The organism is Streptomyces sp. NPDC045899, assembly GCF_056431485.1.
The window spans coordinates 1-52341 of sequence record NZ_JBWKKP010000039.1 but is presented as its reverse complement, the minus strand read 5'-3'; the positions used below and the strand labels follow the sequence as shown (position 1 = coordinate 52341).

Annotated in this window: 35 protein-coding genes and 2 pseudogenes; 18 read left to right on the top strand and 19 right to left on the bottom strand. The window is 72.1% G+C overall.

All coding sequences use genetic code 11. The features are described 5' to 3' along the window. Both AC07FT_RS34770 and AC07FT_RS34765 read left to right on the top strand, forming a co-directional pair. Positions 1 to 2053: RHS repeat-associated core domain-containing protein (locus tag AC07FT_RS34770; RefSeq protein WP_479180108.1), on the top strand; the 2053-nt coding region annotated here is incomplete at its 5' end. Next, the gene (locus AC07FT_RS34765; RefSeq protein ID WP_479180107.1) at positions 2050 to 2382 is read left to right on the top strand and encodes a hypothetical protein; all 333 of its coding nucleotides are present in this window, start codon (positions 2050 to 2052) and stop codon (positions 2380 to 2382) included. The genes AC07FT_RS34770 and AC07FT_RS34765, both read left to right, overlap by 4 nt. Positions 2383 to 2465: 83 nt before the next feature. Here the strand turns inward: AC07FT_RS34765 and AC07FT_RS34760 are convergent, their stop codons facing one another. From AC07FT_RS34760 to AC07FT_RS34715, 10 genes and pseudogenes are all read right to left on the bottom strand, one after another. Continuing rightward, on the bottom strand, positions 2466 to 4292 hold the full coding sequence (locus tag AC07FT_RS34760) for an acyl-CoA dehydrogenase (RefSeq protein WP_479180105.1): 1827 nt from the start codon (positions 4290 to 4292) through the stop codon (positions 2466 to 2468). 6 nt (positions 4293 to 4298) lie between these two features. Further along, positions 4299 to 5306 carry an acyl-CoA desaturase gene (locus AC07FT_RS34755; RefSeq protein ID WP_471201290.1) on the bottom strand — a complete coding sequence of 336 codons (1008 nt, stop codon included), beginning with the start codon at positions 5304 to 5306 and terminating at the stop codon, positions 4299 to 4301. 7 nt (positions 5307 to 5313) lie between these two features. After that, positions 5314 to 6150 (bottom strand): SDR family NAD(P)-dependent oxidoreductase, encoded by an 837-nt coding sequence (locus tag AC07FT_RS34750; RefSeq protein WP_479180103.1) that lies wholly within the window; start codon positions 6148 to 6150, stop codon positions 5314 to 5316. Beyond that, positions 6147 to 7448, bottom strand: coding sequence for a protoporphyrinogen/coproporphyrinogen oxidase (locus AC07FT_RS34745; RefSeq protein WP_479180102.1), 1302 nt, complete (start codon positions 7446 to 7448; stop codon positions 6147 to 6149). The genes AC07FT_RS34750 and AC07FT_RS34745 overlap by 4 nt, the downstream gene beginning before the upstream one ends. 35 nt (positions 7449 to 7483) lie before the next feature. After that, positions 7484 to 8545 carry an AfsA-related hotdog domain-containing protein gene (locus tag AC07FT_RS34740; RefSeq protein WP_479180101.1) on the bottom strand — a complete coding sequence of 354 codons (1062 nt, stop codon included), beginning with the start codon at positions 8543 to 8545 and terminating at the stop codon, positions 7484 to 7486. Beyond that, complete coding sequence (locus AC07FT_RS34735; RefSeq protein ID WP_479180099.1) at positions 8542 to 9975, bottom strand: NAD(P)/FAD-dependent oxidoreductase; 1434 nt, start codon at positions 9973 to 9975, stop codon at positions 8542 to 8544. Before AC07FT_RS34735 ends, AC07FT_RS34740 begins: the two co-directional genes overlap by 4 nt. Continuing rightward, complete coding sequence (locus tag AC07FT_RS34730; RefSeq protein WP_479180097.1) at positions 9972 to 10994, bottom strand: 3-oxoacyl-ACP synthase III family protein; 1023 nt, start codon at positions 10992 to 10994, stop codon at positions 9972 to 9974. The genes AC07FT_RS34735 and AC07FT_RS34730 overlap by 4 nt, the downstream gene beginning before the upstream one ends. A gap of 11 nt (positions 10995 to 11005) precedes the next feature. Continuing rightward, positions 11006 to 14866: pseudogene (locus AC07FT_RS34725) on the bottom strand (type I polyketide synthase); the annotation flags it as partial. 135 nt (positions 14867 to 15001) lie between these two features. Then, positions 15002 to 20785: pseudogene (locus tag AC07FT_RS34720) on the bottom strand (type I polyketide synthase); the annotation flags it as partial. 175 nt (positions 20786 to 20960) lie between these two features. After that, a complete protein-coding gene (locus tag AC07FT_RS34715; RefSeq protein ID WP_471201310.1) occupies positions 20961 to 21827 on the bottom strand; it encodes an alpha/beta fold hydrolase in 867 nt (288 codons plus the stop codon). 466 nt (positions 21828 to 22293) lie between these two features. Between AC07FT_RS34715 and AC07FT_RS34710 the strand changes: the two genes are divergently transcribed. Beyond that, entirely contained in the window at positions 22294 to 22470 is a 177-nt protein-coding gene (locus AC07FT_RS34710) for a hypothetical protein (RefSeq protein ID WP_479180095.1), read from the top strand. A 21-nt stretch (positions 22471 to 22491) separates the two neighbouring features. Here the strand turns inward: AC07FT_RS34710 and AC07FT_RS34705 are convergent, their stop codons facing one another. The 4 genes from AC07FT_RS34705 to AC07FT_RS34690 all read right to left on the bottom strand — a co-directional run bounded on the left by AC07FT_RS34705 (position 22492) and on the right by AC07FT_RS34690 (position 28536). Then, positions 22492 to 23742, bottom strand: a complete 1251-nt coding sequence (locus tag AC07FT_RS34705; RefSeq protein WP_479180094.1) for an NAD(P)/FAD-dependent oxidoreductase — start codon at positions 23740 to 23742, stop codon at positions 22492 to 22494. Between the two features lie 290 nt (positions 23743 to 24032). Next, the gene (locus AC07FT_RS34700) at positions 24033 to 25931 is read right to left on the bottom strand and encodes a glycoside hydrolase family 9 protein (protein WP_479180113.1); all 1899 of its coding nucleotides are present in this window, start codon (positions 25929 to 25931) and stop codon (positions 24033 to 24035) included. 434 nt (positions 25932 to 26365) lie between these two features. Further along, a complete protein-coding gene (locus AC07FT_RS34695; RefSeq protein ID WP_479180093.1) occupies positions 26366 to 27940 on the bottom strand; it encodes a glycerol-3-phosphate dehydrogenase/oxidase in 1575 nt (524 codons plus the stop codon). Then, positions 27937 to 28536, bottom strand: a complete 600-nt coding sequence (locus AC07FT_RS34690; protein ID WP_479180091.1) for a TetR/AcrR family transcriptional regulator — start codon at positions 28534 to 28536, stop codon at positions 27937 to 27939. The genes AC07FT_RS34695 and AC07FT_RS34690 overlap by 4 nt, the downstream gene beginning before the upstream one ends. A gap of 138 nt (positions 28537 to 28674) precedes the next feature. On the opposite strand from AC07FT_RS34690, the gene AC07FT_RS34685 reads away from it, so the two are divergent. The 3 genes from AC07FT_RS34685 to AC07FT_RS34675 all read left to right on the top strand — a co-directional run bounded on the left by AC07FT_RS34685 (position 28675) and on the right by AC07FT_RS34675 (position 31742). Further along, complete coding sequence (locus AC07FT_RS34685) at positions 28675 to 30273, top strand: FAD-binding oxidoreductase (protein WP_479180111.1); 1599 nt, start codon at positions 28675 to 28677, stop codon at positions 30271 to 30273. Between the two features lie 2 nt (positions 30274 to 30275). Further along, on the top strand, positions 30276 to 31154 hold the full coding sequence (locus AC07FT_RS34680) for a diacylglycerol/lipid kinase family protein (protein ID WP_471201325.1): 879 nt from the start codon (positions 30276 to 30278) through the stop codon (positions 31152 to 31154). 99 nt (positions 31155 to 31253) lie between these two features. Continuing rightward, positions 31254 to 31742, top strand: coding sequence for an SRPBCC family protein (locus AC07FT_RS34675; protein WP_479180089.1), 489 nt, complete (start codon positions 31254 to 31256; stop codon positions 31740 to 31742). A gap of 460 nt (positions 31743 to 32202) precedes the next feature. On the opposite strand, the gene AC07FT_RS34670 is transcribed toward AC07FT_RS34675, so the two are convergent. Together AC07FT_RS34670 and AC07FT_RS34665 are read right to left on the bottom strand one after the other, a co-directional pair. Then, positions 32203 to 34029: a SulP family inorganic anion transporter gene (locus tag AC07FT_RS34670; protein WP_479180087.1), complete on the bottom strand. Its 1827-nt coding sequence runs from the start codon at positions 34027 to 34029 to the stop codon at positions 32203 to 32205. Beyond that, complete coding sequence (locus AC07FT_RS34665; RefSeq protein WP_479180086.1) at positions 34026 to 34655, bottom strand: carbonic anhydrase; 630 nt, start codon at positions 34653 to 34655, stop codon at positions 34026 to 34028. The genes AC07FT_RS34670 and AC07FT_RS34665 overlap by 4 nt, the downstream gene beginning before the upstream one ends. 145 nt (positions 34656 to 34800) lie before the next feature. Here AC07FT_RS34665 and AC07FT_RS34660 point away from each other — a divergent pair, with 145 nt between their 5' ends. Together AC07FT_RS34660 and AC07FT_RS34655 are read left to right on the top strand one after the other, a co-directional pair. Beyond that, positions 34801 to 35823 carry a 1-aminocyclopropane-1-carboxylate deaminase/D-cysteine desulfhydrase gene (locus tag AC07FT_RS34660; RefSeq protein WP_479180084.1) on the top strand — a complete coding sequence of 341 codons (1023 nt, stop codon included), beginning with the start codon at positions 34801 to 34803 and terminating at the stop codon, positions 35821 to 35823. Positions 35824 to 36019: 196 nt separating this feature from the next. After that, positions 36020 to 37960 (top strand): LamG-like jellyroll fold domain-containing protein, encoded by a 1941-nt coding sequence (locus tag AC07FT_RS34655; RefSeq protein WP_479180083.1) that lies wholly within the window; start codon positions 36020 to 36022, stop codon positions 37958 to 37960. A 19-nt stretch (positions 37961 to 37979) separates the two neighbouring features. Here the strand turns inward: AC07FT_RS34655 and AC07FT_RS34650 are convergent, their stop codons facing one another. After that, positions 37980 to 38996, bottom strand: a complete 1017-nt coding sequence (locus AC07FT_RS34650; protein ID WP_431775708.1) for a zinc-dependent alcohol dehydrogenase family protein — start codon at positions 38994 to 38996, stop codon at positions 37980 to 37982. 290 nt (positions 38997 to 39286) lie between these two features. On the opposite strand from AC07FT_RS34650, the gene AC07FT_RS34645 reads away from it, so the two are divergent. From AC07FT_RS34645 to AC07FT_RS34610, 8 genes are all read left to right on the top strand, one after another. Continuing rightward, a complete protein-coding gene (locus tag AC07FT_RS34645; RefSeq protein ID WP_479180082.1) occupies positions 39287 to 40090 on the top strand; it encodes a DeoR/GlpR family DNA-binding transcription regulator in 804 nt (267 codons plus the stop codon). 250 nt (positions 40091 to 40340) lie between these two features. Then, positions 40341 to 41711, top strand: a complete 1371-nt coding sequence (locus AC07FT_RS34640) for an ABC transporter substrate-binding protein (RefSeq protein WP_479180080.1) — start codon at positions 40341 to 40343, stop codon at positions 41709 to 41711. 8 nt (positions 41712 to 41719) lie between these two features. Next, on the top strand, positions 41720 to 42673 hold the full coding sequence (locus AC07FT_RS34635) for a carbohydrate ABC transporter permease (RefSeq protein ID WP_479180079.1): 954 nt from the start codon (positions 41720 to 41722) through the stop codon (positions 42671 to 42673). 26 nt (positions 42674 to 42699) lie between these two features. Continuing rightward, positions 42700 to 43515 carry a carbohydrate ABC transporter permease gene (locus AC07FT_RS34630; protein ID WP_479180110.1) on the top strand — a complete coding sequence of 272 codons (816 nt, stop codon included), beginning with the start codon at positions 42700 to 42702 and terminating at the stop codon, positions 43513 to 43515. A gap of 55 nt (positions 43516 to 43570) precedes the next feature. Then, positions 43571 to 44650: an NAD(P)-dependent oxidoreductase gene (locus AC07FT_RS34625; protein ID WP_479180077.1), complete on the top strand. Its 1080-nt coding sequence runs from the start codon at positions 43571 to 43573 to the stop codon at positions 44648 to 44650. 6 nt (positions 44651 to 44656) lie between these two features. Beyond that, positions 44657 to 46156: an FGGY-family carbohydrate kinase gene (locus tag AC07FT_RS34620; protein ID WP_479180076.1), complete on the top strand. Its 1500-nt coding sequence runs from the start codon at positions 44657 to 44659 to the stop codon at positions 46154 to 46156. A 198-nt stretch (positions 46157 to 46354) separates the two neighbouring features. Beyond that, positions 46355 to 46846, top strand: coding sequence for an ATP-binding protein (locus tag AC07FT_RS34615; RefSeq protein ID WP_479180074.1), 492 nt, complete (start codon positions 46355 to 46357; stop codon positions 46844 to 46846). 87 nt (positions 46847 to 46933) lie between these two features. Continuing rightward, a complete protein-coding gene (locus AC07FT_RS34610) occupies positions 46934 to 47554 on the top strand; it encodes a LysE family translocator (RefSeq protein WP_479180073.1) in 621 nt (206 codons plus the stop codon). Between the two features lie 113 nt (positions 47555 to 47667). Here the strand turns inward: AC07FT_RS34610 and AC07FT_RS34605 are convergent, their stop codons facing one another. Further along, positions 47668 to 49113 carry a glyceraldehyde-3-phosphate dehydrogenase gene (locus AC07FT_RS34605; RefSeq protein ID WP_254750961.1) on the bottom strand — a complete coding sequence of 482 codons (1446 nt, stop codon included), beginning with the start codon at positions 49111 to 49113 and terminating at the stop codon, positions 47668 to 47670. A gap of 218 nt (positions 49114 to 49331) precedes the next feature. Continuing rightward, complete coding sequence (locus tag AC07FT_RS34600; protein ID WP_479180072.1) at positions 49332 to 50081, bottom strand: hypothetical protein; 750 nt, start codon at positions 50079 to 50081, stop codon at positions 49332 to 49334. A gap of 285 nt (positions 50082 to 50366) precedes the next feature. Here AC07FT_RS34600 and AC07FT_RS34595 point away from each other — a divergent pair, with 285 nt between their 5' ends. Both AC07FT_RS34595 and AC07FT_RS34590 read left to right on the top strand, forming a co-directional pair. Further along, the gene (locus AC07FT_RS34595) at positions 50367 to 51341 is read left to right on the top strand and encodes an ABC transporter ATP-binding protein (RefSeq protein WP_479180070.1); all 975 of its coding nucleotides are present in this window, start codon (positions 50367 to 50369) and stop codon (positions 51339 to 51341) included. Then, positions 51338 to 52168, top strand: a complete 831-nt coding sequence (locus tag AC07FT_RS34590) for an ABC transporter permease (RefSeq protein WP_479180069.1) — start codon at positions 51338 to 51340, stop codon at positions 52166 to 52168. The genes AC07FT_RS34595 and AC07FT_RS34590 overlap by 4 nt, the downstream gene beginning before the upstream one ends. Positions 52169 to 52341: the final 173 nt, after the last annotated feature.

Here is a 52341-nt window from a genome sequence, read left to right as displayed (position 1 = left end):
CCACGGCTGGACCATCGAAGGCAGACCCGCCTGGCGCGAAACCCCCGACGGCGCCCGGGAAACGTGGCAATGGGACACCGAAGGCAACCTCGCCCACCACACCGACCAGGCGGGGCACATCACCAGTTACGCCCACACCCACTTCGACCGGCCGATCGGTCGCACCGACCCGGACGGGGCGCACTACGCCTTCGCGTATGACACCGAACTGCGGCTGACCACCGTCACCAACCCCCAGGGGCGGGAGTGGCGTTATGCCTATGACCCGGCGGGTCGGCTGATATCCGAGACCGACTTCAACGGCGCCACCCACAGCTACACCCTCGACGCCGCGGGCCGGCTCACCGCCCGGACCAACGCCCTCGGCCACACCCTCCGCTACACCCTCGACCCCGCCGGACGAGTGGTCAGCCAGCTCGACGAGACCACCGGTGAAGAGACCACCTACCGCTACGCGGCGGACGGCTCACTGCTCGCCGCGGCCGGCCCGGAGGTGCATCTGGCGCTGGAGCGCGACCCGCTCGGCCGGGTCGTCGCCGAGACCGTCAACGGCCGCACCACCACCTACGGCTATGACGCGGCCGGGAATCGCACCCACCGCACCGCTCCTTCGGGGCTGAGCTCCACGTGGACCTACGGCCCGACGGGGCTGCCCGCGACACTGACCACCGCCGAGCAGACACTCACCTTCTCCCACGATGCCACCGGCCGGGAAACACGGCGCGCCGGCGGAGCGATCACCCTCGACCAGACCTGGGACACCTCCGGCCGCCTCACCACGCAGAGCGTCACCGCCTCACCCCAGGACGACCTGCTCCAGCACCGCACCTACGCCTACCGCCCCGACGGCCACGTCACCGAGATCCGCGAACTCACCACCGGCACACGGCATTTCACCCTGGACACCGTGGGACGGGTCACGGGCGTCCAGGCACACGGCTGGACCGAGAAGTACGCCTACGACCCGGCCGGCAACCAGACCCACGCCACCGCACCCGGCCACCCCACCACCGGCGACCGCGCCCACACCGGCACCCTCCTCCACCGTGCCGGCCGCACCACCTACGCATACGACGCCGCGGGCCGGCTGACCCGCCGCACCCGCAGACTCCTCAACGGCCAGACCCGCACCTGGACCTACACCTGGAACATCGAGGACCGCCTCACTCGAGCCACCACACCCGACGGTGACGAGTGGACCTACACCTACGACCCCCTCGGCCGCCGCATCACCAAAACCGGCCCCGACGGCAATCCGCTTCTCTTCACCTGGGACGGGACGCGCCTGGTCGAGCAGCTGAGCCCGGACGGCACGCTGATGACGTGGGACTACACTCCGGGAACCCACCGCCCCGTGTCCCAGTCGGTCCACCGGACACCCGCCGCCCGTCCCGAGAACGCCGACGCGATCATCGCTCTCGCCGACGTACCGCAGTCCGAGTACGACGTCCGGTTCCACGCCATCATCACCGACCTGATCGGCACCCCCACCGAACTGGTGGCACCCGACGGCACCCTCGCCTGGCAGGCCCGCACCACCCTCTGGGGTACCGCGCTCTCCGCCCCACCGGGCGGGACCGACTGTCCGCTGCGCTTCCCCGGCCAGTACGCCGATCCCGAAACCGGCCTCCACTACAACCACCACCGGTACTACGACCCGGAAACCGCCCGCTACACCACTCCCGACCCGCTCGGTCTCGCTCCGGCCCCCAACCCCCATGGCTATGTCTCCAACCCCCACACCTGGCAGGACCCGCTCGGTCTCCAGGGCTGTGGGGAGGATCAGCCGCTGAAGTCGCTGCACCCGGACAGCTCGCTCGACAAGAGCTCGCTGGACTTCTGGCACAAGATGGACACCGAAGACATCGTCTTCTCCCTGAGGCCGGGGGCGCATGAGCCACTGATCGTCAAGCCCGACGGCACTATCATGAATGGAAACACCAGGGTCGCCGTGCTGCGGTCACGTGGGTACGACGTGGACTCGCTGCCCCGCGAATCCTATGGTGGAGGCCGGCCGATGACGGACGAGGATTTCTGGGACATGGACCAATGAGCGCTCGAGACCGTGTGCTGGCGATACTGGCTTCGGAGTCGAGGGAGACGTTCCTGGTCGCCATGGGCCACCGGCTGGGGATCTCGGCCCGTGATGTCTTCACCGGTGAGGAGGGTCCGCATCAGCTCGCGCAGGCCCGGGCCTGCAACGAAATGATGATCTCCATTTGGTCGCAGCTGTGGGCCACGAGGGATTCGCCGGGCAGCGGCTATGCGGACCCGGATTTCCTCTCGGCGCTGCTGGCCAAGGCCGACGCCGGGGACGCACGGACACATCTGCGTCATGCGATGGAGAGCGCCCTGCGGGCGGTACGGGACACCGACGGCTAGACACGCCGTAGCCGCGGGCCGACGGCGGGGGTTCACACCCCGGCCGTGCTGCCCGCGGCACCGCCATCCGCGACGGGACGCGGTCACATGGCGTCCTCCGGCACCTCCATGAACTCCGCCCCCGCCGACGCGGCGATGGCCCGCTGCGCCGTCAGCAGCGGCAGCACCTCCTGGGCGAAGAAGGTCGCGCAGGCGACCTTGCCCCGGTAGAAGGCGGTGTCCTTGGCTGTCGCCGTGGGCTGCTTCTCCAGGGCAACCGCCGCCTGGCGCAGCAGCAGCCAGCCCAGCAGGAGGTCGCCGGTGGCGAACAGCAGCCGGGTGGTGTTGCGGCCCACCCGGTAGAGGGAGGCCGGGTCCTCCAGGGAGGCCATGAGCTGGTCGGTCATGGTGGCGACCATCGCTCGGACGTCGTCGAACGCGGTGGCCAGCAGGGCGCGTTCGGCCGCGAGGGAGTCGCCGCCGGTCGCGGTGTCGAGGAACTCCCGTATCCCGGCGAAGAGTGTGGTGAGCGCCTTGCCCTGGTCACGGGTGACCTTGCGGAAGAAGAAGTCCAGGCCCTGGATGGCGGTGGTGCCCTCGTACAGCGAGTCGATCTTCGCGTCGCGCAGATACTGCTCGACGGGGAAGTCCTGGATGTATCCGGAGCCGCCCAGGGTCTGGAGGGACTGGGTCAGCTGCTCGAAGGACTTCTCCGAGCCGTATCCCTTGACGATCGGCAGCAGCAGGTCATTGAGGGCCTTGGCCTCCTCGTCGGTGTTCCCCGCAGCCTCGGCCGCCACCATCCGGTCCTGCACGGTGGCGGTGAACAGCACCAGCGCGCGCATCCCCTCGGAATGGGCCTTCTGCAGCAGCAGGGAGCGCTTCACATCGGGGTGGTGGACGATGGTGACGCGCGGCGCGGTCTTCTCCGCCGACCTCGTGAGATCGGCACCCTGGACGCGCTGCCGCGCATAGGCCAGCGCGGTGAGATAGCCGCTGGAGAGGGTGGCGATGGACTTGGTGCCCACGGTCATCCGGGCGGCTTCGATGATGTGGAACATCTGCCGGATGCCGTCGTGCGCGTCCCCCAGCAGATGGCCGACCGCAGGGTGCTCCGCGCCGAAGGTCAGCTCACAGGTGGTGGACGCCTTGAGGCCCATCTTGTGTTCCAGGGCGGTGGCGTAGACGCCGTTGCGGGCGCCGAGCTCACCGGTGGTCCAGTCGGTCACCTGGTACTTGGGCACGATGAACAGCGACAGCCCCTTGGTGCCGGGACCCGCGCCCTCGGGGCGGGCCAGCACCAGGTGCACGATGTTCTCGGACAGGTCGTGTTCACCGGAGGTGATGAAGCGTTTGACGCCCTCGAGGTGCCAGGAGCCGTCCTCCTGACGGATGGCCCTGGTCCGGCCCGCGCCCACATCGCTGCCCGCCTCCGGCTCGGTGAGGACCATGGTGGAGCCCCACCCGCGGTCCGCCATGGCCTTGGCCAGCCGACGCTGATCGGGGGTGCCGAGCTGGTGCATGACCTTGATGCCGATGCCCAGCGAGTAGAGGTGGATGGCGGGGTTGGCGCCCAGGACGAGTTCGGAGACCGCCCAGTACAGGGACGGCGGCGCAGCGGCCCCGCCCAGTTCCGCCGGCAGGTCCAGCCGGTGGAAACCGGCGTCGGTCCAGGTGCGATACGCCTTCTTGAAGGTGTCCGGCAGGGTCACCGACCGGCTGCCCGGATCGTAGTGGGGCGGGTTGCGGTCGGAGTCCACGAGGCTGTCGGCCAGGTCGTCGGTGGCCATCCGGGCCACTTCGGCGAGCACGGTGCGCGCCGTGGAGGGGTCCAGTTCGGCGAACACGCCCCGTCCGTACGCCTCGCTCCGGCCGAACACCTCGAAGAGGTTGAACTCCAGGTCCCGTAGATGGGGTTGGTAGTGGCTCATCTTCACCTATTCGACGTCGACCAGGGATTCCTGGCTGTCCCGGTTGCGCTCGGCCATCGGCGCGATCTTCTGCTGGCTCTCCAGCAGTTCCTTCTTGTCGGACGAGCCACTGGAGACCCGGCTGACGCCGGCCTCACGCATCTCCATCCGCTCGGCGTCGATCCGGATGACCTTCCAGGCCAGACGGGTCTTCTCCAGGCTCCAGATGAGGATGGCGCTGGGGTCGACCTCGTACCACTTCATCCCGTGGCGGGCCGAGCGCGGGAAGGCGTGGTGGTTGTTGTGCCACGCCTCGCCGAAGGAGGGGATGGCCAGCCAGGCCACGTTGCGCGAGTGGTCGGTGGTCTCGAAGCGGCGGCGGCCGAAGTAGTGGCCGATGGAGTTCACCGCGTAGGTCACGTGGTTGATGAGGAAGATACGGACCAGCCCGCCCCACAGCATGCCGGTGAACAGCGCCTTGACGTCGCCGCCGGTGATGGCGAACGCCAGCAGACCGGGTGCCACCACTCCGGCGGCGGTGACCAGCAGCAGATTCTCGCTCAGCCAGCGCAGCTGCTTCTCACGGACCAGATCGGGGCAGTAGCGCATCGGGTCGGAGGTGAGCCCGGTGTCGAAGAGCCAGCCCAGGTGGGAGTGCCACAGACCCTTCACCATGCCCTTGAACCCGGGTTCGAAGTCCAGGTGCGGGCTGTGCGGGTCACCCGGCTTGTCGGCCACCCGGTGGTGCTTGCGGTGGTGCGCCGCCCAGATGATCGGCGGGCCCTGACCGGCCAGGACTCCGGCCGTGGCAAGGCTGTACCGGATGGGCTTGTAGGTCTCGAACGAGCGGTGGGTCAGCATCCGGTGGTAACCGGCGGAGATACCGAAGCCGGAGATCACGTACATCACCAGCGTGACCACGAGATCGGACCAGGAGAAGATCCGGTTCCACAGCAGTACCATCGCGCCCAGAACGGCCACGAGCGGTACGACCGACGCGATGAGCATGAACCAGCGGTGTTCCCTACCGTCCATGGTGTCCTCACTTCCGGGAGAGCTGGGGTGACAGAGTGCCCGCCGTCCCGCCCCGCGCCTTGCGCAGACGGGGCAGGATCGCGGTGCGCAGTAAGGGGAAGAGCAGCGCGCGGGGGGTGTGGCGGCCCGCGATGTTCTGGGCCTTGGCGACCGGGCCGGGTACGACGACGCGGCGCCCGCGGGCCAGGCCGTCCAGCCCGGCGTCGGCGACCCGGCGCGGGGAGAGCCAGGCCAGGATCTTCTGGTCGGTCAGCCGCGGGATACCGCCGACGTCGTAGAAGCCGGTGCGTACCGGGCCGGGGGCGAGCAGGGTGCAGCTGACCCCGGTGCCGCGGAGTTCGGCGTGCAGCGATTCGGCGAAGGTGTTGGCGAACGCCTTGGTGGCGGAGTAGGTGGCGGCCGTCGGCACGGGCTGGCGGCCCGCCGTGGAACCGGTGACCAGGACGCGTCCACGGCGGCGGGCCAGCATGCCGGGCAGGACCGCCAGTGTCAGCTGGTGCAGTGCCACCACATTGACCTGGACCTCGGCGGCTTCCTGGGCCGGGTCGTTGTCCGCGAGCGCACCGCAGGTGGGAAAGCCCGCGTTGGCGCAGAACACCGCCACCTCGGTGGCCGCCAGTTCCCCGGCCAGCTCCCCCCGCTGGACGGGGTCGGCGAGGTCACAGGGACGTACCCGCACCTCCGTCTTGTGGGCGTCGCGCAGTTCGGCGGCGAGGGTTTCCATGGCGTCGGCGCCCCGGGCGACCAGCCACAGGTCGTGGCCGCGGGCTGCGAGTCCCCGGGCGAGGTCGGCGCCGATCCCGGAGGAGGCGCCGGTGACCACCGCCAGCCCGGCACGGCTCATCGGGCGCCCGCCCCGCCGAGGTGGGCGGCCAGCCGGGAGCCCGCGGCGTTGCCCGAGCGGCAGCACGCCTCGATGCACACGCCCTGGATGTAGTCGCCGGCCAGTTCCAGGCCGGGCAGCGTGGCCACGGACTCGCGGACCTCGCGGAGGAAGTCGGCGTGGAAGGGGAGGTAGCCGGTATAGGCCGCGTTCCAGTGCTTGACCGTGGTGTTCACCCGCCGGGCGCGCGGAGCGCCCAGATAGGTGCGCAGCTTCTCCTCGGTCTGACCGGTCAGCTCGTCGATGCGCTCAGGGCTGGGGTCGATCAGCCGTCCCTGTCGTCCGCTGTAGGTGTAGCGGACGATGTGGCGTTCCTCCATGCCGTACGAACCGGCGTTGCTGCACGGCCCGTCGTCCATGGCCAGCGCCCGTACCTCACGGGTGAACATGGGCTGGTCGTACTCGACGATCACCACCGTGGACGGGAAGTAGCGCACGTCCTTCAGCCGGCGGCTGAGGGAGGGCCGTTCGGAGCGGACGATGTCGGCCGTGGCGTAGGCCGGGGTGGCGAGGACCACTCCGTCGTAGGAGCGCTCCTCGACGGGCGCGCCGTGGTCGGACACCCGCAGTCCGGTCACCCGTCCGGCGCGCACCACCAGTCCCTCCACCCGGGCGCCGAGCCGCACCGAGACCCGCTTGGAGATGGCGTCCAGGGCGGGCTGGATACCGCCCCCGAGCTGGTCGTAGTGGTCCATCAGCATGGCCAGGTTGGTGCCGAAGGTGCCCGGGTAGACCTCGTCGGGTTCGGCGCCGTTGTTCCGGATCACCATCGGGCGCACCAGCATGTCGGTCATCTGGGGGCCGAAGTAGGCGCTGAGCGGTGCGTGGTCATGGGCGCGCGAGAGCCGGGTGAAGTAGTGGGAGCCCAGGAAGCGGTTGGTGTCGTCCATGCGGATCCGGGCCGCCATCGCCGCCATCCGGGCGAAGTCGCGGTGGGAACCCATCTTGCGGATGTTCTTCAGCGTCTGGCTGCGGCGCTCGCTGTCGAGGGTGAGCACCTCGCCGTCCTTGATGCGGGAGGCGTTGTAGCCGAAGGACTCGTAGGAGTCGGCGCCGAGTTCGGCCGTGAAGGCGCGGAAGGCGGTGTAGCGGCGGCCGATGTTCTTGCCGCCCGCCATGATCTGGCGGTCGCCGAGACGGCCCACGCCGAACCGTCCGCCCAGGGTGTCGTCGGCCTCGAGGAGGTCGACGTCGTACCCGTTCCGTTCCAGGCGGAGGGCCGCGGCCAGGCCGGATATGCCCGACCCGACGACCGCCACGCGGCCGCGGTTTCCTGCTCGCTCATTCACCATGTTCAGACTCCGTGTGCGTGAGGGTGTGCGTGTGCGGTGGTGCGGGTGTCGGGCAGCAGCTCGATACGGCCGGTGACGATGGCCTTGCCGAACTGGTGCAGACCGACCTCGACCGGCACCCGGCCGTCGGCGGCGGGGTCGCCGACGGTGGCGGTGTACGTGAGGTCGGCCTCGAACTCGCCGAAGTCGAGGAACGCGGCCTCGCAGCCGACGGCGACGGCGTGCGGGGAGGGCACCGCCCCGGCGCGGCAGGCGGCCACCAGCGCCGCCTGGCGCAGGCCCTCGGCGATCAGCGGGCCGGGGACGTGGTCGTATTCGTGGTCGAAGAAGGCGGGGTGGCGGCGGTCGGCGGCGAGCAGCGGGCCCTCCGGTCCGGTGGTGTGCTCGCCGGGGGCGCCGATGACCACGTTCCGCTGGTTGCTCCGGCCCACGAGGGCCGGGTCGAGCGGGCGGCGCGGCGAAGTGGTGGCGGTGGCCACCGGCTTCTGTGCCCGCTGGAAGGCCCGGAAGACGTCGTAGTCCTGCTGTGACATGAAGGCGAGTTCGGCGCTGAGGGTCATCGCCGGGCGCCCGCCGATCTCCATCGCGCCCTCGAGGGTCATACCGACCACGTCCGAGCCGCGGTTGCGGCGCCCGGCCACGCGGTAGCGCAGATATCCCTGGAGCGGCCAGGCGTGGTCGTTGCGGTACGCCTCCACGTCCTCGATCCGGAAGCTGATCCGCTGGAGGCTGAAGGGCAGTCCGACCGCCACACCGACGTGGCGGTGCAGCAGGACGAAGATGGCCTGCCGCGCGGCCTCGGCGGAGGCGAACGGGTCGTGGTAGGCGTCCCACTGGTCGGACCACAGGCTGTGCGCCCTCGGCACCTGGAAGGACAGGCAGAAGTCGTCCTCGCCGACCTGTGCGGAGTCGGCGACGAACACCTCGCCGATCTGGCGGCGGTGTGCGATGTCCCGGGGCACGGTCCGGTCGAAGGTCAGCTCCACGCCCGGCGGCAGCAGCGGGCTCGGGAAGTCCGGTCGCGGTGGCGCGGCCGCGGCGCCGGTGTCGGTGGACGTGGTCATCGGTTCAGCTCCTGTTCGGTACGGCCCGTGGGGTGCTGCGTGGTGCGGTGGTCTCGGCGCGGGGCGGGTGCCGGGCCGTAGACCGGGCGCCACATGGCCTTGCGGCGGCGCACTTCACCGGCGGCTAGCGCTCCGGCCTGGCGGAGCAGCGCACCGCGTCCGACGCCCGGCGCCGATCCGCTTCCCGCGCCCCGGGCACCGCGCACCAGCAGTCGGCCGGTGGCGCCCAGGACCCGGGCGGGGGTGAGGACGTCGAGCAGCGAGGCCCGGTGGCTCAGCAGGTCCAGGACGTCGCCGGTCCGGCCGCGTGCGTGCAGTCGGCGGACGACCTCGGGCACCGCGGCCGCGATGGGTCCGGCCACGCCCAGGTCGGCGGCGAGGCCGTAGTACTCGGCGTAGGTGCGGTCGCGCCAGCGGCCGAACTCCGCGGTGGCCCGGTCCAGGGCGCCCGCCGGTCCGGTCAGCGTGGCCTCGACGGCGGGCGCGAGCCGTTCGGCCTGGTGGAAGGCGTCGCCGATACCGCGGCCACCGGCCGGGTCCTTGAAGTGTCCGGCGTCGCCGATGAGCACCCAGCCGGGCCCGGACGCCTCCCGGAAGTATCCCTGGAAGCGCTGGATGCCGTAGATCCTGGTGGCGCGTCTGGCGCCGGCGAGGGCGGTGGCGATCGGTTCGCAGGCGGCGATGTGGGCGTCGACGGACCCTTCGAGGTCGGTGCGGAATCGCTCCGTCTCGTGGGCCTGCGGGGACACACCGACGATGTACAGCCCGCCGTCGGCCGGGCCGCCGAGCATATGGCGGTCGCCCCAGCGGTGGAAGACGAAGGTGGGCGTCTCGCCGAGGTCGGCGCCCTCGAAGTAGGTCCAGTGGTAGCGGCGTTCATTGGTGGTGAGGTGGTACGGGCGGGCCCCGACGAGGGCGGCGACGGTGGAGTTGCGGCCGTCGGCGCCGACGACGAGCCGGGCGCGCAGCACGGTTTCGGTGCCGTCGCACACCACCCGGACACCGGCCACCCGGCCGTGTTCGCGGACCAGTTCCGTCACCTTGGTGTCGAGGCGTACGGTCGCCCCGGCCTCGGCGGCCGCGTCCCGCACCAGGGGGTCCAGGACCTGACGCCGGATGCAGGCCGCGCCGCCCACGTCGCCGGGGCGCTGGGGGAAGCGGGCGTGTACCCGGAAGTCCTCCAGCCTCATGTCGACACGTGCCATGGGGGTGACGCCCGCCGCGCGCAGCCGGCCGGTCAGCCCCAGCCGGTCGAGGAAGGCCAGTGAATCGGCCTGGAGGATGTTGGAGGAGAGGGTGAAGCCCAGCGATGCGGCCTGGTCGAGTACGGCCACCCGCAGTCCCCGGCGGGCCAGCAGCGCGCCGAGCGAGGAGCCGGCGACCCGCGCTCCGACGATGACGACGTCGAAGTGTTCGGTCGGCAGGGTCACAGGGCACCTCCGTTCCAGCGGATCGCCGCCGCGGAGGCGAAGTCACCGGCGTGGGCGAACCCCGACATCACCACGAGATCGCCGTCCTTCAACTGCCCGTCCCGGGCGGCCTGTTCGAGAGTCACGGGCACGGCGGCGCCGTAGAGGTTGCCACAGCGGTCGAAGGTGTCGAAGTGGCGCTCGGCGTCGATGTCCAGCGCCTCGCGCCAGTTCTTCAGGAAGATGCGGTTGGGCTGGTTGGTGACGAGCACATCGATCTCCGAGGTGGGCACACCGAGGTCCGTGCACAACTCCTTGACCAGCTCGGGCACCAGGGTGTTGCCACGCTCCAGGATCTCGGTGGTCTTGGTCTCGTCGAAGTGGATGTCCATCTGGCCGGTGCCCGGCTCCCAGTACTTCCGCTTGTCCGGGGTGACCATCCCCAGGTCATGGGCGTAGCCGGGGGTGCTGCGGGTGCGCACACCGAGCAGCGGGGACCCCGCACCGGCCTCCAGGTAGGCCACTCCGCAGCCGTCGCCCGGCATGGGGGCGTGGGAGAGGGGGCGGACGTCGGACTGGGCGAATACCTGGCCCGCCGCGTTCTGCACATTGGCGATGAGCGCGGTGCGCGCCGAACCGTCGGCCATGATCTTCTCGGCCAGGCGCAGCATGTACATGAACGAGGCACAGCCGCCGTTGTGCAGGTCGACGATCCACTCGGGGTCGCAGCCCATGCGGTGCGCGGCCTCCGCCCCGATGCCCATGAACGGCTCGTCGGGCAGCAGCACATTGGTGATCAGCACGTCGACCTGGTCCGCGGGGTCCCGGCCCAGCCGTTCGAAGACGGGCCGGGCCGCCTTCGCGATCATCTCGGCGGCGCGGTCCTCGCGTTCGACGTGGTGGCGGGTGGCCGGGACACGGAAGAGCGGCAGGTCGGCGAGGGGATCCGCGGCGGCGTCCGGGTCCACGAAGAACTCGGGCCCCACGATGTTCCCGGGCAGATGGCTCCCGAAGTCGACGATGCCCAAGGGAGGGTGCATGGAGTGTCCTTTCACAGCCATTCCTCGACGGTCCGCGCGGTGTGTCCGGCGTGTTCCTCGAGTACCGAGAAGTGGTCACCGGGGAGCGGGGTGACCGTGTCCGCCGCGCGCCACAGGGTCCACGTACCGGCTTCCGGAACGGGCGGGGGCACCTTGGCGGTCAGCAGCAGGGCGGGCGCGGTGAGCGGGTCCACCGCCCACTCCTCCAGCAGCCGCAGATAGCCGCCCATCGCCAGCACGCCCGCCTCGCTGACGTCGACGTAGGCGTGGCCTCGGTCCAGGACGCTGCCCATCGCCCACGCGAACACCTGGGCCCGCTCGGTGGGTTCCGGCTCATAGGTGTCGATCAGCACGACACCCCGCACCGGATGGCCGTCGCGTTCCAGCCGGGCCGCCACGGCGTGGGCGATGACACCGCCGATGGAGTGGCCGACGAACAGCGCCGGAGCGCCCGCGGCGGTCCGTACCGCGCTGTCGGCCAGCGCCTCGACCGCCGCCTCCCAGGTGGCGGGCAGCAGGGGCGAGTCACCGAAGCCGGGCAGGGTGAGGGCCGAGACATGGCGACGGTGCTCGAACCCGGCCGCGAAGCGGGCGAACTGGTGGGGACCGGACCCGGCGAGGAAGGACGGCACGCAGATCACCGCGGGTTCGGCGGGTCCGTCGGAGATCAGCACTGCCCGCGGTGGGGCGTCCAGCTCGGCGGCGGTGGTGAAGCCGGGGCGGGGGCCGGCGGCGGACGCCAGCATCGGGATGGAGGTCTCCAGTTCGCCCCGGGCGTGAGCGACACGCAGCAGTGCGCTGAACGCGCCGTCGCCCGGGGAGGCGGAGTCGGTGGAGGCGGAATCGGTCGCCGCCGGTCCCCCGGCCGCGGGGTGACCGGCCTCGTCGATACCGAGCAGGGTGCGCAGATGTCCGGCGATGGCCGCCGGGGTCGGATGGTCGATCAGGAGTGTCGGCGGCAGGTCGAGACCGGTGGCGGCGGTCAGCCGCTGCTGCAGCCGGACCGCGCCCATGGAGTCGATACCCAGCTCCAGCAGGGTGCGGTGCTCGTCCACCGTGGTGCCGTCGTCGTAGCCGAGGACCAGGGCCGCCTGGGTGCGGACCATGGCGAGCACATCCTGCGGCCCCCCGGACGGCGGGTCGGGGACGGCCGACGGTTCGGCCGTCACGGGTACGGGCCCGGTCCCCGCCATCGCCTGTGCCGGGGCGTCGATCCAGTGGCGGTTGCGCCGGAACGGATAGCTGGGCAATGCCAGGGCGCCCGCGGCCCGGCGGACGGCCACCGCCTCGAATCGCGGCGCCGGGTCCGCGCCGTCCACGCCGTGGACGTGCAGTTCGCCGACCGCGCTGACCAGGGCCCGGGCCTCGGGCTTACCGGCGTACAGGGCGGGCACCAGGGTCGCGGTCCCGCCGCCGGTCAGACAGCCCCGCGCCATGGAGGTGAGCACGGCGTCCGGGCCCACCTCGAGATACGCGGTCACTCCCGCGCTCTCCAGGTGGCGGATGCCGTCCTGGAAGCGCACCGGCGCCTCGGCATGGCGCGCCCAGTACGCCGGTGCGGCCATCTCCGCGAGGGACAGCATCGCACCGGTGACGTTGGAGATCACCGGGATCCGCGGCGCGGAGAACGTCAACCCCGCCGCAAGGGACTCGAGTTCGGACAGCATGGGACGCATCAGGGGTGAGTGGAAGGCATGGCTCACCCGCAGCCGGCGAGTGCGGCGCCCGCGTTCCTTCCACCGTGCGGCCCACTCCAGCACCGCGTCCTCGGCTCCGGACACCACCACCGCGCGCGGCCCGTTGACCGCGGCGAGCGCGAGGAGCCCCTCGTAACCCTCGAGGGCGGCACCGGCCTCGTCCTCGGTGGCCTCCACGGCCACCATGGCACCACCGGAGGGGAGCCGTTCCATCAACCGGCCCCGGGCGGCCACCAGCGTGGCGGCGTCGGCCAGGGAGAGGGCACCCGCGGCGTGCACCGCGGCCAGCTCGCCGATGGAGTGGCCCATCAGGAAGTCCGGTCGCGGCCCCCATGATTCGAGGAGCCGGAACAGCGCCGTCTCCAGGGCGAACAGGGCGGGCTGGGTGTACCGCGTCCGGTGCAGCAGTCCGGCGTCCGGGCTGCCGTCGGGTGCGGCCATCACGGCGCGCAGCGGCCGTGGCAGATGACGGTCCAGTTCGGCGACGGCCGCGTCGAGCGCGTCGGCGAACACCGGGTAGGTGGTGTACAGCTCCTGGCCCATGCCCGGCCACTGGGAACCCTGGCCGGAGAAGAGGAAGGCGGTCCTGGGCTTGCGGGCGGCGGTGCCGTGCACCGTGTTGGCGGCGAGCTCCCCCCGGGCGTAGGCGTCCAGCCCGGCGAGCAGTTCGGTCCGACCGGTGCCGACCACCACGGCGCGGTGGTCGAAACGGGCCCGGGTCACCGCGAGCGCGGCGGCCACCTCGGCGGGTGGTGTGCCGGTGTGCCCGGGGTCCGAGAGGTGGGTGTGCAGCCGCCGGGCCTGGTCGCGCAGTGCGGCGCCGGAGGTCGCGGAGAGCACCCAGGGCACCGGTCCGGTGAACTCGGCTGCGGGGCGGGCGGGTTCCTCGGCGGGGGCCTCCTCCACGATCACATGGGCATTGCTGCCGCTGATACCGAAGGCGGAGACACCCGCCCGGCGCACGCGTTCGCCCCGTGGCCAGTCCACCGGTTCGGTCAGCAGGGACACCGAGTGCCAGTCGGCCTTGTCGGTGGGCCGGTCGATGTGCAGGGTGCGCGGCAGCACACCGTGGCGCAGCGCCTGCACCATCTTGATCAGCCCACCCACTCCGGCGGCGGCCTGGGTGTGGCCGAGGTTGGACTTCAGCGCGCCCAGCCGCAGCGGGCGGCCGGCCGCGCGGTCCCGGCCGTAGACGGCCGTCAGGGCGTCGATCTCGATGGGGTCGCCGAGCGTGGTGCCGGTGCCGTGTCCCTCGACCGCGTCGACGTCGTCGGGGGTGAGACCGGCGTCCTTGAGGGCGGCGGCGATGACGCGCTCCTGCGACGTGCCGTTGGGGGCGGTGAGGCCATTGCTGGCACCGTCCTGGTTGACGGCCGTGCCCCGGACGAGCCCCAGCACCCGGTGGCCGAGGCGGCGCGCGTCGGAGAGCCGCTCCAGCAGGACCAGACCGGACCCTTCGGACCAGCCCGTGCCGTCCGCGGCCTGGGCGAAGGACTTGCAGCGGCCGTCGGGCGACAATCCGCGCTGACGGCTGAACTCGGTGAAGGTGGCGGGGGTGGACATCACCGTGACCCCGCCCGCCAGCGCGAGGCTGCATTCGTCGCGGCGCAGCGCCTGTACGGCGAGGTGCACTCCGACCAGAGAGGACGAGCAGGCGGTGTCCACGGTCATCGCGGGGCCCTCGAAACCGTAGACATAGCTGACCCGGCCGGACAGCACACTGCCCGCCGAACCGATGCCCCAGTACCCCTCGAGTTCGGGAGAGCCCGCGCGGGCGAGCCACGCGTAGTCCTGACCGGTCGTCCCGACGAACACCCCGGTGGCGGAGTTGCGCAGGGTGCCGGGGTCGATCCCGCCGTCCTCCAGCGCCTCCCACACCGTCTGCAGCAGCAGCCGCTGCTGCGGGTCCATCGCCAGCGCCTCACGGCGGCCGATGCCGAAGAACTCCTCGTCGAAGTCGGCGGCCCCGTCGAGGAACCCGCCCGCACGGGTGTAACAGGTGCCCGGCCGATCGGGATCCGGATCGTAAAGACCCTCCAGGTCCCAGCCACGGTCCCGGGGGAAGTCCGTGATGACGTCCCGGCCTTCCGCCACCGTTTCCCACAGCTGTGCGGCGGACCCGATGCCGCCGGGATAGCGGCAGGCCGCCCCGACGATGGCGATCGGCTCCTGGAGCCGCTTCAACCGGGCTTGTGTCTCCGCCAGTTGGGCGGTGACGCGGCGGAGGTAGCGGAGGGACTTGTCCGCGTCGGACGGTGATCCGGACGTGGTGTCGGCGGTGGTGGCGCCGGACAGGGTGTCGGACATGGCTCAGCCCACCTCCAGGTCGTTGTCGATGAAGGCGAAGAGCTCCTCCGCGCTGGCCGTCTCCACGTGTTCCCGGGCGCCGGTCACCACGCTCCGACCGGCCGTGCCCGGTCCCTCTCCGGACCCGTCCGCAGGGGCGGGGGGCGGTGCCTCGCCGCCGGGGAGCCGCTTCTCGAGGAGGGTCCGCAGATGGGCGGCGAGCGCGGCGGGCGACGGATGGCCGAAGACGAGCGTGGAGGGCAGGGTGAGCCCGGTGGCCTGTTGCAGCCGGTTGCGCAGCCGGACCGCGCCGAGCGAGTCCAGTCCCAGTTCCTTGAAGGCGCGCTCGGGCTCCACCGTGTCGGGACCGTCCTGTCCGAGCACCGCGGCCACGTGTACGGCGACCACGTCCAGGACGAGTTCGCCCCGGGTCTCCGCGGACGCGGCGGCCAGCCGCGCGAGCAGATCACCGTCCGCGGTGGTGGACCGCCGCCGCGCCGGAGCGGGTACCAGGGAGCGCAGTACGGCGGGCAGGCCGTCCTCCCGTGCCTGCGCGCGCAGGGCGGCGGTGTCCAGCCGGGCGGGGACGAGAGTCGCGTCGGACGTGCCGTGCACGGTGTCGAACAGCCGGAGCCCTTCCTCGGTGGACAGCGGTGCGAGTCCGGAGCGGCCGAGCGCGGCGACACCGGATCCGCCGAGGTGGCGGGTCATCCCGCTCTCCTCCTCCCACAGCCCCCAGGCCAGGGAGAGTGCGGGGAGCCCCTGGGCACGGCGCCACTGGGCGAGGGTGTCCAGGAACATGTTCCCGGCGGCGTAGTTGCCCTGGCCCGGTCCCCCGACGGTGCCGGCCACGGAGGAGAACAGCACGAAGGAGGCCAGGCCGAGCCCGGCGGTCAGCTCGTGCAGATGGAGCGCGGCGTCCACCTTGGGCCGCAGCACCCGGTCCAGTCCCCCGGACGTCAGCGATTCCAGCAGTCCGTCCTCGAGGGCTCCCGCGGAGTGGACCACGGCGGTGAGCGGCCGGTCGGCAGGGATCGTGTCCAGGAGTGCCGCGAGCGCGTCCCGGTCGGCGACGTCGCACGCGGCCACCGTCACCTCCGCGCCCGCCCGCTCGAGTTCACGCTCCAGTTCCGCCACGCCCCCGGCGTCGCGGCCACGTCGGCTGACCAGCAGCAGATGGCGCGCGCCGTGCGAGATGGCCAGACGCCGGGCCACATGCGAACCGAGTCCACCGGTCCCGCCGGTGATGAGGACCGTGCCGTCCCGGTCGAACGCCATCGGTCCGCCGGTGGCGCCGCCCGGGGCGGTGGCCCGTACCAGCCGGGGCGCCAGGACGGCGGCTCCGGACCGGACGGCCAGCTGTGGTTCACCGGTGGCGAGGGCGGTGGGCAGGGCACGGGCGGACGCGGGGTCGGCGTCGAGGTCCACGAGCCGGAAGCGGCCGGGGTGTTCGGACTGCGCGGTGCGCACCAGCCCCCACAGGGGCGCGAGGCCGGGGTCGGGGCCGTCCGGTGCCGTGGCGTCGGCATCCGCCGGCGTGCGTATCGCCGCCCGGGTGAGGAACACCAGTTCCGTAGCGCTGAACCGCTCGTCGCCCAGCCATTCCTGGAGGAGTCGCCGGGTGGTCTGGGCGACCGCGCGGACACCGGCGGCGGTGAGGGCGCCGGGGGCCTCGGTGGGCACGACCACGACATCGGGAACGTCCGCCCCCGCCGCCACCGAGGCGGCGAGCGCGCCCAGGTCCGCGTGGTGCGCCGGGTCCGTCCCGGGGAGCGCGAACGGGACGGGGCCGAGGGACGCCCAGCGACGTGGCGCGACGGGCTCGTCCGGCGTGTCCACCGCCGCCCAGTCGAGGCGGAACAGCGCCTCGTCCGCGGTGGCCGCGCGGACCGCCGCCAACTGCCCGGTGGAGACCGGCCGGGCCAGCACGGACGCGACGGACACCACCGGTGCTCCGGCGCCGTCCACCGCCGTCATCCCGACCGTGCCCTCGCCCAGCGGGGTGAGGGTGACGCGCAGCGGGCCGGTGGCGCCGGGAGCGCTGATCCGTACCCCGGACCAGGCGAAGGGCAGCCAGGCGCCGTCCCGCTCCCCGTCCGGCCCGCCCGCCCGGCCCAGGCCGGTGAGCCGGGCGTGGAAGGAGGCATCCAGCAACGCCGGATGGAGACCGTGGCGTTCGCCGTCGGCCCGCTCCTCCTCGGCCAGGGCGGCCACCTCCGCGTACACCGTGTCGCCGAGCCGCCAGGCCGCGGACAGGCCCTGGAAGGCCGGGCCGTAGCCGAAGCCACGGTCCGCGAGCCGGTCGTAGAGGTCGTCGGTGTCCAGGCGCTCCGCCCCGGCGGGCGGCCACACCTCGGGAGCCGTCCCGGTGGCCGCGCCCTCCTCGTCCGCCGCCAGTGTGCCGGTGGCGTGCCGGGTCCAGCCGTGTTCGCCCTCGGTGCCGGCGGTCCGCGAGTACAGCGTGAGCGGCCGCCTGCCCTCGTCGTCGGGTGCGCCCACCACGGCCTGGAGGTCCACCGCGGTGTCGCCGGGGACCGCGAGCGGTGCCTCGATGGCCAGGTCCTCCACCACCGGAGCGCCGGTCAGCTCACCGGCCCGCAGGGCGATGTCCACGAACGCGGTGCCGGGCAGCAGGACGACGTCGTAGACCGTGTGGTCGGTCAGCCACGGGTGCGTACGGCGGGACACCCGCCCCGTACAGAGCCATCCCGTCCCCGCGGCCATGGGCACGGCCGCGGCGAGCAGCGGGTGGCCGACGGCGCGCTGGCCGGCGCCGGACACATCGCCGCCCCCGGTCTGCCGGGGTTCCGCCCAGAACCGCTCCGCCCGGAACGGGTAGCCGGGCAGCTCCACCGGGCCGCCGGTCTCGCCGAACACCGTTTCCCACGACACCGGCACACCATGGGCGTGTGCTTCGCCGAGCGAGGCCAGGAAGCGGCGCGGACCCCCGTCGTCGCGCCGCAGCGAGCCGACGACCGCCGCGCGGCCCGCCGGGGACGCCTCGGTGGTCTGCTCGACGGCGACGGTGAGCACCGGGTGCGGGCTCATCTCGACGAACGTGGTGAAGCCGCCCGCCACCAGATCCGTCACCGCCTCCTCGAAGCGCACGGTCTGCCGCAGATTGCGGAACCAGTAGTCCGCGGTGAGCTGGGAGGTGGCGAGCGCCCCGCCCCGCACGGTGGACTGGAAGCGCACCTGGCCGTCGTGCGGCCGGACCGGGGCCAGCGCGTCGGCCAGTTCCTCCCGCAGGGCGTCGACCCCGGCGGAGTGCGAGGCATAGTCGACGTTGACCCGGCGGGCCCAGATGTCCTCGGCCGCGCAGACCTCGAGGAGTTCGGTGAGGTCGTCGGCGGGGCCGGAGACCAGCAGGGACGCGGGTCCGTTCACGGCGGCCACCGAGATCCGGCCCGCCCACCGCTCCAGCAGGGGGGTGAGCCGGGCGGGGGCGGCGGTCACCGACGCCATCCCCCCGCCGCCCGCGATGGCGGCGATGGCCTTGCTGCGCAGCGCCACCACCCGGGCGGCGTCCGCGAGGGTCAGCCCGCCCGCCACGTACGCGGCGGCGATCTCGCCCTGGGAGTGGCCGACCACCGCGTCGGGCCGGACCCCGTGGTGGCGCCAGAGCGCTGCCAGGGACACCATCACGGCGAACAGGGCGGGTTGCACCACATCGACCCGGTCCAGCGGCGGGGCGTCCGGCGCGCCATCGAGCACATCGTCCAGGGACCAGTCCAGGTGCGGGGCGAGGGCGTCGGCGCAGGCGCGCAGCTCATCGGCGAACACCGGGTAGGCGGCGGCCAGTTCACGCCCCATGCCGATCCACTGGGAGCCCTGTCCGGGGAAGACGAACGCGGTCCGGCCGGTGCGCGCGGTGGCCCGGGCGGAGTACGCGGTGGCGGTGGCGGTGTCGTCGTCGAGCGCGTCGCGGGCGAGTGCGTCCAGCGCGGTGAGCAGGTCCTCGCGCCGCTCGCCGACGATCACCGCACGGTGGTCGAACCGCGCACGGCGGAGGGCGAGGGTGTGTCCGACCCGGCCGGGGGGCGTGGCGGAGTGCTCCGGGTCCGCGAGACGGGTGTGCAGTCGCCGGGCCTGCTCGCGCAGTGCCTCGGGGGACGTGGCCGACAGCACCCAGGGCACGGGACCCGTCGGCCCGACCGGCCGGTCGCCGCGTTCCTCGGCGGGCGCCTCCTCGACGATCACATGGGCGTTGGTGCCGCCCACGCCGAAGGCGGAGATGCCCGCCCTGCGTATGTGCTCGGCGCGCGGCCACGGGGCCGGTTCGGTCAGCAGCGACACCGGACCGGCGGCCCAGTCGGCCTTGTCGGTGGGCCGGTCGATGTGCAGGGTGCGCGGCAGGACACCGTGACGCAGCGCCTGCACCATCTTGATCAGCCCGCCCACTCCGGCGGCGGCCTGGGCATGACCCATATTGGACTTCAGCGAACCGAGCCTGAGCGGCCGGTCCGCCGCCCGGTCCCGGCCGTACGCCGAGGCCAGGGCGGTGATCTCGATGGGGTCGCCGAGCGTGGTGCCGGTGCCGTGTCCCTCGACCGCGTCGACGTCCGCCGGGACGAGGCCCGCGTCCGCGAGGGCGGCGGCAATGACCCGTTCCTGCGCGGGCCCGTTGGGGGCGGTGAGGCCGTTGCTGGCACCGTCCTGGTTGACGGCCGTGCCCCGGACGAGCCCCAGCACCCGGTGGCCGAGGCGGCGCGCGTCGGAGAGCCGCTCCAGCAGGAGCACCCCGATCCCCTCGGACCAGCCCGTGCCGTCCGCGGCCTGGGCGAAGGACTTGCAGCGGCCGTCGGAGGACAGCGCCCGCTGACGGCTGAACTCCGTGAACACCTTCGGGGTGGACATCACCGTGACACCGCCCGCGACGGCGAGCGCGCACTCTCCCCGGCGCAGCCCCTGGGCGGCAAGGTGGACCGCCACCAGCGACGAGGAGCAGGCGGTGTCCACGGACAGCGCGGGGCCCTCGAAGCCGTAGACGTAACTCACCCGGCCCGACAGCACGCTCGCGGCGGAGCCGATGCCCCAGTACCCCTCGAGTCCGGGCGAGCCCGCGCGGGCGATCTGGTCGTAGTCCTGTCCGCTGGTGCCCATGAACACACCGGTGGCGGAGCCGCGCAGGGTGCCGGGGTCGATCCCGCCGTCCTCCAGCGCCTCCCACACCGTCTGCAGCAGTAACCGCTGCTGCGGGTCCATCGCCAGCGCCTCACGGCGGGCGATCCCGAAGAAGTCGGCGTCGAAGTCGGCGGCCCCGTCGAGGAACCCGCCCGCACGGGTGTAACAGGTGCCCGGCCGGTCGGGATCCGGATCGTAAAGACCCTCCAGGTCCCAGCCACGGTCCCGGGGGAAGTCCGCGACCACGTCGCGGCCCTCGGCCACCATGTCCCACAGCTGCGCGGGCGAGGCCACACCGCCCGGATAGCGGCAGGCCATTCCCACGATGGCGATCGGGTCGTCATGGCCGTCGGCCTGGGATCCGGCGGGCTCCGCCTCGGGCGCCGTCGCGGGCGCGGGCATCTCGAACCCGGCCCGCTCCAGCAGGTTCTGTGCCACCGCGGAGGGATTGGGGTGGTCGAACAGGAGGGTGAGCGGCAGCTCCATACCGGTGGCCTTGCGGAGCTGGTTGGTCAGCTCCACTGCCGCCAGGGAGTTGTAGCCGTAGTCGCGGTAGGCGCGCTCCGGGTCGATGGTGGCGGGGTCGGTGCCGAGCAGCGCGGCGGTCTGTTCGCGTACGAGCTCCACCACGGCCGGGTAGCGGTCGTCGGCGGCCAGTCCGGCCAGCCGCCCGGCCCAGGACCCGGGGGCCGGTCCGGCCCCGGGTCCCGGCGCTCCGGCTCCGGTCCGTGCGCCCGGGCGGGTGTCCCCCGTGGATCTCGTCTGCGCGTCCGCGCCCTCAGCCATGTGCTCCTCCTACACGTTCCACTCGCCACCCGGGCCGGAGCACGCCTGCCGCGACACCCCCGTCCGGCCTGTGCTACTCCGCCGCCGCGGAGCCCTCCGTCGCGGATCCCTCCAGCAGGAACGCCCGCACGGCGGCGGCCAGTTGTCCCGGCTGGTCCTCGGGGATGAGGGTGTAGCTGTCGGTGATCTCCACGTGCTGCCCCTTGGGCAGCAGCTCGGCCAGTCTGCGGCCGTGCTCGGGCGGCATGACCTTGTCCTCCGCGGCCCAGGCGACGAGTGCGGGACGGTCGAAGTCCCGCAGCTTCTCGGCCCAGTTGTTCAGCTCGCTCTTCGCGGGGACACCGAGGACGTACTTCCGCAGATCCCGGCGGATCTCCTTGGAGGTCCACAGTGGCTCGAACCACTGGTTCATGACCTCGTGCGGCACCGGCCGCTTGCTCATCCTCCCCCAGGTCATCGGCATCCGACGCATCGGTGTGAGCTTCAGCAGCCGGAACGCGAGGTTGATACCGCCGGGCATCTTGGCCGACATGTACAGATTGCTGCCGGGCAGGCCCGGCGGGAAGTTCTCGAACGCCTCACAGGAGGTGATGACGAGCCGTCCGATCCGCTGGTCACGGCCGTCGGCGACGAGGGCCTGCGCCCCGCCCCAGTCGTTCATCACCAGGGTGACATCACGCAGGTCGGTCTTCTCCAGGAACTCGGCGACCAGTCGCGCCACTCCCAGGATGGACAGATCCGCGTCGGCGCGCATCGGACGCCGGTGCCCGCCCAGCGGCAGCGTGGGCACCACACACCGGAAGTCGGCGCGCAGGTCCGCGACCACGTTCCGCCACAGCGAACCGTCCATGGCCACGCCGTGCAGGAGGACGACCACCGGCCCGTCGCCACCGGTGTCTTCGTACTCGATGGTTCCTGCCGAGAGTTCCACCTCAGCCATATACGAAATCTCCCAACGGTCAGCGAACGAAGGCGGGGTGCCGTCTCACGGTGGGGTGGATCTGAACTGGCGCTCGGATGTCGCTCTGTCGACAACCACGCTAGCGGCCGTAAGACAGAATCCAGGAAAGCATCCGTGTCCTCTTACTGCCAGCTATCCGCAGGGCTTTGGCAGGAAGTTGCCGATCTCTGACTATTTCCTGGTCCGCTGACCTCGGGGCGCCACTCACGAAAACTTCAGAATGACATAATGACGCACCGGCGTCAGGTATTCAACGTTGAATTCATCCAACCGGGAACGGGCGCCGATTCTCCTCCGCTCCCGGCCAGCCACACCCTCCAGGACCGACCCGGCAACGCGGTTGACCTGGCGTTACCCCGTGAGCGGCACCAACGCCCCCTGAATCCAATATTCCGCTTTCCCGGCCCCGCTTGGTGTGTCGGTGGCGCATGCTATCAAGGTCCGCATGCCGACCGCGCCCTACGGGGAATTGCTGGCCACTATGCAGGAGTTCACCCTGCATAGTGGCCAGCAAGGGCGCGCCGCACGCCTTTACCAGCCGCTCTCCTCCGCCCGTGTACGCATTGGGGAACCGGCCTTTCCCGAGGACCGGATGTACACCTTCTGGGAGTTCACCAGTTGAAGGCTCACCACTCCAGGAAGCTCACCGCCCGGCGGAATCGGCCAGCACTTCCCGCGCCGCGCGGCCACCGGAGGCGAGGGCGCCCTGCACGGAGCCGGTGGCGCGGTGGTCGCCGCAGACGTAGCGGCCCTCGGCGAAGCGGGTCGTACGGCTCAGGGGCCATGGCGCGCGCATGGCGGGGAGGGCCGCTTCGACGGTATGGGTGGCGATCAGGTCCCAGTCGGCGGTGTCGACGCCGTAGAGCGCTCCGAGCCGCTCACGTACGGCCGCCTCGCCATCCGGCCGGTCCGAGGGCAGCACGGAGGTCTGGACGAGGGAGGTGCCGCGCGGTGCACAGGTGGGGATGACCTCGGAGAGCACACAGGTGTTGAGGATGGCGGAGTCGCTGTCGGTGACCAGGGTCGGTTCGGGCAGCGGAGGTGTGCCGGTGGCGTGGTAGTACGTGGTGACGGCCCGGTGGCCGGGGAGCGGGAGGCCGGGGAGCAGACGGACGGCGGTGGCGGCGTCGGTGGCCACGACGACCGTGACTGCCGGGCGTTCGCCCCCGTCCTCCAGGAGCACACCGGTGTCGGTGAGCGCCGCCACCGGGGTGTCGAGCCGGAGCGTGCCCTCGGGCAGGCCGTCGGCGAGCTGCCGCGGCACCGCCCCGATGCCCTCCGCGGGGAGGCAGAGGGTACCGCGCGCCATACTGCGCCAGACGAGGTGGAAGAAGCGGGCGGAGGTCTCGAGTTCGTCCTCCAGGAACACCCCGGACAGGAAGGGCCGCAGCACCTCCTCCACGGCGCGGGACGACAGCCCGGCCCGGGTCAGGGCCTCGGCGGTGGACCGGTCCGGACGCCGTTTGAGCAACGCGGCCGGTGCCAGCAGATCGCGCGTGGTCAGGGCGGCCAGCGCGGTGAGGTCACGCGCCGACAGGGCGCGCCCGGGCAGCAGACCGCTCACCGCCCGCGGACACCGCGTCGGATCGGCGAGCCGGACCACACCACGGGGGGTGTGGGCGACGACGCCCGGGGTGAACGGCCGCAGCCGCAGGGCCCGTAGCTCCACACGCTGTTTGACCTGGGGGTAGGCGGTGTTGAAGACCTGGAAGCCACGGTCCAGGAGGAATCCGTCACGGCGGTCCGTACGCATCCGGCCGCCCACGCCGTCGGACGCCTCCAGGAGTTCGACCCGCCTGCCCGCGCGGCTGAGGTCGAGCGCGCAGGCGAGGCCCGCGAGCCCGGCGCCGACGACGATGGTGTCGGCGGCCGGAAGGTGCTGACCGGTCATCATCCGCCTCCCTGAGCGGTCCCTGGCAGGGGCTGGGTGCGACGCGCCACCAACCCGCCGGGCCGTGGGGGCGGGGCAGCGGCCACGTGGTCAAGCCGACCACGAAGCGGCCCCTGACACCAGGCGCCTCCACGGCCGTAGCCCCATCGGGTGACAGGCCCGCTCGGCCACCCGCCCCGCCGAGGCCGGGGAAGCACAGGAGGTACGGGAGGCGCGAGAGGCGCGGGACACGACGATGCGGCCGGGGTTTCCCGCCGGCCGCATCGCGTACCCCTGGAGACGTGGTGCCTCCGTCACCGCTCCTGGTCGTCGACGTATGCCGAGATCCAGGCCAGCGGTGCGTTCCAGTTGATGGTGATCTCGTTGGTGGAGAACGCCATGATGTCGTCCGTGTAGCACATCGCCGGGGCGCAGCCCTTCAGCTTCTTCTTGGAAACGGGGTCCTCCAGACCGGAGTTGGGGCCTCCGGCCAGCGAACCACGGGCCGGGCGAGGCAGCTTGCGGTCGAGCTGGTGTGCCCAGAAGCGGTGGTGCTGGTTGCGCGAGTCCCGTTCGCCGTAGCCGGTGACGTAGGACTGGTTGAGCGGGTTGCCGCCCAGCAGGTAGTCCATGCCGCGCAGCACCGCGTCCCGGTAGCGGTCCTTGCCGGTCAGGTCGTGTGCGGTGGCGAGGACGACCATGTTGTTGAGCACCTGGCTGTTGGAGCCCCATTCGTACCGGTTGCCCTTGGGCGCGTAGGGCACACCGTAGGCCGACTTCTCGGAGAACGAGGCGTAGCGGTCGGCGGCCTCGGTGACCGTCGAGCGGACCGCCGCGCGCTGCTCACCGGTGAGGTTGCCGGGCACGGTGGCCAGGTCCAGCGCGCCGAGTCCGGCCACCGCCGCCCAGGACACACCGCTGACGCGCGGGAAGAGCGCGTCGGCGTCGCCGTGCAGCGGGGAGTCGAGGAACGCCTTGCGGTAGGTGTTCTCGCCGGTGGTGAGGAACAGCTCGGACGCCGCCCAGTAGAACTCGTCCCGGACGTCGCGGTCGCCGTACGCGCCGCCGCCGACGGAGTCCCCGTCGCCGGCGAACTTGTTCGGGTGGGCCTTGGCCGCGGCCCACGCGCTCCGCGCCACTTCCAGGCACCGCTTCGCGTACTCGGCGTCGTAGGGCTGGAAGAGTCGGGCGGCCTGCGCGGCGGTGGCCGCGAGGTTGAGCGTGGCGGCGGTGGACGGCGGGCGCAGCACCCGCGGCTGCCCGTCCCGGTCCGGCCGGGTGGGTATTCCGGTCCACTGCTTGTCGTGCATCTTGTGGAACGCCATCCCGGCGAACGGCCGGCCCTTGGGCACCTGCATCCGCATCAGGAAGTCCATCTCCCAGCGGGCCTCGTCGAGGACGTCGGGGGTGCCGTTGCCACGCTCGGGCACCCTGAGCCGTCCGTCGCCCAGCGGCGCGGCGTCGGCGCCCGGAGCGGTGAGGGTGCGCTCGTAGGAGGACATCAGCTGGGCCACCGAGATACCGCCGTTGACGACGTACTTGCCGTGGTCACCGGCGTCGTACCAGCCACCGGTGACATCGCGCCGGTAGTCGCACACGCCCTTCAGCGAACAGCGCGCCCGGGTGTCGCCGCCGCGCGCGGCCTTCTTGTCGTGGCCCGCGGGACGGGCGTACGCGTCGCCGACGAACTTCTTGTCGATCTTGATGCCGCTGCGGTTGTGGTAGAAGTACGCCAGCGCGTCGGAGCGCAGCGAGCCGTAGAGGTTGTCGCCGATGGCGAACGGCTCGCTCCTCTTGCCGCCGATGGTGACGGTGTACTCCTTGCCCGGGGTGGTGACCTCGCTGAAGTCGAAGGTGTGCACGTTCTGACCGGAGCTGCGGTCGGTCCCGGCCGGGGTGGTGCGGCCACTGGCCCGCTTCACCCCGTCGGCGTCGCGGAGGGTCCAGGTCAGGGGCTTGGTGGCGGGCGTGACGACGGTGCCCTTCTTGGCGCCGTGCGTCGGGTAGCCGACCTGGTTCACGCGGACCGGGGAGCCGGTGTCGATCGTGGGGCGGTCCGCCCCGGCACCCCGCGGACCGGTGTGGTCCGCGGCCACGGCCGCGGGTGCGGCCAGTGCGCCCAGGGCCAGCCCCGCGGCGACCGCCGCGCCCAGCGTGCGCCGGCGGCGGCCGGTCCGGTCGAGGGCAGGACGTGTCCGGGGAGCAGAGTGAATCAAGGCGTCAGCACTTCCGAAGCGGGGACGGGGGCAGCGCAGCGGCACGGCGGCGGCCGATCCGCCGCTGCTCGCCGACGGGGTCCGTGGGAGCCGCGGGCGTCCGGAGGCGATGTCACCGTGAGTGACACCGTGGACGCGTCGCGCGGTCTCAGGAATGGGCGCGCGGTGTGCGCGGCCAGGACCCTTCGACGGCTCTTTCCATACGTCTGACCCTAGGGAACCGGCCTGGTCTGCGGCTTCGTACGGCTAGCCGACATTTGGCTGCCTCAAGTGAATGAGCCTGACTCATTCAATTGAGGTAGGCGGGAGCCGAGCGGGGCTCACGGCCCTGGTCAGGCGGCTGCCCTCCGCGTGACCGGGGCCGGGCAGAGGTCCCCGGCCCCGGGCCGCGCTCCCCTCTCCCGTCCGTCACACCCTGTTCTCCCCGTCCGTCACACCCGGTCGGCCAGCGTCGCCAGCGCCTCCCGGGCCGCGGCCGTCGCCGCCGCCCGGTCCTCGGGGACCAGGCCGACGCGGGTGCGGCGGTCCAGCAGGTCGGACTCGTCGAGCGCGCCCTCGTGGCGTACCGCCCACAGGAGCTCGGCGCGAGTGGTCCGTACGCCGTCGGCGACCGGTTCGGCCAGCCGGGGATCGGTGTCGGCCAGGGCCTGGACGGCGGTGGCCTCGGTGCCGTAGCGGTCGAGCAGCCGGCGGGGCGCGGCCAGGGTGGCGAGCGCGGGCCGGGGCGCGGCGCCCACCAGGGGGATCCGCGAGGTGCGGCAGGGAGCGGGCGCGTCGAGGCGGCCCGCGGTGAGCGCGGCGTCCACGGCGTCCTGCGCCATCCGGCGGTAGGTGGTGAGCTTGCCGCCGACGACGGTCACCACGCCCTCGGACGAGGTGAGGACCGCGTGGCGGCGGGAGATGTCGGCGGTGCGCGCGGTGTGCTCGGTCTCCAGCAGGGGACGCAGTCCCGCGAAGGCGCCGACCACATCCTCGCGGCGGACGGGCACATCGAGGACGGAGCCCAGGATGTCCAGCAGGAAGCCGATGTCGGACTCCGGCGCCTCGGGGACGTCCGGCAGCGGGCCGTCCACGGGCTCGTCGGTCAGGCCCACGTAGACACGGCCGTCGTCCTGGGGCATCACCAGGACGAAACGGTTGGTCTCACCGGGGACGGGGATGTGCAGCCCGGTGCGCAGACCCCCCAGACTCTCGGCGCGGAGCACCAGATGGGTGCCGCGGGAGGGGCGCAGCCGGATGCCCTCGGTCAGCTCGGCGGCCCAGACACCGGTGGCGTTGATGACGGTGCGGGCCCGGATGCGGAACTCCTGTCCGGTGAGTTCGTCGCGCACCAGGGCCTCGCCGCCGGTGAGGGACAGGGCACGGGTGCGGGTGAGCACCCGGGCGCCGTGTCCGGCGGCGGTGCGCGCGATGGCGGTCACCAGCCGGGCGTCATCGGCGAGCTGGCCGTCCCAGGACAGCAGTCCGCCGCGCAGGCTCTGCCGCCGCAGCCCGGGGGCGGCGGCCAGGGTCTCCACGGCCGACAGCCGCCGGGGCGCGGGCAGGGTGGCGCGGCCGGTGCGAGCGGACAGCCGCAGTACGTCACCGGCCCGCAGCCCGGCCCGGACCAGGGCGGCGTTGCGGTGTGAGGTGAGGGCGGTCAGCGGCATCACGAAGGACTGGGCGCGCACCAGGTGCGGGGCGGTGCGCTCCATGAGCGTGCCGCGCTCGACCGCACTCTCGTGGGCCACGCCGACGTCGCCGGTGGCCAGGTAGCGCAGTCCGCCGTGGACCAGCTTGGAACTCCAGCGGGAGGTGCCGAAGGCGAGGTCGTGGGCGTCCACCGCGACAACCGACAGGCCGCGGGAGGCGGCGTCCAGGGCGGCTCCGGCGCCGGTGACACCGAGTCCGACGACCAGTACATCGACGCGGGCGCCGGAGCCGCCCGCGGCCAGTTCCTCCAGTTCCCGGGAACGGCGCGCTCGGTTGAGGGAGTAGTCGGGGCGGGAACCCGCGGCAGCGCTCATGGGGCGAGGATCCTTTCCAGGATGTGGCGGACTTCCGCGTAGAAGGCGGTGTCGTCCAGCTCGGGATCGGTGTCGTCGGTCATGGTCTGCAGGGACAGCGCGAACGACTGGAGGACCAGCAGCAGGGCGCGGGCCTGGCGCACCGGGTGGTCCCGGCGGACGGTGCCGTCCGCGTGGCCGCGCCGCAGCGCCTCCTCGATGAACTCCAGCACCCGGTTCTGGCTGGCGCCGCGGCGGTCGAAGAGGTACGGGAGCATCAGCTCGGGGTCGACGTCGAGGATCTTGCGGAACAGCGGATGGCCGCGCAGCGCCCGCAACCCGCTCACCAGAGCGTCGACGAGCGGGGCCGCTGCGCTCCCGAGCGGGCCCGGATGCGGCATGGCGCCCAGGATGACGGCCAGCCACTCCCGGGTCATGAGGTCACCGACCAGCCCCCCTACGTCGGGCCAGCGGCGGTAGAGCGTCATCCGGGAGACGCCGGCGCGGCGCGCGACGTCGGTCAGGGTCGTCCGCCGGACGCCGACGGCCAGCACACAGTCCCGTGCGGCGTCGAGCACGGCGTCGTCATCCCGAGAGGTGTTGCGTTTGGACGTCATCTGTCACAGTGTAACGGCGGATGCGGCGCCGAGCGAAGGCCGGGCCCGCCCCGGATGCGGGTGATCCGCGTCCGGACCGCACCGCGAAGCACGGCTGAGCCGCACGGAGAAGCGAGGAATCAGGTGGAGTCGACAGACATGCTGTGGAATGGCTGGGGCGATCCGGAGCGGGCCGCGCCACTGCCCGAGTCCGTCGTCGGCCTGCTGGGCGAACTCCTCGGCGTACGGCCCTCCGACGGCCGCTCCGTCGCCCTGGAGGACGCCCTGCCCCGCGACTCCCGGCTGCCCGATGACGCCCGCGAGGCGTTCGCCGGGATCGTCGGCGCGGAACACGTACGCACCGACGGCGAGAGCCGGATCCGCCGCACCCGCGGCAAGTCCACGCCCGACCTGCTGCACATCCGGTCCGGCGCCGTCGAGGACGCCCCCGACGCGGTGGTGCGCCCCGGCAGCCACGACGAGGTCGTGGCCGTCCTGCGGCTGTGCGCCGAGCGCCGGATCGCGGTCGTCCCCTTCGGAGGTGGCACCAGTGTCGTCGGCGGGCTCGCCCCCAGCGGCCACGACTGCTTCGTCACCCTCGACCTGCGCCGGATGAACCGGCTGACCGAGGTGGACACCGTCTCCCGCACCGCGGTGCTCGAACCCGGTCTGCGCGGCCCCGAGGCCGAGGCGCTGCTCGCCGAACACGGCTACACCCTCGGCCACTTCCCGCAGTCCTTCGAGTGGGCGACGATCGGCGGATTCGCCGCCGCCCGCTCCAGCGGTCAGGCGTCGGCGGGCTACGGCCGCTTCGACGACATGGTGACCGCGCTGCGCGTGGCCACGCCCGAGGGCACCTGGGAGACCGGCCGCAGCGCCCCGCGCTCGGCCGCCGGACCGGATCTGCGCCAGCTGGTGCTGGGGTCCGAGGGCGCCTTCGGCGTGATCACCTCGGTGACCGTGCGGATCCGGCCGCGCCCCACCACGCGCGTCTACGAGGGCTGGCGCTTCGGCTCCTTCGAGGCCGGCCGGGCGGCACTGCGCGCACTGGCCCAGGACGGTCCGCTGCCCACCGTGCTGCGGCTGTCCGACGAGACCGAGACCCTGGTGGGCCTGGCCGACCCGGAGGCCATCGGGAAGGGGGCTTCGGAGTCGGGGTGCCTGGCCATCGCCGGATACGAGGGCGACGCCGAGGAGGTGTCGGTCCGCCGGGAGCGCGCCCGGGCCGTGCTGACCGCCCACGAGGGCACCTGCCTCGGTGAGGAGCCGGGCGAGAAGTGGAACCACGGCCGCTACTCCGCCCCGTACCTGCGGGACGCGCTGCTCGACGCGGGCGCGTTCGCGGAGACGCTGGAGACCGCCGCGTACTGGTCCCGGATCCCCGCGCTCTACGAGAACGTGCGCACCGCGCTCACCACGGCCCTGTCCGAGGCGGGCACCCCGCCGGTGGTGCTGTGCCACATCTCCCACGTCTACCCGGCGGGCGCGTCGCTGTACTTCACGGTGCTCAGCGCCCAGGGCGACAAGCCCGAGGAGCACTGGGCGGGCGCCAAGCGGGCGGCCTGTGACGCGATCATCGCCTCCGGCGGTACGATCAGCCACCACCACGGGGTGGGCACCGACCACCGGGACTGGTACGCACAGGAGATCGGCCCGCTGGGCGTGGAGGTCCTGCACGCCGTCAAGAACCGGCTCGACCCGTCCGGCATCCTCAACCCGGGTATTCTCCTGCCGCCCCTGACGTCTCCCGGAGCGTAGCCATGCGCCACTTCACCGCCGTCGTCAAACCCACCTCGGGGAGCTCGGGCAGCGAGTCCCTGGTCCCGCTGGCCCGCGCCCTCCGTGAGGGGGGTGCGGAGCTCGAAGTCGAGTACAGCCGCAGTCTCGGCCATGCGCGCGACCTCGCCGTGCGCGCGGCCGAGCAGGGCCGGGTGGTCCTCGGTGTGGGCGGGGACGGACTGGCGGGGCGGGTCGTCGGCGCCCTGGCCGGGACCGACGCCGTCGCGGGTATCGTGCCCGCGGGCCGGGGCAATGACTTCGCCCGTGCGCTCGGACTGCCCGAGAAGGTGGCGGACCTCGCCGAACTGCTGCTGACCGCCGAACCCGTGAAGACCGACGCCATCGAGGTCGAGTCCGCCGTCCACCAGCGGATGGCGGTCCTGGGCAGTGTGTACGCCGGGGTGGACGCCCTCGCCAACCGCCACGCCGACGCCTATCGCGCACTGGGCGGCGCCGCCTCGTACTACGCGGGCGGGCTGCGGGCCGTCACCACCTGGCGGCCCGTGCACTACCGCATCACCATCGACGGCACCCCGCTCGAGCGCACCGGTTACACCGTGGTGGCGGCCAACTCCGGCTACTACGGCTTCGGCCGGCAGATCGCGCCCGGCGCCTCGGTCCGCGACGGTGTGCTCGACGTGGTGGTCATCCACCACGCGTCGCGCATGCTGTTCTTCAGCATGATGAACGAGCTCAAGACCGGGCGGCACGTCCGGCGCAAGGAGGTGGAGATCCTGCACGGCCGCGAGGTGCGCATCGAGGCGGACCGGGATCTGCCCTACGGCGCCGACGGCGAGGTGGAGGCCGAACTGCCGGTGACGGCACGGGTGTTGCCGGAGGCGCTGAACCTCCTGTGCTGAGACCGCCGCGTGTGCTGAGGCCGCGGCCCGGGAGGGATCGCGCGGGAGCCGCCGGCGCCGGCCGGCGGCGACGGAGGAGGAGCCGATGAGGAGAGGCCGATGACGGACGACATGGTGTCCGAGACGACGCGGATCGCCGTACCGCCGCGGACGGTGTACGACACGGTCACCCGGGTGACGGAGATGGGCCGCTGGAGCCCCGAGTGCACCGGCGGCAAGGTCAGGGGCGGCGCGGCCGCGGAGATACGTGCGGGGACGCGGTTCACCGGCACCAACCGCGCCGGCTGGCGCCCGTGGTCGACCCGGTGCACCGTGACCGTGGCCGATCCCGGTGAGCGGTTCACCTTCGTCGTACGTGCGGTGGGACTGCGCATCGCGGTCTGGAGCTACCGCTTCGAACCGCTCGAGGACGGCCGGGCCACCCAGGTCACCGAGACCTGGATCGACCAGCGGGGATGGCTGATGCGTCGCGGGATCAGCCCGCTGGTCAGCGGGGTGCGCGACCGGGCGGGGTTCAACCGGCGCAGCATCCGGCAGACGCTGGCGCGGCTGAAGGAGGCCCTGGAGCAGGAGCACCGGGTGGCCTGAGCGCGGGACGCCCGGCCGTGGTGGCCGCCCGGTCGTCGCGGTGCGACGGCCGGGCGGTCCGGCTCCCGCCGGGCTGTGCGCCCGCGTACCCCGGCTGTTCCCCGACCTCCCGGCAACCGCCGCCGGACCCTGGCCCACGTTGCTGCGGGCCACCGGCCGTACCAGACTGTCCAGCCTCCCCCGCCGCACTGCCTGGCGCCCGGGCCGTGATCGTCCACACCGTCGCCACGGTGTCACCATCCGGTGGGCACGTGAACCGTCCTTGTGGGTTGTCGTGTTCGCCGCCGCCTGTCCTTCGGACGGCTCACCGGGGCCCACCAGCGGGCGAACCGGATCGACCACCGAGCGGGCCACCGGCCTCGAACGCGCCCGGATCGCACGGGAGATGCACGACGTCCGCTCTCACGGACCCGCCCCGCCGCGGGTCGGGGCGGGTCCGGCGGTCGGGCGGTGCCGGGGGTCAGCGGGGTGTGTACCCCGGCTCCGCGCTGAGGTCGTTCTCCCACGCCTGCCAGTCGTCGTACCGCTCGGTGGGGCGGGGGTCGCGAAAGAACCACTGTGCGCCGGGTCCGGGGGTGTTGGGCGCCTCGGCGACAGGAGGTCGTGTGACGGGCTCTTGCGCGGACGGCTGTGTGCCGGTGGCCGGAGTGGGGGGCGGTGCGGCCGCGGTGGAGTCCGCTCCGCCCGGCATCAGAAGGTCGACCCGGGTGCCGTTCGTCCGCCGCTCGTCCGCGAACTCGGTGATCTGCTGGTGGCAGGCGTGGTCGAGGTGGGTCGTCCCCGTGAGGTCGATCCGGAGGTGCGGGGTACCGGCCTCCCCCGCGGCCTCGAGGACCTCGATGAGGCGGGGGAGCCGGAGGAACGTGGCGTTGCCGCTGAGGGTGACGGTGGTGGTGTCCCCTTCGGCGCGGTGTGCGACGACGGCCTGGGACATGCGCAGGGCGGCGAGGATCATTCCCGCGGCGAGGCCCGCCAGAACACCTTCGAGGAGCGCGCTGGCGAAGATGACCGTCGTGGTGAGCGTCATCACGCCGAACTCGCCGCGGTCCTGCCGCCACATCTTCGGGAACTCCGCGGGGGCGAACAGCTTCCAGCCGCTGTGGACCAGGACTCCGGCCAGTACGGAGATCGGGATCAGAGCCAGCACCTGTGGCAGCAGAAGCGCGAAGGCCAGCAGCCACAGCCCGTGCAGGGTGCGGGAGAGCCGGGTCCTCGCTCCCGCCTGGACATTGGCCGAACTGCGGGCCACCACCGCCGTGACGGGGAGGGCACCGAGCACACCGGCCACCGTGTTCCCGGCGCCCTGGGCGATCAGCTCGGTGTTGTAGCGGGTGCGCGGACCGCTGTGCATCCGGTCGACGGCCGCGGCGGTGAACAGCGACTCGGCGGAGGCGATGACGGTGAAGGTCAGGATCGAGGTGATGATCCCGACGTCCGTCAGCCCGGCGAACTCCTCGGCCCCCGGCAGATGTACGGAGCCCAGCAGATCACCGACCTGGAGCGTTTTCACCTTCACCCCGGGCAGGCTCGCCACGGCGATTCCGACACCTACCGCCACCAGGGCGGCCGGTACCTTCGCGGCCGGCCCCGGCACCTTCTTCCACAGGAAGCTGAGCACCACGGTGGCGATGCCGAGGCCCGCGGCGATGAGGGCCTGCGGGTTCTGCACCGTGTCGGAGACCAGGCCGGGCAGTCCCGCCACGTTCTCGACAGGAGTGCCGGGAGCCTTGTTGTCGGCGAGGGGGTAGGACTGGCTGAACATCAGCGGCAGTCCGATACCGGCGAGCATGCCCTGTACGACGGCCAGGGAGATGGCCTGGAAGAGCCTGCCCATCCGGATCAGACCCAGGATGATCTGCAGGATCCCGGCACCCAGGACGATGATCCCGAGCATGGCCACCCCGTGCTCCGCCACCGTCTCGGCCACCAGCGCGGCCAGGCCCGCCGCCGGTCCGCTCACCTGGAGCGTGCTGCCCCGGGCCATCCCGACGACCAGTCCGCCGATGACACCGGAGATGATGCCCAGTTCGGCCGTGACGCCGGACGCCACCGCCACTCCGATGCACAGGGGCAGGGCCACCAGGAAGACCACGAGTGACGCGGCGAAGTCGGTGGCCAGGCTCCCCCGGTCCCAGCCGCCCCCGGCCGGGCCCGATCCGCCCGGGGCGGGCCGCCGGACGGGAGCCCCGGACGCCGGGGCGGTGGTGTCGGTGCCGGTGTCGCCCGGCGGTGGTCCGCCGGGATCCCGGCCCGGTTTCCGCCGGGGCCGGGCGTGTGCGCCACTCATGACAGATGCTCCGAGAACAGCCCATCGGCGCCCAGTTCACGCAGTCGGCCGGTGTCCACCTCGTAGTACCAGCCGTGCAGGCGCAGCCTCCCCGCCTCCACCCGCTCGCGCACGACCGGGTACTGGCGCAGTACGGACAACTGGTGGACCACGTTGCGCTGTACCACCTCGCGCAGCGACGGCTCCTCCGCGCCGCCCCCGCGGCCGTTCGCGGCATCCGGTGACAGCAGGGGCGCGAGTCCGGGGCGGGCGAGTTCGAGCCACGCCCCCACACCGGGCAGATCCGAGAGATCGGTTCCGGCCCGCAGTGCGCCCATGGCCCCGCAGTGCGAATGGCCGCAGACGATGACGTCGTGAACGTCCAGCACCCGCAGCGCGTACTCGATGGTGGCGGCCTCACCCGACGCCCCCCGCCCCGCGGGCGGGGGGACGATATTCCCTGCGTTACGCAACTCGAATATCTCCCCCGGACGCGCCTGCATGATGAAAGCGGGTATCACCCGCGAGTCGGAGCAGGTGATGAACAGCGCCTCCGGGGATTGTCCCTCCGCCAGCTTCCGGTATTCAGCGCTCTCGAAATCCACCCGCTGCCTCAGCGAACGCGCACGGTCCAGCAGTGCCTGCACGGTACCTCCCTGATACGGAGTCAGGCCAAGATCGACCACGTATCCGGCACGATAAGGGGGTAACCAATAGGCGGAGGTTAAGAGAAGACCAGGGCAATGCAAGAAACGGCTGATTGAGCGATGCGTCACAGAAAGGACCACGAAAATGGCGCACCTCGCCCCGACCCACCGCCCCCGGCTCCATGACCGATTTCCCGCACTGGCGTCCACACTGCCTTTTCTTCCGCTCGGCCACGCCCCCACCCCCGTACGGCGGTTGCCCGACCCGGCCCCCGGCACCGCGTTGTGGTGCAAGGACGAGAGCGGCTACGGCGACGGCGGCTGGGGCGGCAACAAGGTGCGCAAACTCGAGTGGCTGCTGCCCGACGCACGGCGCCGTGGGGCGCGGACCCTCCTGACGGTCGGCGGTATCGGCACCAACTGGGGCCTGGCCGCCGCGCTGTATGCCCGGGAGCAGGGGATGGCCACCGCCCTGGCCCTCATCGACCAGCCGGTCGACGACCACGTACGGGCCCAGCTGGAGCGGTTGCGCCGGTCCGGGGCCACCCTGCACTTCACCCGTACCAAGGTCCGCACCATGGCCATCGCACCATGGCTGTTCCTGCGGCACACCGCCGCGGGACGGCTCCCGCACTACCTTCCGGCGGGCGGCTCCACCCCCGTGGGCACCCTCGGACCCGTCGAGGTGGCGCTCGAACTCGCGGCCCAGATCGCGGCCGGGGCCCTCCCCGAACCCTCCCACCTCTTCACCGCCGTCGGCAGTGGAGGAACTGCCGCCGGACTCGCCCTCGGTCTGCGCCTCGCCGGGCTCCGCACCCGGGTCGTGGGGGTGGTCGTCAATGACACGCTCCGGCTGGACATGCCCACCGTGACCGGTCTGGCGCGCGGAACCACACGCCTCCTCCGATCGCGCGGCGCCGACCTGCCCCCGACGCCCATCGGCCCGGAGCAACTGGCCCTGGTGCGCCACTGGCTCGGGCCCGGCTACGGCCACCCCACCCCGGAGGCCCTGCGCGCCCGGCGCCTCGCCGCCGACACCGCGTCGCTGCTGCTGGAACCGGTGTACACGGCGAAGGCGATGGCCGCGCTGACCTCCCTCGCGGCCGACGGCCGGCTGGCGCCGGGCCCCGTGCTCTTCCTCAACACCCACGGGCCCCGGCCCCGATGAGGGTGTTCACCCGGGGGCGACCGGGAGTCAACGCCGCTGTGTTGTTATTGAATTCCACCGGAGTGCATCATTAGTGCGCAACGGCGGCCACGCCGGGCGTGGCACTTCGGTGAAAGGAGGGGCGGCCACGGCAGCGCCGGGCCCCGACCCGACGCGGGTGGCTCCACACATCCCCACAGATCGCAGGAATGACGACGTGTCCCAACGATGGCAAGACATCGGCGCAGCACCGGCCGACGGCGAGGAACCCCTCTCCGACCTGGGTGACACCGCTCTGGTCGACCGGGCGTCGCGGGAACCCGAGTCGGTCGGACGGGTGGTGGCGGAGCTGAGCGCGCGCCATCTGCCGGCGGTGACCGGCTACGCCTCGCTCTGTGTGTCCGCTCCGCCCGGCGCCGCCACCCTGGCTTCGGAGGCGATCCTCACGGCCGTGCTCGACGCGGCTCCCGCCGCACCGGACGAGGCGTGGCGTCCGAAGCTGCTGGGCGCGGTGGTCGAGGTGGCCAGACGGCGATGGTCGGACTCCGGCCGCCGCAAGGAACTGAGCCCGGACTTCCGGGAGTGGCTGGAGAGCGGCCCGGATCAGCCGACCGCGTACGCGCGGAGCGGAAGGAGCGGAAGCGCCGAGCCGGAGTCGGGGCGGTACGGAAACGGACGCCGGACCGTTCGTCCCCGCCCCGGGGTTCTGCGCACCGCCTTCCGCGGGCTGCCGGCCCACCTGCGCACCGTGCTCTGGCACGATGTGGTCGAGCGCGAGGAGCCCGCCGCCATCGGACGTCTGCTGGGCGCGCGGCCCGAGACCGTGCGCGGCTGGTCCGCGAACGCCCGCGCCAAGTTCCGGGACGCCTACCTGCGGACGTACGCGGACGAGGGCGACGCCGCGTGCCGCCCGTTCACCCGGCTGGTCGAGATCGCCGCGGAGACCCGGCGCATCTCCCCCGCCGGGGACGTGGACGGCCATCTCGCCGACTGCGCCTACTGCCGACGGGCGTTCGACGACCTGTCCCGGATGGAGCACCACTGCGACACCCTGCTGGCGGAAGGTGTGCTGGCCTGGGGAGGGGCGCGCTATGTCGCGGAGCGTCCGGCGGCGGGCCGGGCGGCGGCCGGTGGCGCCGACGAGGCCGCGGGGGACACCCCGGAGACCGGCGCCGCGGTCCCGGCCGCGGAGGGGACGGGACCGGAGGCGGCGACCGGAGCCGCCGCACCCACCGCCCCGCACACCCCCGGTGGCAGCCGCAGACGCCGTACCGCACAGGTGGCGCTCACCTCGGGCGCCATCTGTCTGGGGGTCATCGCCGCCGCGGCGCTCTCCGCCACCCACGACAGCGGGGCGGACGGCCGTGACACCACCCCGGCACAGGAGAGGCCGACCTTCTCGGTGACGGGCGGCTCCCCGGCCGGGTCGGCCTCTCCGCGGCCCTCCCCGCCACCGAAGAAGAAAAAGAAGAAGCCGCACACCCCGAGTCCCTCGCACTCCCGCACACCGCCGAAGCCCCCGGTGAGCGGCGCCGCGGTCGCGTGGGACTTCACCGAGGGATCCGGCACCACCGTGCGTGACGGCTCCGGCCGCGGCAATGACGGCACCCTGACGGGGAGCGGCGCGCGGAGCGGGAGTCACGGCGGATCGCTGGCGCTGAACGGGGACCAGTACGCGGAAGGGGCACGGGGGACGCTGGACACCACACGGAGCTACACCGTCTCCGCCTGGCTCAACCTCCGCTCCACGGCGGAGTTCTCCACGGCGATCAGCCAGGACGGACAGGAGATCAGCGGTTTCTTCCTGCAGTACGACGCCTCCATCGACCGCTGGCGGCTGGCGATCTGCGACGCCGACTCCTCCGAGGCGGACGAGGACGAGGCGGTCTCGGCCACCGGCCCGCGGCTCGGCACATGGCAGCACATCGTGGGCGTCTATGACGCGCCCGCGAAGGAGATGCGGCTCTACGTCGACGGACAGCTGCAGGACACCACCGAGCACACCCCGGTGTGGTCGGCCACGGGCGAGTTCGCGGTGGGACGGGGCAAGTGGGAGGGTGATGTGGCCGATCGCTTCCGGGGCGGTATCGACGCGGTCGCCGTGTTCCCGCGCGTCCTCTCGTCGTCCGAGATCGCGACGCTGGCCCGGCGCTCCTGACCGTCGTCACCCGGGTCCGTCAGCCCATGACCACGGCCTTGATGCTGGTCGACCCGGCGACCGCGGACAGCGCGTCGCCGAACCGCTCCAGCGGGAAGCGGTCGGTGATGACGCCCTCGGTGCGGATACGGCCGGTGCGCAGGGCCAGGAGGGCGCGATCGAAACAGTGGGTCTGCGCGAAGGAGCCCTTGATGGTCAGTTCCCGGGAGAAGATCTCATAGGGCGAGAACGGAACGGTGTCGTCCGCACCCGCCATCCCGTAGACCAGCACGGTTCCGCCGCTGCGGGTCACCTCGGGGCAGATCGCCAGGACGGCGGGGACGCCGGTGGCCTCGATGACCGCGTCGAACCCGGACGGCGCCAGCGAGCGCAGCCGCCGCAGCGCCCTCCTGGGGTCCGTGCGGTCGATCCGGACCGTTTCGTCGGCCCCGAGCAGCCGGGCGACCTCGAGTTTGTGCGGTCCGGGCGCGGCGACGGTCACCCGTGCCGCGCCACCGTGGACGAGGAGCTGGGCGAGCAGCAGCCCGGTGGGGCCCGCGCCGAAGAGGAGCACATCGGATCCGGGGCGCAGCGCCAGCACATCGGCCCCGTGCAGCGCACACGCCAGGGGTTCGGTGAGGACGGCGGTCATCGGGTCCAGTCCGTCGAGAGGGAAGCACTTCTCGGCCCGGGCCACCAGCAGATCGGCGAAGCCACCGGGTCCGGTGACCCCGAGCGAGGAGAAGTTCTCGCAGTACAGCGGCTGGTCACGGCGGCAGGGCGCACAGTGTCCGCACAGCACCGTGTTGTCGACGGCCACCAGCTCACCGATCGTCAGCCCTTCGACCCGCTCGCCGAGCGACTCCACTTCGGCCACGATCTCGTGTCCGGGGATCAGCGGGAAGCGGGCCATGAACCCGCCCGCCAGCAGATGCCGGTCGGTGCCGCAGACCCCGGTGGCCACACTGCGCAGCCGGACCTCCTCCGGACCCGGCCGCGGGTCGTCCACATCCAGGACGCGGAAGTGGTGGGGCCGGTCGAAGACCACTGCTCGCATGATGTGCGCTCCTGACGGTGGACCTCGGAGAGGTGTTCTCCGCGACCACGGAAACGCTAGGTCAGCCATAATTGTCACGCAAGATGTGTTAACAAAGTGCGGGTCTTCCCCTAAGAATCTGCCCAGGGGCGGGTGCGCCGACGGTGAAGACCGCACCGGCCGCCTGCCGTGGGAGGTGGAGGCGGCGGCCACCGCACCGGTACGGTCTGGATCGACCGTGCGGGGATCGAGCCGCTGGTGTGCCCGGGGACGGGCCGGACCGCGCCGGGCGCGGAGGGGAAGGAGGCCGTATGCCGGCCAGGGCACGGCTGTCGCAGGCCGCCGTCGAGGAACGGCGGCAGGCCGTCCTGCGCCATGTGGTCGAACGCGGCGAGATCCGCATCGACGACCTGGCCTCACGGTTCGACGTCAGCCTGATGACGATGCACCGCGACCTGGACGACCTCGCCGCCCGCCATCTGCTGCGCAAGGAACGCGGCCGCGCCGTCGCCTTCCCCGCTCTCACCATGGAGACCGCCACCCGCTTCCGGGAGTCCGCCCGGCTGGCCGCGAAGATCGCGCTGTGCGCGGCGGTGGCCGACCGGATCACCCCGGGGACCACCCTGCTGCTGGACGACTCCACCACCCTCTACCCGTTGGCCGACGTGCTGGCCTCGGTCGGCCAACTCACCGTGGTCACCAACTCGGTGGGCCTCGCCCAGCGGCTGGGCGGCGCGCCCGAGGTGGACATCACGCTGCTGGGCGGGCGCTACAACAGCGAGTTCAACTGCTGCACCGGCCCCGATGTGGTCGGCGCCCTGTCCCGGATCCGCGCCGATCTCGCACTGACCTCCGCCACCGCGATCCTGGAGGGCCGTCTCTTCCACCCGCTGCGCGAGTACGCCGAGATCAAGGAGGCCATGCTGGCCTCCGCGAACCGCTCGCTGCTGCTGGCCGACCACTCCAAGTTCGGCCGGACCGCCACCTACGCCTACGGCACGGCCGCCGTCTATGACGGGGTGCTCACCGACACCGCCACCGCGGACGAGGAGATCGCGGCCATCCGCGGGCTGGGGGTGCGGGTGGAGCGCATCGCTCCCGAGGAGTCCCCCTGACCCGTCCACCACCGCTCCCCGGCCACCGCCAGGCTCGCGCCCCGGACCCGGTGGCCCCGGATCGCGTCCGCGGGCTCACTCCGGTAGCGGCCGTCCAGCAGGGTGATCTCCACTCCGGCGGCCGTTGCCGCGCGCATCTTCGGGGAAGCTGAGAGCATCGCGATGGACAGGCCCGCGATCATGCTCATGCCGACCGTGGACGACGCCGTGCTGGTCCGGCAGGCACGCCGACGGCGGAGAGGGATCCGGTATGGCGCGACCACCGCTCGGGCGGCGGACGACCGGTGGCGCGGCCGCCCTCTGCGCCCTGTCGCTGCCCGCGGCGGGCTGCGGCGGATTCGGCGGGGTGGGGGCCGGTGACGGAACCACCGTCTCGGTGGCCGTGGTGGCCAATCCGCAGATGAAGGACATGGAGGCGCTGACCCCGTACTTCGAACGCGCCCACCGCGACATCCGGGTGCGTTTTGTGACGCTGCCGGAGAACCAGGCTCGGCAGAAGATCACCGAGTCGGTGGCCACCGGTGGCCGGGAGTTCGACGTCGTCATGATCAGCAACTATGAGACACCCCTCTGGGCGCGGAACGGCTGGCTGACCGACCTCCAGGAGCGGGCCGAACGCACCCCCGGCTACGCGCCGTCGGACTTCATCGCCCCGGTCCGCGCCGCGCTGTCCTACCGCGGCCATCTGTACTCGGTTCCCTTCTACGGCGAGTCGTCGTTCCTGATGTACCGCAAGGACCTCTTCGCGGCCCGGCGGCTGACCATGCCCCAGCGGCCCACCTGGCGGCAGGTGGCGGCCTTCGCCAAGGCACTCGACGACCCCGGCCACGGGGTGGCGGGGATCTGTCTGCGCGGCGCGCCGGGCTGGGGCCAGGTGCTCGCCCCGCTGAACACCGTGATCAACACCTTCGGCGGCCGGTGGTACGACCTGCGGTGGAACCCCCAGCTCACCACCCCCGAAGTGGAGCGGGCCGTGCGGTTCTACGTCTCCCTGGTGCGCCGTCACGGCGAGCCGGGGGCGGCCAACGCGGGCTTCACCGAATGCGCCACCCACTACGCCCAGGGCAAGGCGGCCATGTGGTACGACGCCACCTCGGCGGCCGGTGTGCTGGAGGACCCGGCCAACAGCAAGGTGGTGGGACGCACCGGATACGTCGCGGCGCCGGTGGCACGGAAGGCGTGGTCGGGCTGGCTGTACTCCTGGTCGCTCGGTATCCCCCGCGCCAGCCGTCACCAGGACGCCGCGTGGCGGTTCATGTCCTGGGCCACCTCCCGCCGGTACATCGAACTGGTGGGACGCCGGCTCGGCTGGTCCCGGCTGCCCCCGGGCAGCAGATACTCCACCTACGCCCTCCCCCGGTACCGGCGGATCGCGCGGTCGTTCGCGGGCCCCACGTTGCAGGGCATCCGCCACGCCGACCAGCAGCGCCCCACGGTGGAACCGGTGCCCTACACCGGTGTGCAGTTCCTCGACATCCCCGAGTTCCAGGACCTGGGCACCCGGGTGAGCCAGCAGATCAACGCGGCCATCAGCGGACAGGAGTCGGTGCACACCGCCCTGGCACAGTCCCAGCGCTACGCCCGGACCGTCGGCCGCGACCAGCGCCGACCGGAACGCTAGGGGCGGCCGTGGCAGTCGGCGCGTTTCCGCCCGCGGGTCCGACGGCGACCGCCGGGCCGCTTCCGGCCCGGCGACCGCCACTGCGGGCCGGGTGGCGACGCCGTTGGCCGCTCGCCCCCGCGCTGCTCTGGCTGGTCGTCCTCACCCAACTGCCCTTCGTCTTCACCGTGCTCTTCTCCTTCCAGTCCCGGAATCTGCTCCGGCCCGGTGCGGAGCGCTGGGTGGGGCTGGCCAACTACGCGAATGTGTTCACCGACACCGTGTTCCGCGCGGCGCTGCTCACCGAGATCGAGCTGACGGTCCTGGCGGTCGCCATCGCCATGGCGCTGGGAACGGCCCTGGCGCTGCTGCTCGACCGGCGTTTCCCCGGCCGGGGCGTGGCCCGGACGCTGCTGATCTCGCCGTTCCTGGTGATGCCCGCGGTCGCGGGACTGCTGTGGAAGACCGCCATGTTCGACCCGGTCTTCGGCCTCGTCAACGTCGCGGCGTCCTGGGCCGGCGTCCAGGGCACCGACTTCACCAGCCGTTTCCCCGTGGCGTCGGTGGTCACCGTCCTGGTGTGGCAGTGGACGCCGTTCATGATGCTCATCGTCCTCGCCGGGCTGCGGAGCCAGCCGGCGGACACCCTGGAGGCGGCCCGGGTGGACGGCGCCGGACCGTGGGCCACCTTCCGCTGGATCACCCTGCCGCATCTGCGCCGCTACATCGAACTGGGTGTGCTGCTCGGTGTCATCCACCTGGTCAACACCTTCGACGTGATCTACATGATGACGCAGGGCGGGCCCGGCACCCGGACCACCAATCTGCCCTACTACATCTACCAGCGGGCGTTCCTGGGCTTCGACGTCGGCCAGTCCTCGGCACTGGGGGTGGTCACCGTCGCCGGGACACTGGTGGCCGCGGCGCTCGCGCTGCGGTTGCTGTTCACGGCCTTCACCGGCGTCCGGGCGGGTGACCGGTGAGAAGCCCCACCGCCCTCCGCCCGCCGCTGCGACGCCGGTTCGGTCCGTGGCTGTGGACCACCGTCACCTGGGTGGTGACCGCGGTGTTCTTCTTCCCGGTGCTGTGGATGGCGCTCACCGCGTTCAAGACCGAGGCGGACGCCTACACCACCTCCCCCACCGTGGTGTTCTCCCCGACGCTCGAGCAGTTCCGGGCGGTGTTCGCCGAGGGTGTCGGTCCGTACCTGGGCAACTCCGCGCTGGCCGCCGGGGCTTCCACCGCCATCGTGCTGCTGCTCGCGACACCGGCCGCGTACGCGCTGTCCATCCGGCCCGTGCGCCGGTGGCGCGATGTGCTGTTCTTCTTCCTCTCCACCAAGATGCTGCCGGTGGTGGCCGCGATCATCCCGGTGTACCTGGCCGCGCGCGGGCTGGGCGCGCTCGACAGCATCGGCACGCTGATCGTGCTGTACACGGCGATGAACCTGCCGGTGGCGGTGTGGATGCTGCGCTCGTTCTTCCTGGAGATCCCGCGTGAGGTGCTGGAGGCGGCACGGGTGGACGGGGCGACGACGCGTCAGGAGGTGATGTGGGTGCTGCTGCCCATGGTGGCCCCCGGTCTCGCCGCCACCGCCCTGATCTGCGTGATCTTCTCCTGGAACGAGTTCTTCCTGGCGTTGAACCTGACCTCGGTACGGTCCGCCACGATGCCCGTCTTCCTCGTGGGTTTCATCACCAGCGAAGGGCTCTACTGGGCCCGGCTGGCCGCGGCCGCCACCCTGGCCTGTCTGCCGGTGCTGCTGATGGGGTGGCTGGCGCAGCGCCAGCTCGCCCGCGGCCTGTCCATGGGCGCGGTGAAATAGCCGGTGACCACCCGGACACCTGCCACAACGCGGAGCAGAACAGAGAGGAGCAGCGGTGCGTGTGCTCGTCGTCGGCGACCACTTCATCCCGGCCGCCCGCTATATCGAGGCCCTGGCCGAGGTGTCCTCCCGGGGCACCGGTCCGGACACCGGCCCGGTCCACGGTATCGGCCCGGTCCGCGATATCGCCTGGTCCGGCACCAAGGCCGAGCAGCACGCCGCGCAGCAGGAGATGGAACTGCGGGGGCCGGACGCGGTACCGGTCCCCGGTGAGATCGTCGAGGCCGTCGGGGACACCGAGGTGCTCGCCGTGCACTTCGCCCCGGTGTCCGCGCGGGTGCTGCGGGCGGCCCCGGAGCTGCGCGCGGTGTGTGTCGCCCGGACCGGTCTGGAGAACGTGGACGTGGCCGCCGCCACCGAGCGGGGCGTCGCCGTCGTACCGGTACACGGGCGCAACGCCTCGGCCGTGGCCGAACTCGCCCTGGGGCTGATGCTCTCCGAGGCGCGCGACATCGCGCGCGCGGACGCCTCGGTCAAGGCCGGAGGGTGGCGCAAGGATTTCGGCGGGCCCGGTGACGAGGTCGGTGGCAGCACCGTCGGCATGGTGGGCATGGGCCATGTGGGACGGGAGCTGGCGGACCGGCTGCACGGCTTCGCCGTCCGGCTGCTGGTCCACGACCCGTATGTGCCGGACGCGGTGCTGGAGCACCACGGTGCGGAGCGGGCGGCCGATCTGGACACGGTGTTCCGGGAGTCCGACGCGGTCCATGTGCTGGCCCGGCTGACCCCGGAGACCGAGCGGTTCATCGGCCCGGAGCAGTTCGCGCTGATGAAGCCCACGGCGTACTTCTTCAACACCGCGCGCAGCCGTCTGGTGGACACCGGCGCGCTGTACGCGGTGCTGGCCTCCGGCCGGATCGCCGGGGCCGGGCTCGATGTGCACGACGAGGAACCCCTGCCCGCCGACAGCCCGTGGCGGACGCTGGACAATGTCACGCTCACCACCCACTACGGCGGCGACACGGTCATCACCAATGAACGTTCGGCCCGGCTGGTGGCCGGGGCCGTCGCCGAGCTGGCGGCCACCGGGCGCTGCCGGGGCGCGGTCAACGCCCGTGAACTGGAATGGATGTAGGACCCCGTGCGTGAACTGTTGCTGGGCATCGACGCCGGGCAGACCGTGACCAAGGCGCTGCTGTTCGACCCCGCCGGACGGGAGGTGGCGCGCGGCCGCGCGACGGTGCCGCTGAGCAGCCCCCGGCCGCACCGGGTCGAGCGCGACATGGACGAGGTGTGGCACGCGGCGCGGCGGGCCGTCAAGGAGTGCCTCGCCGCGGCGGGTGAGGGGGCGGCCCGGTCCGTGGCGGCGGTGGGGCTGGCCGGGCACGGCGACGGCGTCTACCCCGTGGACGAGCGGCTGCGGCCGGTGCGCTCGGCGATCCTGGCGCTGGACACCCGCGCCGAACCGCTGCTGGACCGGTGGCGGGACACCCCGCTGTGGACGCGGGCCCTGGACCTCTCCGGTCAGGTGCCCTTCCCGGGCTCCCCGGCCGCGCTGCTGCCCTGGATCGCCCGCCACGACCCCGACACCCTGCGGCGCAGCCGGTGGCTGCTGTTCTGCAAGGACTGGCTGAGGCTGCGGCTGACCGGCACCCCCGCGACGGATCCCACGGACGCCAGCGCCTCGTTCACCGATGTCCGCACCCGGGCCTACTCGGCGGAGCTTCTGGAGCTGTACGGCGTCGGTGAGCTGGCCGGGAAACTGCCGCCGGTACTGGCGTCCGACGCCCTGGCCGGGGCGGTCACCCCCGAGGCCGCCGCGGCCACCGGACTCACCGCCGGAACCCCGGTGGTCACCGGTGCGCATGACGTGGACGCGGCCGCGCTCGGGGTGGGACGGCTGGATCCGGGTGAACTGTGCGTGGTGGCGGGGACGTTCAGCGTCAATCAAGTGCTCAGCGATCGGGTGGTGCTGGATCCGCGCTGGCAGGTCCGGGGTTCCGTGCGGCCGGAACACTGGATGATCATGTCCACCTCCCCGTCGTCGGTGGCCAACCTCGAATGGTTTCTCCAGGTCATGGGCGTCACCGCGGAGGCCGGGGAGACCGTGCACGACGTGATCGCACGGGAGGTGGCGGCCCATCTCGGGGGACCGTCGGAGATGGTCTTCCACCCCTTCCTCTACGGCTCCCCGCTCGGTCGGCCCACCTCGGGCACCTTCCTCGGGATGCGCGGCTGGCACACCCGCGGCCATGTGCTGCGGGCACTGCTGGAGGGCGTGGTGCTCAACCATCGCTGGCACGTCGACGCCCTGTGCTCGACGCTGCCCGTCAGCGGACCCGTACGGCTCACCGGTGGCGCCGCGCGCAGTGAGCTCTGGAGCCAGATGTTCGCCGACGCGCTGGCCCGGCCGGTCGAGGTCACGGATGTGGCGGAGAGCGCGGCGCGTGGTGCCGCCCTGCTCGCCGCCACGGCGGTCGGGCTGCTGGACGGCCCGGGCGATCCCCGCGCCCGGGTGAGGGTCGGCCGACGGCATGAACCGGAGGAGGGACGGGTGGCCGTGCTGGAGGAGGCGTACCAGGTGTACCTGGAGGCGTTGGAGGCGCTCGGACCGACCTGGTCACGGCTTGCCACGGACTGACCACGGGGAACCGGTACAGGGGCCCGGTGCAGCGGCCACACTGGAAGCGCATCGTTGATGTATCACATAAATAGAGATCTTTTAGCTTAATTTATGAGATTTCTTGCCGGAATCTCTTGTAATACCGCTGGGTCAGGCGTAGACCGGAGCCAAAGGCAGCACCACGCCGCCACCCTTCGCCCGGAAGCGATCCGCACCATGTGTGTCACCGCCACCCTGCTCGCCTCGCCGGTCGGCCCCCGACCGGCGGAGCCCCCGCCGCTGGCGCCCACCCCGGTCTCCGGACGCGACGCCCTGCTCACCCTGCCCGCCGAACCGGCGCTGGTCGGCTGTGCCCGCCACTTCGCCGAGAACGTCCTCATCCACTGGAAGGTGCCGTCCGACGCATGCGATTCGGCCGTGCTCGTCGTCGGGGAGCTGGCCGCCAACGCGGCCCGGCACGGACGCAGCCGGATGACCGTCCGGCTGACCCTGACCCCGGACGCCCTCCGGCTCGTGGTGTCCGACCACGGACTGCTGCCCCGACCCAGGCGCCCGCATATCGCCCCCGTCTCCGACCCCGATGAACACGGCCGTGGAATCGCCCTGGTGGAGACCCTCGCCAGCCGGGTGGAGACCCGTCGGCACGACAACGGCCACTGGGTCCGCGCCACCCTGCCGGTGGCCACGGCACGGCTGATGGCGGCATGAGCGGTCCCGCATGAACGCCGTGCCCCGCGACGGGTCGTGATCACTTTCACACCGGTGAGGTGATCGATCGCCCTCAGACTGGCCCTTATGTGGACGCAGACAGCGACGGCGGCCGGAGTGCTCGCCCTGTTGACCGTGGTACCGGGGCCGGACATGGCCGTGGTCACCAAACGCGCGATCGCCTCCGGGAGGGCGGAGGCCCTGCGCACCGCCGCCGGGATCACGACCGGGCTGCTGGTGTGGGGCGTGTGCACCGTCGCCGGACTCGCGGCGGTCCTCGCGGCCTCGGCCGAGGCGTACTTCGTCGTGAAGATCCTGGGCGCGGTGTACCTGGCCTACCTCGGTGCTCAGGCGCTGTGGCAGAGCCGGCGCGCGGCGCGGCCGGAGTCGGGCCGGCCGGTGAGCGGTGGCTCGAAGCGCGCGTTCACGACCGGGCTGACCACGAACATCCTCAACCCGAAGATCGCCGTGTTCTACACCGGGCTGCTGCCCACACTGGCTCCCGACGGACTGCCCACGGCGACCGGGATGGCCCTGCTGGTCGCGTTGCACGCGGCCCTGACCCTGAGCTGGCTGGGCGGTTACGCCTGTCTGGTGTCCCGGGCCCGTGGGGTGTTCCAGCGGCCGCGCGTCCGCCGGCTGCTGGACCGGGTGACCGGTGTGGTGCTCATCGGGTTCGGCGCGCGGATCGCCACCGAGGTCCGCTGACACCGCGCGCCGGAGCGACGAACGGCGGGGGACGCACGGCGGCGGGGGAGCGGCCGACCCGTATCGGGTCCGGCCGCTCCCCCGCCATTCGCGCTGTGGGAGCCCGGGTGGGGTCAGCCCACCGGAGCCGGGTACGTCGGGTACTCCACCCCGGAGACGTGCTGGACCACGCGGATGACCTGGCACGAGTAGCCGAACTCGTTGTCGTACCAGAGGTAGAGGATCGCGTTGTCACCGTCGACCTTGGTGGCACCGGCGTCGACGATCGAGGCATGGCGAGAGCCGATGAAGTCGTTGGAGACCGCGTCGGGCGCGCTGGTGAAGTCGATCTGGCGCTTCAGCGGCGAGGTGAGCGACACATCGCGGAGATAGTCGACGACCTCCTCGCGGGTGGTCTCGCGACCGAGCCGCAGGCTGAGGATGGCGATGGACACGTCCGGCACCGGGACCCGGATGGAGCTGCCGGTGATCGGCGCCTTGAGGTCCGGCAGCGCCTTGGCCACGGCCGAGGCGGCACCGGTCTCGGTGATGACCATGTTGAGCGGCGCGGACCGGCCGCGACGGTCGGCCTTGTGGTAGTTGTCCAGCAGGTTCTGGTCGTTGGTGAACGAGTGGACGGTCTCCACGTGGCCGCGGAGCACACCGTACTCGTCCGCCATCGCCTTCAGCGGCGGGACGATCGCGTTGGTGGTGCAGGACGCGCAGGACAGGATCTGCTCATCCGGCTTGATCGTGTCGTGGTTGACACCGTGCACGATGTTGGGGACGTCGCCCTTGCCCGGCGCGGTCAGCACGACCTTCTCGACCCCGGGGCGCAGGTGCTTCGACAGGCCTTCACGGTCCCGCCACTTGCCCGTGTTGTCGATGAGGATGGCGTCCTTGATGCCGTACGCCGTGTAGTCGACCTCGGACGGGTCGCTCGCGTAGATCACCTTGATCTCGTTGCCGTTGGCGACGATCGTGCTGTTCGCCTCGTCAACGGTGATCGTGCCCTGGAACTGGCCGTGGATGGAGTCACGGCGCAGCAGCGAGGCGCGCTTGACGATGTCCTGGTCACCACCCCGGCGGACGACGATGGCGCGCAGCCGCAGACCGTTGCCGGACCCGGCCTTCTCGATGAGCAGCCGGGCCACGAGGCGGCCGATACGGCCGAAACCGTAGAGGACGACATCGCGCGGCTCACGGCGCTCGATCTTGTTGTCCCCGGTGGCACCCGATACGGCCTCGGCGGTGAACTCCTCCACCGACAGACCGCGGTCATCGGCGCGGTAGCTCTCGGCGAGCAGACCGAGGTCGATCTGGGACGGGCCGAGATCGAGTGTGGTCAGAGCCTGGAGGAAAGGAAGGGTGTCGGTGACCGAGAGTTCGACACCCGCGATCTGCCGGGCGAACCGGTGGGTCTTGAGGATGCTGACCACCGACTTGTTCACCAGGGAGCGGCTGTGGAGCAGGACGGTCACGTCCCGCTCCCGGTGCAGCTTCCCGATGATCGGGATCATCGACTCCGCGATCTCCTCGCGGTTCTTCCAGTTTGTGAACGAGTCCTCGTTGACAGTCACAGTGCATCTTTCGAGCTAGGCGGTGCTCATATGCTACCCCTGCCAGCACGATGATCCTTCAAACGCCCCCCTGGGGCGGCATTCTGTGACGGGACTCATCACCACGCCCGGGCACCCTTTTGCCCCATAATGCCCGACCCCGGTCATCACACGGATCCCTTGGCGGGGCGGCCGCGACCTCCGGACCCCGCGTACGGCGCGGACCGGCAGGACAGGACCTAGCGGGGCAGCCGGTAGCGGAAGCGCAGCTCGAAGGTCGCCTCCATCACCAGGGCGACGGGGTCGAAACGACGCACCCGCCCGCGTTCGACACCAGTGCCCCGGATGCCCTCGAACTCCTCGGTGCCGCCACTGATGACACCGCGCCCGTCCCTGCCCGGACCGACGGTGGACACGACGGTCCGGTCGCCCACCCAGGGCTTCCCGGACTCCAGGGCGGGCTGGAAGATGGTGGCGGCGACGTCGGTCTTGTCCTCGACCTCGTCATAGAAGATCGTCCCGCGGCCCGGGAGATGCAGCAGCCAGGCACTGCGGGAGCGCATGATGCCCGACTCGGGGGTGCTTTCGGGCAGCAGGGTCTCCAACTCCGTGCCGTACCCCACGACGGTGCCCTCCGCGTCCCGCAGCAGCCCACCGAAAGCCAGTGTCCGCTTGAGCCGGGCGTCGGTGAACGGGGCGACACCGGGCGGGAAGGGCGCCGCCGGCGTGAGTCCGCCGTGGGTGTTCACGATGACGTCCTTCGGGGTTTCGCAGAAGAACGACTCCTCGATCCAGCCGTGCCTGCCGTGCCCCCTTCCGCTGGCGGAGGGCGCGGACTGCGCCCGGGCGGGACCCGCGGTGGCGGCGGAGGCGGCCAGTGCGGTCACGGCCAGCCCGGTCAAGGCGGTACGGCGGGAGGGCACCCCGGTCGCCTCGTTCCCCTCGGTCGCCTCGCCCGCCCCGGCGGAAGGTTCTTGGTCTGCGACCACGGCATATCTCCTCAAAACAGGGTATAGTTCACCTTTGCGCTCCACTGCGACGCTATCCCTCCCTCCCGCGGGGCCCGGTGAGTAATTCCTACTCCCCCTCCCCGCCACCTCCCCGGGGCACGGCCGCCCACGGACACCTCCCTCGCTACCTCTCAGGTCGCACGGCGGACAGCGGCGTTGATACCCGCGGCGTACGGAGAGCGGCGCTTCCGGCTGACGCGGCCCCGATGCAGGGCGACTTAGCGTGTTTCTCGTCCCCAGAGGGGCGCCGCGAAAGGAACCCGCATGATCGAAGCAAGAGGACTGTCCAAGCGCTACGGCGACAAGGTCGCCGTGGACGACCTGAGTTTCACGGTCCGGCCCGGACTCGTCACCGGCTTCCTCGGGCCCAACGGGGCCGGAAAATCCACCACGTTGCGGATGATCGTCGGCCTGGACCAGCCGACCTCCGGTACGGCGACGGTATGCGGCCGCCCCTACCGGGAGCTCGCCCGGCCGCTGTGCACCGCCGGTGCCCTGCTGGAGGCCAAGGCCGTGCACAGCGGACGCACCGCCCGTGAACACCTCCGGGGGCTCGCCGCCTCCAACCGCCTGCCCAAACGGCGAGTTGACGAGGTGTTGGAACAGGTCGGCCTGACCGCCACCGCGCGGCGGCGCGTCGGTGGCTTCTCGCTCGGCATGGGCCAGCGGCTGGGCATCGCGGCCGCGCTGCTCGGGGATCCCGAAGTCATCATCCTCGACGAACCGGTCAACGGCCTGGACCCGGAAGGCATCCAGTGGGTACGCGAGTTCATGCGCGGGATGGCCGCCGAAGGCCGTACCGTCCTGGTCTCCTCCCATCTGATGAGCGAGATGCAGGACACCGCCGACCACCTCATCGTCATCGGACGCGGCCGGCTGGCGGCCGACAGCTCGATGGCCGACTTCCTGGCGCGCAGTTCGCACAACGGAGTGGTGGTGCGGTCACCGCACACGGCGCGCCTGGTCCCCGTGCTGCGCGGCGAAGGGGCCACGGTCGACGCCCTCGTGGACCGCGACCGCACCGGTGAGCAGGACCGGGCGGAGGACCCGCCGCTGATCGTGAAGGGGCTCGACGCCCGGCGGATCGGGGAGCTGGCCGGACAGAACGGCCTGTGGCTGCACGAACTGGCACCCCAGCGGGTGTCGCTCCAGGAGGCCTTCATGGAACTCACCGCGGACGCCGTCGAGTACCGGGTGGGACAGCGCCGGACGGCCGAGCACATCGGAGGTGCCGCATGAGCACGGTACGGACGCAGTACGCCAGGCCGGAGCCCCTCGCGGACTCCCCCACCCCACCCCGTGGCGTCGGCGGACCGTCACCGCGGTTCGCCGACGCGGTCGCCTTCGAATGGATCAAGGCCCGGTCGATCCGTTCCACGTGGTGGACACTGGCGGCCGCCGCCTGTATCACCATCGGCATCGGCGTGCTCGGTGGCGACAAGACGCTCGCGGGTGACGACACCGCGAACGTGATGGGCAACATCCTCATCGGCCTCTTGCTCGGACAGGTGGCGGTGTGCCTCTTCGGGGTGCTCACCGCCACGTCCGAGTACGGCACCGGATCGATCCGCAGCACGTTCACGGCGGTACCGGACCGGATGCGGCTGCTGGCCGCCAAGGCGCTGGTGGTCTTCACCGTCTCCCTGGTGGCGGGCACCGCCATCGTCTTCGCCACCTTCGCCGCCGGGACCCTGGCGCTGAACCCGGGGGTCGAGGTCCCGTCGCTGTCGGACGGGGCGGTGCTGCGGGCGCTGCTGGGCGGAGGCTGCTACCTGGCCCTGCTCGGGGTGTTCTCACTGGCCCTGGGCCTGGTGCTGCGCGCCTCCGCGGGCGGGATCACGGCCGCGGTCAGCGTCACGTTCATCCTGCCCACGGTGTTCCAGATGCTCGGCCAGGACGGCGAGACCCTCCGCAAGTGGTGGCCGACCGAGGCCGGACAGCAGATCCTCAAGGTGACCCCGTCCTCGACCGATCTGGCGCCGGTTCCGGGGCTCGGCTACTTCGCCGTGGCCACGCTCCTCGCCCTGGCCTGCGCCATGGTCCTGACCCACCGGCGCGACGCCTGACCGGCGGGTGCCGCCGCCCAGGCCGTGTCCGGTGGATCACCTCGGGCCCCCGAGCTGATCCACCGGACACGGCCTAGCTGTATTGACCCGGAGGGTTGTTCACGCGGCTGATGGGTGGCTGGCCGCCGAGTGCGGTGTGGCATCGGTGATGGTTGTAGTTGTGTAGGAAGGTG

What these genes read in the sequence shown, in the direction of transcription:
- AC07FT_RS34765 (WP_479180107.1), top strand. Translation starts at nt 2,050, where the DNA reads ATGAGCGCTCGAGACCGTGTGCTGGCGATACTGGCTTCGGAGTCGAGG.
- AC07FT_RS34760 (WP_479180105.1), bottom strand. Translation starts at nt 4,292, where the DNA reads ATGAGCCACTACCAACCCCATCTACGGGACCTGGAGTTCAACCTCTTC.
- AC07FT_RS34755 (WP_471201290.1), bottom strand. Translation starts at nt 5,306, where the DNA reads ATGGACGGTAGGGAACACCGCTGGTTCATGCTCATCGCGTCGGTCGTA.
- AC07FT_RS34750 (WP_479180103.1), bottom strand. Translation starts at nt 6,150, where the DNA reads ATGAGCCGTGCCGGGCTGGCGGTGGTCACCGGCGCCTCCTCCGGGATC.
- AC07FT_RS34740 (WP_479180101.1), bottom strand. Translation starts at nt 8,545, where the DNA reads ATGACCACGTCCACCGACACCGGCGCCGCGGCCGCGCCACCGCGACCG.
- AC07FT_RS34730 (WP_479180097.1), bottom strand. Translation starts at nt 10,994, where the DNA reads ATGCACCCTCCCTTGGGCATCGTCGACTTCGGGAGCCATCTGCCCGGG.
- AC07FT_RS34715 (WP_471201310.1), bottom strand. Translation starts at nt 21,827, where the DNA reads ATGGCTGAGGTGGAACTCTCGGCAGGAACCATCGAGTACGAAGACACC.
- AC07FT_RS34710 (WP_479180095.1), top strand. Translation starts at nt 22,294, where the DNA reads ATGCCGACCGCGCCCTACGGGGAATTGCTGGCCACTATGCAGGAGTTC.
- AC07FT_RS34705 (WP_479180094.1), bottom strand. Translation starts at nt 23,742, where the DNA reads ATGATGACCGGTCAGCACCTTCCGGCCGCCGACACCATCGTCGTCGGC.
- AC07FT_RS34695 (WP_479180093.1), bottom strand. Translation starts at nt 27,940, where the DNA reads ATGAGCGCTGCCGCGGGTTCCCGCCCCGACTACTCCCTCAACCGAGCG.
- AC07FT_RS34690 (WP_479180091.1), bottom strand. Translation starts at nt 28,536, where the DNA reads ATGACGTCCAAACGCAACACCTCTCGGGATGACGACGCCGTGCTCGAC.
- AC07FT_RS34685 (WP_479180111.1), top strand. Translation starts at nt 28,675, where the DNA reads ATGCTGTGGAATGGCTGGGGCGATCCGGAGCGGGCCGCGCCACTGCCC.
- AC07FT_RS34680 (WP_471201325.1), top strand. Translation starts at nt 30,276, where the DNA reads ATGCGCCACTTCACCGCCGTCGTCAAACCCACCTCGGGGAGCTCGGGC.
- AC07FT_RS34675 (WP_479180089.1), top strand. Translation starts at nt 31,254, where the DNA reads ATGACGGACGACATGGTGTCCGAGACGACGCGGATCGCCGTACCGCCG.
- AC07FT_RS34670 (WP_479180087.1), bottom strand. Translation starts at nt 34,029, where the DNA reads ATGAGTGGCGCACACGCCCGGCCCCGGCGGAAACCGGGCCGGGATCCC.
- AC07FT_RS34660 (WP_479180084.1), top strand. Translation starts at nt 34,801, where the DNA reads ATGGCGCACCTCGCCCCGACCCACCGCCCCCGGCTCCATGACCGATTT.
- AC07FT_RS34650 (WP_431775708.1), bottom strand. Translation starts at nt 38,996, where the DNA reads ATGCGAGCAGTGGTCTTCGACCGGCCCCACCACTTCCGCGTCCTGGAT.
- AC07FT_RS34645 (WP_479180082.1), top strand. Translation starts at nt 39,287, where the DNA reads ATGCCGGCCAGGGCACGGCTGTCGCAGGCCGCCGTCGAGGAACGGCGG.
- AC07FT_RS34640 (WP_479180080.1), top strand. Translation starts at nt 40,341, where the DNA reads ATGGCGCGACCACCGCTCGGGCGGCGGACGACCGGTGGCGCGGCCGCC.
- AC07FT_RS34615 (WP_479180074.1), top strand. Translation starts at nt 46,355, where the DNA reads ATGTGTGTCACCGCCACCCTGCTCGCCTCGCCGGTCGGCCCCCGACCG.
- AC07FT_RS34610 (WP_479180073.1), top strand. Translation starts at nt 46,934, where the DNA reads ATGTGGACGCAGACAGCGACGGCGGCCGGAGTGCTCGCCCTGTTGACC.
- AC07FT_RS34595 (WP_479180070.1), top strand. Translation starts at nt 50,367, where the DNA reads ATGATCGAAGCAAGAGGACTGTCCAAGCGCTACGGCGACAAGGTCGCC.
- AC07FT_RS34590 (WP_479180069.1), top strand. Translation starts at nt 51,338, where the DNA reads ATGAGCACGGTACGGACGCAGTACGCCAGGCCGGAGCCCCTCGCGGAC.